Annotated in this window: 57 protein-coding genes and 2 pseudogenes (2 of these 59 only partly in view); 29 read left to right on the top strand and 30 right to left on the bottom strand. The window is 71.7% G+C overall.

The features are described 5' to 3' along the window. Together ACFYXU_RS22490 and ACFYXU_RS22485 are read left to right on the top strand one after the other, a co-directional pair. Nucleotides 1–535, top strand: the 3' end of a protein-coding gene (locus ACFYXU_RS22490) for an FAD-dependent monooxygenase (protein ID WP_389459490.1). The gene continues 623 nt to the left of window position 1, outside the view; the window shows 535 of its 1,158 coding nt (coding positions 624–1,158); its start codon lies off the left edge, out of view; its stop codon occupies nt 533–535. An 88-nt stretch (nt 536–623) separates the two neighbouring features. Beyond that, complete coding sequence (locus ACFYXU_RS22485; RefSeq protein ID WP_389459487.1) at nt 624–1,247, top strand: LysE family translocator; 624 nt, start codon at nt 624–626, stop codon at nt 1,245–1,247. Between the two features lie 144 nt (nt 1,248–1,391). Here ACFYXU_RS22485 and ACFYXU_RS22480 read toward each other — a convergent pair whose 3' ends face one another. Then, nucleotides 1,392–1,769, bottom strand: a complete 378-nt coding sequence (locus tag ACFYXU_RS22480) for an ATP-binding protein (RefSeq protein ID WP_389459484.1) — start codon at nt 1,767–1,769, stop codon at nt 1,392–1,394. A gap of 220 nt (nt 1,770–1,989) precedes the next feature. On the opposite strand from ACFYXU_RS22480, the gene ACFYXU_RS22475 reads away from it, so the two are divergent. After that, nucleotides 1,990–2,373, top strand: a complete 384-nt coding sequence (locus ACFYXU_RS22475; RefSeq protein ID WP_389406940.1) for an STAS domain-containing protein — start codon at nt 1,990–1,992, stop codon at nt 2,371–2,373. Between the two features lie 397 nt (nt 2,374–2,770). Continuing rightward, entirely contained in the window at nt 2,771–3,193 is a 423-nt protein-coding gene (locus ACFYXU_RS22470) for a DUF6003 family protein (RefSeq protein ID WP_329858066.1), read from the top strand. Nucleotides 3,194–3,879: 686 nt separating this feature from the next. Here the strand turns inward: ACFYXU_RS22470 and ACFYXU_RS22465 are convergent. Further along, nucleotides 3,880–4,152 carry a hypothetical protein gene (locus tag ACFYXU_RS22465; protein ID WP_329858068.1) on the bottom strand — a complete coding sequence of 91 codons (273 nt, stop codon included), beginning with the start codon at nt 4,150–4,152 and terminating at the stop codon, nt 3,880–3,882. A 489-nt stretch (nt 4,153–4,641) separates the two neighbouring features. On the opposite strand from ACFYXU_RS22465, the gene ACFYXU_RS22460 reads away from it, so the two are divergent. Beyond that, nucleotides 4,642–5,331: an alpha/beta fold hydrolase gene (locus ACFYXU_RS22460; protein ID WP_389459481.1), complete on the top strand. Its 690-nt coding sequence runs from the start codon at nt 4,642–4,644 to the stop codon at nt 5,329–5,331. A gap of 333 nt (nt 5,332–5,664) precedes the next feature. Beyond that, the gene (locus tag ACFYXU_RS22455) at nt 5,665–6,273 is read left to right on the top strand and encodes a hypothetical protein (RefSeq protein WP_389459479.1); all 609 of its coding nucleotides are present in this window, start codon (nt 5,665–5,667) and stop codon (nt 6,271–6,273) included. 80 nt (nt 6,274–6,353) lie between these two features. Here ACFYXU_RS22455 and ACFYXU_RS22450 read toward each other — a convergent pair whose 3' ends face one another. From ACFYXU_RS22450 to ACFYXU_RS22440, 3 genes and pseudogenes are all read right to left on the bottom strand, one after another. Next, nucleotides 6,354–6,761 carry a VOC family protein gene (locus ACFYXU_RS22450; RefSeq protein WP_389459476.1) on the bottom strand — a complete coding sequence of 136 codons (408 nt, stop codon included), beginning with the start codon at nt 6,759–6,761 and terminating at the stop codon, nt 6,354–6,356. Between the two features lie 126 nt (nt 6,762–6,887). After that, nucleotides 6,888–7,511, bottom strand: a complete 624-nt coding sequence (locus ACFYXU_RS22445; RefSeq protein ID WP_389459474.1) for a hypothetical protein — start codon at nt 7,509–7,511, stop codon at nt 6,888–6,890. Between the two features lie 81 nt (nt 7,512–7,592). Next, nucleotides 7,593–7,671, bottom strand: a pseudogene (locus ACFYXU_RS22440). Nucleotides 7,672–7,905: 234 nt separating this feature from the next. Here ACFYXU_RS22440 and ACFYXU_RS22435 point away from each other — a divergent pair. Continuing rightward, entirely contained in the window at nt 7,906–8,541 is a 636-nt protein-coding gene (locus ACFYXU_RS22435; protein ID WP_389459472.1) for a GPP34 family phosphoprotein, read from the top strand. 106 nt (nt 8,542–8,647) lie between these two features. Here ACFYXU_RS22435 and ACFYXU_RS22430 read toward each other — a convergent pair whose 3' ends face one another. Further along, nucleotides 8,648–11,497, bottom strand: a complete 2,850-nt coding sequence (locus ACFYXU_RS22430; RefSeq protein ID WP_389459469.1) for a LuxR C-terminal-related transcriptional regulator — start codon at nt 11,495–11,497, stop codon at nt 8,648–8,650. Between the two features lie 288 nt (nt 11,498–11,785). Here ACFYXU_RS22430 and ACFYXU_RS22425 point away from each other — a divergent pair, with 288 nt between their 5' ends. Both ACFYXU_RS22425 and ACFYXU_RS22420 read left to right on the top strand, forming a co-directional pair. Then, complete coding sequence (locus ACFYXU_RS22425) at nt 11,786–12,535, top strand: DUF6426 family protein (RefSeq protein ID WP_389406935.1); 750 nt, start codon at nt 11,786–11,788, stop codon at nt 12,533–12,535. Then, nucleotides 12,535–13,632 carry a Fic family protein gene (locus ACFYXU_RS22420; protein ID WP_389459467.1) on the top strand — a complete coding sequence of 366 codons (1,098 nt, stop codon included), beginning with the start codon at nt 12,535–12,537 and terminating at the stop codon, nt 13,630–13,632. Before ACFYXU_RS22425 ends, ACFYXU_RS22420 begins: the two co-directional genes overlap by 1 nt. Before the next feature lie 174 nt (nt 13,633–13,806). Here the strand turns inward: ACFYXU_RS22420 and ACFYXU_RS22415 are convergent, their stop codons facing one another. Continuing rightward, nucleotides 13,807–14,409, bottom strand: coding sequence for an exonuclease domain-containing protein (locus ACFYXU_RS22415; protein WP_389459465.1), 603 nt, complete (start codon nt 14,407–14,409; stop codon nt 13,807–13,809). A 409-nt stretch (nt 14,410–14,818) separates the two neighbouring features. Here ACFYXU_RS22415 and ACFYXU_RS22410 point away from each other — a divergent pair, with 409 nt between their 5' ends. Together ACFYXU_RS22410 and ACFYXU_RS22405 are read left to right on the top strand one after the other, a co-directional pair. After that, the gene (locus ACFYXU_RS22410) at nt 14,819–15,142 is read left to right on the top strand and encodes a GNAT family N-acetyltransferase (protein ID WP_389459676.1); all 324 of its coding nucleotides are present in this window, start codon (nt 14,819–14,821) and stop codon (nt 15,140–15,142) included. Nucleotides 15,143–15,416: 274 nt separating this feature from the next. Next, entirely contained in the window at nt 15,417–17,027 is a 1,611-nt protein-coding gene (locus ACFYXU_RS22405; protein ID WP_389459462.1) for a beta-propeller fold lactonase family protein, read from the top strand. Nucleotides 17,028–17,140: 113 nt separating this feature from the next. On the opposite strand, the gene ACFYXU_RS22400 is transcribed toward ACFYXU_RS22405, so the two are convergent. From ACFYXU_RS22400 to ACFYXU_RS22390, 3 genes and pseudogenes are all read right to left on the bottom strand, one after another. After that, entirely contained in the window at nt 17,141–17,770 is a 630-nt protein-coding gene (locus tag ACFYXU_RS22400; protein WP_389459460.1) for a hypothetical protein, read from the bottom strand. A gap of 135 nt (nt 17,771–17,905) precedes the next feature. Next, entirely contained in the window at nt 17,906–19,492 is a 1,587-nt protein-coding gene (locus tag ACFYXU_RS22395) for a phospholipase (RefSeq protein WP_389459457.1), read from the bottom strand. A gap of 762 nt (nt 19,493–20,254) precedes the next feature. Continuing rightward, nucleotides 20,255–20,418, bottom strand: a pseudogene (locus ACFYXU_RS22390) (IS5/IS1182 family transposase); the annotation flags it as partial. 602 nt (nt 20,419–21,020) lie between these two features. Between ACFYXU_RS22390 and ACFYXU_RS22385 the strand changes: the two are divergent. From ACFYXU_RS22385 to ACFYXU_RS22375, 3 genes are all read left to right on the top strand, one after another. Further along, on the top strand, nt 21,021–22,115 hold the full coding sequence (locus ACFYXU_RS22385; protein WP_389459455.1) for a metallophosphoesterase: 1,095 nt from the start codon (nt 21,021–21,023) through the stop codon (nt 22,113–22,115). A 142-nt stretch (nt 22,116–22,257) separates the two neighbouring features. Next, nucleotides 22,258–22,578, top strand: a complete 321-nt coding sequence (locus ACFYXU_RS22380; protein ID WP_389459452.1) for a hypothetical protein — start codon at nt 22,258–22,260, stop codon at nt 22,576–22,578. A 182-nt stretch (nt 22,579–22,760) separates the two neighbouring features. Further along, on the top strand, nt 22,761–23,522 hold the full coding sequence (locus ACFYXU_RS22375; protein ID WP_389459450.1) for an isocitrate lyase/phosphoenolpyruvate mutase family protein: 762 nt from the start codon (nt 22,761–22,763) through the stop codon (nt 23,520–23,522). Nucleotides 23,523–23,714: 192 nt separating this feature from the next. Here ACFYXU_RS22375 and ACFYXU_RS22370 read toward each other — a convergent pair whose 3' ends face one another. After that, complete coding sequence (locus tag ACFYXU_RS22370) at nt 23,715–24,302, bottom strand: suppressor of fused domain protein (protein WP_389459448.1); 588 nt, start codon at nt 24,300–24,302, stop codon at nt 23,715–23,717. Between the two features lie 155 nt (nt 24,303–24,457). Then, nucleotides 24,458–25,480 carry a LacI family DNA-binding transcriptional regulator gene (locus ACFYXU_RS22365; protein ID WP_389459445.1) on the bottom strand — a complete coding sequence of 341 codons (1,023 nt, stop codon included), beginning with the start codon at nt 25,478–25,480 and terminating at the stop codon, nt 24,458–24,460. Between the two features lie 505 nt (nt 25,481–25,985). Between ACFYXU_RS22365 and ACFYXU_RS22360 the strand changes: the two genes are divergently transcribed. Continuing rightward, nucleotides 25,986–28,217 (top strand): RICIN domain-containing protein, encoded by a 2,232-nt coding sequence (locus ACFYXU_RS22360; RefSeq protein ID WP_389459441.1) that lies wholly within the window; start codon nt 25,986–25,988, stop codon nt 28,215–28,217. A gap of 49 nt (nt 28,218–28,266) precedes the next feature. On the opposite strand, the gene ACFYXU_RS22355 is transcribed toward ACFYXU_RS22360, so the two are convergent. Beyond that, on the bottom strand, nt 28,267–28,977 hold the full coding sequence (locus ACFYXU_RS22355) for a hypothetical protein (protein ID WP_389459438.1): 711 nt from the start codon (nt 28,975–28,977) through the stop codon (nt 28,267–28,269). A 372-nt stretch (nt 28,978–29,349) separates the two neighbouring features. Further along, the gene (locus ACFYXU_RS22350; protein ID WP_389459435.1) at nt 29,350–30,162 is read right to left on the bottom strand and encodes an SAM-dependent methyltransferase; all 813 of its coding nucleotides are present in this window, start codon (nt 30,160–30,162) and stop codon (nt 29,350–29,352) included. A 215-nt stretch (nt 30,163–30,377) separates the two neighbouring features. On the opposite strand from ACFYXU_RS22350, the gene ACFYXU_RS22345 reads away from it, so the two are divergent. Next, a complete protein-coding gene (locus ACFYXU_RS22345; RefSeq protein ID WP_376511933.1) occupies nt 30,378–30,761 on the top strand; it encodes a hypothetical protein in 384 nt (127 codons plus the stop codon). A gap of 118 nt (nt 30,762–30,879) precedes the next feature. On the opposite strand, the gene ACFYXU_RS22340 is transcribed toward ACFYXU_RS22345, so the two are convergent. Continuing rightward, nucleotides 30,880–31,071, bottom strand: a complete 192-nt coding sequence (locus tag ACFYXU_RS22340; RefSeq protein WP_376511935.1) for a hypothetical protein — start codon at nt 31,069–31,071, stop codon at nt 30,880–30,882. Between the two features lie 216 nt (nt 31,072–31,287). Continuing rightward, nucleotides 31,288–32,208 (bottom strand): hypothetical protein, encoded by a 921-nt coding sequence (locus ACFYXU_RS22335; protein ID WP_389459432.1) that lies wholly within the window; start codon nt 32,206–32,208, stop codon nt 31,288–31,290. A 298-nt stretch (nt 32,209–32,506) separates the two neighbouring features. Here ACFYXU_RS22335 and ACFYXU_RS22330 point away from each other — a divergent pair, with 298 nt between their 5' ends. Further along, on the top strand, nt 32,507–32,911 hold the full coding sequence (locus ACFYXU_RS22330) for a VOC family protein (RefSeq protein ID WP_389459430.1): 405 nt from the start codon (nt 32,507–32,509) through the stop codon (nt 32,909–32,911). A 46-nt stretch (nt 32,912–32,957) separates the two neighbouring features. Continuing rightward, complete coding sequence (locus ACFYXU_RS22325; RefSeq protein WP_389459428.1) at nt 32,958–33,368, top strand: hypothetical protein; 411 nt, start codon at nt 32,958–32,960, stop codon at nt 33,366–33,368. A gap of 82 nt (nt 33,369–33,450) precedes the next feature. Here the strand turns inward: ACFYXU_RS22325 and ACFYXU_RS22320 are convergent, their stop codons facing one another. Then, on the bottom strand, nt 33,451–33,840 hold the full coding sequence (locus ACFYXU_RS22320) for a VOC family protein (protein WP_389459425.1): 390 nt from the start codon (nt 33,838–33,840) through the stop codon (nt 33,451–33,453). A 172-nt stretch (nt 33,841–34,012) separates the two neighbouring features. Further along, nucleotides 34,013–34,576 (bottom strand): SUKH-4 family immunity protein, encoded by a 564-nt coding sequence (locus tag ACFYXU_RS22315; RefSeq protein ID WP_389459423.1) that lies wholly within the window; start codon nt 34,574–34,576, stop codon nt 34,013–34,015. 272 nt (nt 34,577–34,848) lie between these two features. Between ACFYXU_RS22315 and ACFYXU_RS22310 the strand changes: the two genes are divergently transcribed. Then, nucleotides 34,849–35,313: a hypothetical protein gene (locus ACFYXU_RS22310; RefSeq protein ID WP_389459420.1), complete on the top strand. Its 465-nt coding sequence runs from the start codon at nt 34,849–34,851 to the stop codon at nt 35,311–35,313. 448 nt (nt 35,314–35,761) lie between these two features. Here ACFYXU_RS22310 and ACFYXU_RS22305 read toward each other — a convergent pair whose 3' ends face one another. Then, entirely contained in the window at nt 35,762–36,565 is an 804-nt protein-coding gene (locus ACFYXU_RS22305) for an ABC transporter permease (RefSeq protein WP_376511942.1), read from the bottom strand. Then, complete coding sequence (locus ACFYXU_RS22300; protein WP_389459417.1) at nt 36,552–37,565, bottom strand: ATP-binding cassette domain-containing protein; 1,014 nt, start codon at nt 37,563–37,565, stop codon at nt 36,552–36,554. Before ACFYXU_RS22300 ends, ACFYXU_RS22305 begins: the two co-directional genes overlap by 14 nt. A gap of 687 nt (nt 37,566–38,252) precedes the next feature. Here ACFYXU_RS22300 and ACFYXU_RS22295 point away from each other — a divergent pair. Further along, on the top strand, nt 38,253–38,540 hold the full coding sequence (locus tag ACFYXU_RS22295) for a WhiB family transcriptional regulator (RefSeq protein ID WP_376511962.1): 288 nt from the start codon (nt 38,253–38,255) through the stop codon (nt 38,538–38,540). A gap of 6 nt (nt 38,541–38,546) precedes the next feature. On the opposite strand, the gene ACFYXU_RS22290 is transcribed toward ACFYXU_RS22295, so the two are convergent. Continuing rightward, the gene (locus tag ACFYXU_RS22290; protein ID WP_376511946.1) at nt 38,547–38,930 is read right to left on the bottom strand and encodes a hypothetical protein; all 384 of its coding nucleotides are present in this window, start codon (nt 38,928–38,930) and stop codon (nt 38,547–38,549) included. Nucleotides 38,931–39,105: 175 nt separating this feature from the next. Here ACFYXU_RS22290 and ACFYXU_RS22285 point away from each other — a divergent pair, with 175 nt between their 5' ends. The 5 genes from ACFYXU_RS22285 (at nt 39,106) to ACFYXU_RS22265 (ending at nt 42,133) form a co-directional block, all read left to right on the top strand. After that, the gene (locus ACFYXU_RS22285) at nt 39,106–39,327 is read left to right on the top strand and encodes a hypothetical protein (protein WP_376511948.1); all 222 of its coding nucleotides are present in this window, start codon (nt 39,106–39,108) and stop codon (nt 39,325–39,327) included. 115 nt (nt 39,328–39,442) lie between these two features. Continuing rightward, nucleotides 39,443–39,799: a PRC-barrel domain-containing protein gene (locus tag ACFYXU_RS22280; protein ID WP_376511950.1), complete on the top strand. Its 357-nt coding sequence runs from the start codon at nt 39,443–39,445 to the stop codon at nt 39,797–39,799. A 19-nt stretch (nt 39,800–39,818) separates the two neighbouring features. Continuing rightward, on the top strand, nt 39,819–39,986 hold the full coding sequence (locus ACFYXU_RS22275; RefSeq protein ID WP_384571687.1) for a hypothetical protein: 168 nt from the start codon (nt 39,819–39,821) through the stop codon (nt 39,984–39,986). A gap of 16 nt (nt 39,987–40,002) precedes the next feature. Next, the gene (locus ACFYXU_RS22270) at nt 40,003–40,371 is read left to right on the top strand and encodes a hypothetical protein (RefSeq protein WP_389459415.1); all 369 of its coding nucleotides are present in this window, start codon (nt 40,003–40,005) and stop codon (nt 40,369–40,371) included. A 556-nt stretch (nt 40,372–40,927) separates the two neighbouring features. Beyond that, nucleotides 40,928–42,133: a multicopper oxidase family protein gene (locus ACFYXU_RS22265; protein ID WP_389459413.1), complete on the top strand. Its 1,206-nt coding sequence runs from the start codon at nt 40,928–40,930 to the stop codon at nt 42,131–42,133. Between the two features lie 106 nt (nt 42,134–42,239). Here ACFYXU_RS22265 and ACFYXU_RS22260 read toward each other — a convergent pair whose 3' ends face one another. From ACFYXU_RS22260 to ACFYXU_RS22250, 3 genes are read right to left on the bottom strand one after another with little or no spacing between them, the layout of a single operon-like run. Beyond that, on the bottom strand, nt 42,240–42,506 hold the full coding sequence (locus tag ACFYXU_RS22260; RefSeq protein ID WP_376638606.1) for a DUF4235 domain-containing protein: 267 nt from the start codon (nt 42,504–42,506) through the stop codon (nt 42,240–42,242). Next, nucleotides 42,503–42,958, bottom strand: coding sequence for a DUF3618 domain-containing protein (locus ACFYXU_RS22255; RefSeq protein ID WP_389459410.1), 456 nt, complete (start codon nt 42,956–42,958; stop codon nt 42,503–42,505). Before ACFYXU_RS22255 ends, ACFYXU_RS22260 begins: the two co-directional genes overlap by 4 nt. After that, on the bottom strand, nt 42,955–43,368 hold the full coding sequence (locus ACFYXU_RS22250) for a phage holin family protein (protein ID WP_389406911.1): 414 nt from the start codon (nt 43,366–43,368) through the stop codon (nt 42,955–42,957). The genes ACFYXU_RS22255 and ACFYXU_RS22250 overlap by 4 nt, the downstream gene beginning before the upstream one ends. A 354-nt stretch (nt 43,369–43,722) precedes the next feature. On the opposite strand from ACFYXU_RS22250, the gene ACFYXU_RS22245 reads away from it, so the two are divergent. After that, nucleotides 43,723–44,619, top strand: coding sequence for a DMT family transporter (locus ACFYXU_RS22245; RefSeq protein WP_361404075.1), 897 nt, complete (start codon nt 43,723–43,725; stop codon nt 44,617–44,619). 14 nt (nt 44,620–44,633) lie between these two features. Here ACFYXU_RS22245 and ACFYXU_RS22240 read toward each other — a convergent pair whose 3' ends face one another. Continuing rightward, a complete protein-coding gene (locus ACFYXU_RS22240) occupies nt 44,634–46,028 on the bottom strand; it encodes an STM4012 family radical SAM protein (protein WP_361404072.1) in 1,395 nt (464 codons plus the stop codon). Nucleotides 46,029–46,273: 245 nt separating this feature from the next. Between ACFYXU_RS22240 and ACFYXU_RS22235 the strand changes: the two genes are divergently transcribed. Further along, nucleotides 46,274–47,374 (top strand): DUF1152 domain-containing protein, encoded by a 1,101-nt coding sequence (locus tag ACFYXU_RS22235; RefSeq protein WP_389459407.1) that lies wholly within the window; start codon nt 46,274–46,276, stop codon nt 47,372–47,374. Nucleotides 47,375–47,465: 91 nt separating this feature from the next. Here ACFYXU_RS22235 and ACFYXU_RS22230 read toward each other — a convergent pair whose 3' ends face one another. The 4 genes from ACFYXU_RS22230 to ACFYXU_RS22215 form a co-directional block, all read right to left on the bottom strand. Continuing rightward, nucleotides 47,466–48,236, bottom strand: coding sequence for a restriction endonuclease (locus ACFYXU_RS22230; protein WP_389459674.1), 771 nt, complete (start codon nt 48,234–48,236; stop codon nt 47,466–47,468). Nucleotides 48,237–48,538: 302 nt separating this feature from the next. Then, nucleotides 48,539–49,885, bottom strand: coding sequence for an MFS transporter (locus ACFYXU_RS22225; protein WP_389459404.1), 1,347 nt, complete (start codon nt 49,883–49,885; stop codon nt 48,539–48,541). Nucleotides 49,886–50,189: 304 nt separating this feature from the next. Further along, nucleotides 50,190–51,851, bottom strand: a complete 1,662-nt coding sequence (locus tag ACFYXU_RS22220) for an amidohydrolase (protein ID WP_389459401.1) — start codon at nt 51,849–51,851, stop codon at nt 50,190–50,192. 151 nt (nt 51,852–52,002) lie between these two features. Continuing rightward, nucleotides 52,003–52,902 (bottom strand): Lrp/AsnC family transcriptional regulator, encoded by a 900-nt coding sequence (locus ACFYXU_RS22215; protein ID WP_376513382.1) that lies wholly within the window; start codon nt 52,900–52,902, stop codon nt 52,003–52,005. Nucleotides 52,903–53,103: 201 nt separating this feature from the next. Between ACFYXU_RS22215 and ACFYXU_RS22210 the strand changes: the two genes are divergently transcribed. Together ACFYXU_RS22210 and ACFYXU_RS22205 are read left to right on the top strand one after the other, a co-directional pair. Next, nucleotides 53,104–54,105, top strand: coding sequence for a C-terminal binding protein (locus tag ACFYXU_RS22210; protein ID WP_389459398.1), 1,002 nt, complete (start codon nt 53,104–53,106; stop codon nt 54,103–54,105). Continuing rightward, entirely contained in the window at nt 54,102–54,896 is a 795-nt protein-coding gene (locus tag ACFYXU_RS22205; protein ID WP_389459396.1) for a class II aldolase/adducin family protein, read from the top strand. Before ACFYXU_RS22210 ends, ACFYXU_RS22205 begins: the two co-directional genes overlap by 4 nt. A 24-nt stretch (nt 54,897–54,920) precedes the next feature. On the opposite strand, the gene ACFYXU_RS22200 is transcribed toward ACFYXU_RS22205, so the two are convergent. Further along, on the bottom strand, nt 54,921–55,206 hold the 3' end of the coding sequence (locus ACFYXU_RS22200; protein ID WP_389459393.1) for a hypothetical protein. The gene runs 692 nt beyond the window's last position; 286 of the gene's 978 nt are visible here — the last part of the coding sequence; its start codon lies off the right edge, out of view; its stop codon occupies nt 54,921–54,923.

Here is a 55,206-nt window from a genome sequence, read left to right as displayed (position 1 = left end):
CTTCCTGGACGGGAGGGCCGAGTGGCACGCCGTCCTCAGCCTCCCCGCGGGAACGCGGTTCGCCGACCCGCCGGCCGAACTGCGCCGACGCTTCCGCACCTGGCACGACCCCGTCCCCGCACTGCTCGACGCGACCCGGCCCGAGGACGTGCTGCACCACGACGTGAACGAGCTCCGCGCGCCTCTCCCCTCCTACACGGTCGGGCGGATCGCGCTGCTCGGTGACGCGGCCCACGCGATGACCCCCCACCTGGGACAGGGAGCCTGCCAGGCCCTGGAGGACGCCGTCACCCTGGCCGCCGCCCTCCGCGCCGAGTCCACCGTCGAGACCGCTCTCGCCCGGTACGACGCCGAGCGCCGGCCGCGGAGCCAGGCCGTGGCGCGAGCCGCCCGGCAGGCCGGACGCATGGGCCAGCAGCTGTCCCACCCCCTGGCCGTCACCCTGCGGAACACGGCGATGCGCCTGACACCGTCCCGGGCCGCCGCACGGATGATCCTGCGTCACCACGCCTGGGTTCCGCCGTCGCTGACCTGATCCCTCGCGCCCGGCACCTCAGGAACCGGCACGGTCCGCGGCCTGAACCCGCCCCCGGACCCGTCCCACCGGATGTGAGACTGGAGGCATGATCATGCCGTTTCTCACCGCAGCCGGTGTGCTCGCCGTGCTGACCGTGGTGCCCGGGCCGGACATGGCCGTCGTGACGAAACGGGCCGTCTCCGCAGGCTGGCAGGACGGGCTGCGAACGGCCGGTGGCATCACCGCGGGACTGTTGGTGTGGGGCGTCCTCACGGTCGTGGGCCTGGCCGCGGTACTGGCCGCGTCGGCCGTCGCGTACACCGTGATCAAGCTGGCCGGCGCCGCCTACCTGGTCCTTCTCGGTGTCCAGGCGCTGGTCCACAGTCGCCGCGACCGGACACCGAGCGCCGACGCACCGCACGCCGCCGTGCCTGCCGGTGGCGCCTGGCGGACCGGCCTGGTCAGCAACCTCTTCAACCCCAAGATCGCCGTCTTCTACACCGGCCTCCTGCCGACGCTGGCCCCGCCCGGCCTGTCCCCGCACACCGGCATGGCGCTGCTGGTCCTCATCCACGCGGTGCTGACCGCCGCATGGCTCAGTGGCTACGTGCTGCTCCTGGCCAAGGCCCGTGCCTTCTTCCAGAAGCCCTCCGTCCGTCGCGCCATGGACCGCGTCACGGGCGTCGTCCTGATCGGGTTCGGCCTCAAGGTCGCGGCGACCCAGCCGTGACCGGCCCCCTGCTCCCGATCCCCCGGGACGACGCTGCTGGCACGCTGTGTGGTCGCCCCGTGAGGCGGGTGGCTGTACGAGGGGGGACCCTGTGAGGACCACCAGGCGGCGGGACGCGTCCCGCCGCCGAGGACGCCCGACCGCCTACTCGAGCGGCAGGCGCGCTGTGACGCTCTTGCCGCCCGGTTCGCGCCGGGCCACGACGCTCTGAGCGACGGCCATCACGATCTCCAGCCCGTGCTGTCCGACCCTTCCCGCGTCGGCGGTGCGCGCCACCGGCAGATCCGTACCCCGGTCCCGTACGACCACCTCGATGTGCGTGTCCACGACGGACAGCTCCATCAGGACCGGTCCCCCCACGTACTTGTGGGCGTTGGTGACCAGCTCGCTGACCACCAGGCGGGTCAGATCCTCCGCCTTCTCCGTCACGGCGAGACCATGGTCGACCCGCGCCCGGGTGAGGAAATCGGTGGCGACGCGCCGGGCCTGACCCATACACGTGTCATCAGCCGGCAGTGTCACGACCTGATGAGGGACCTCCCCCGGCACGGCGGTGACGATATGCCGTCCCGCTTCTGATGTGTCCACAGCCGTTTCCCCCGCCCCCCGCGTCCCAAGGGCCCGGATACCCGCGTGTCGGCACGTCATGTCTCGTTCCCGAGGCGGAACGAGATTCCTCCACCGCCGACGGACCACGTCCGGAGCCCTGCACTTCGGAAACGGAGTATGCCAGGATCGCCTCATGTCTGCGCCGGATCACGTCCACCCCCCGCACACGGTCGGGCCCGGGAAGCTCACGGTCGCCGTCACCACCGGGTCCGACGGCATCCTCGTCGTGTCCCCGGCAGGCGAGGTCGACCACGCCACCGGCCCTCTCCTCGCGGAGGCGCTGGCCTCGGCCTGCGAGGGCGTGTGCCCCCGCGTCGTCGTCGACCTGAGCCGGGTCACGTTCATGGACTCCAGCGGCATCAACATCCTCATCACCAGTCATCACATCCTCACCGCGGCCCAAGGGTGGATCCGCCTGGCCGCTCCCACGGAGGCGGTGATGCGCGCGATCCTCATCGTCGGCATCGACGCCTTCATCGACTGTCACCCGACACTCCCCCGCGCCCTCGCCGCCTGAGCACCGTCGGACGCCGCCCCGCCCCGCGGGTCGACGGTCCCGTCGGCGTGTGCCGGAGCGCGCCGGTCGGTGTGTCGGACTGAGCCGATCCGTGCTTCGCACCGGGCCGATCCGTCCATGGCACCGGACCGGGCGCGCCGCGTCGCCGGACGCGGCGCGCGGACCGGCGGAGAAGGACGCGTGCTCCTGGGTGTTTCGCGTACCCGGTGGGGTACTTGGACCCCAGCGCATCGATCGCCCGCCGGTGGCCTCGCCGCACCACGCCCGCCTTCGGCTGCTCCCCTCACCGAACATCTGACTTCCCCCTGCTCACCGCCGAAGGCCCTGGTCTCCGGCGCTCACGGGCGGCGTTAGCATCAGGGGCCAGTCCTCCACGAGCGAAGGCGAATTCCACGCGATGGCCGATGACGCGTTTCTGTTCCTCCTGCCCGAACGACACCCGCGACTCGGTGCGGCGCTCGCCGCAGTCGGCGATCTGGAGTGCTCCGAGACCCCGGCCGTGCACGGCTGGCTCCAGGCGCACGGCGTCTCCGCTTCCTCGGAGGAGGTCAGGATCCTGCCGTTCGACGCCGCGGAGTTCATCCCCGAGGGTGCCGAACAGCTGCCGATCCCGCTGAGCCCCGACGAGACGGTACGCGTCGAGCAGGCGTGCGCGCCGCGCTCGGTCACCGACATGGAGGCCGAGCTCCTGCAGTTCCGGGAGACCACCCAGGACTGGGAGGGTCTCGTCCACCGGGCGCTCACCGCGGGCATCCCCGCGCCCCGCATCGCCCGCCTGACCGGCCTCGACCCGCAGGAGATCGGCCGCCTGGTGCTGTGAGGCACCGACGGGCGCCCCGCCGGTCCCGCTCGTTGCCCGCACGGCAGAGCGGGGTCGGCGAGGCGTCGGTGCGGTGAGCCCCACGGGCGTGGAGCTATGGGGCTTGACGGTCACCGTCGGAGGGCCACCCGTCACGCTGGATGCCAGACGTGGCAGCAGGGCCGTACGGGTTCAGTGCCAGACGGTGTCCCAGTCCTGGGTCGTGGAACCGCCGTTGTTCATGTCGAGGTGCGGCAGGACGACGACCAGGATGAGCACGACGATGATGATGACGAGCACAGCCACCCACACATGGTCCGCGGCCGAAGGTACGTGTCCACCCTGTAGATCATCCGGCCGGGCACGGCCCGCCTCGGCACTCCGGTCCTCGTCTTCGTCCTCGTTGTGCGCGTCGGCCATGGACGCCCCCTCCCCCACCCCATGGCAGCGCTCCGAGCAAGCCGCGTCAAGCGTTACGCGTCAGACTTCCGGCCGGGTGGTCGCCAAATGGCCGGCGGAATGTCACCCTCGTGCGGGCTCGTGCCGGAGCGCTGAACCTCGTGCCCAAGCGCTGAACAAGGACGGCTCGTCCGCCCAGCCAGGGTTGCCGTACTCGCTCAGCGCCCACGGGCAACGATCGCTGCCCCCTACGACGCAGTCCAGCCCCCGACCGGAGAACCGCAGGCCGGGGGCTTCTGCCACATGCGCTACGCCCGGGCGAAGGCCCTGCTGGCGATGATGTTCGCGATCACCACGTACACGACTGCGGCGAGGCCGTAGTCGAGGATCACCTGGAAGTTGTGCGATGCGACGTCGAAGAGCCCGATCGACCAGCCCGCGAGCCAGTCGGCGGCGGAGTGGAACCAACCGACCAGGGTGTTGCCCCGGTTGGCGTCGAGCAGATCCATGAGGATCCAGACGACCAGGATGCCCGCGATCACGTGGGCCACGGTTCTTATGACGGAGTCGATGCCTCTCATGGGCTCCGTCTTGCCCGCGAACGCCCTCGCAAACGGCTCGAACACCGCCGACGTACGACGCGGCTGTCGTCGCTCCCGACACCCTGCGGGGGCCGGCCGATGCGCCGGGTCGGCAGGGGCAGCGGCAGTCCGGCCCCGACAGTGTTCACGCGCGCGTGAACAGCGCGGAAGGCGGTGCGGGGCGACAATGAGGGAGCCGACCGCAGCAGGGACTGGCCACCGCGACGGCCTCGGGTGGCAGGCGGGACGGGCAGCCCAGGGCGCTGCACGAGTGCTCCACACGGCAGGGGCACTCGCGCCACTGCTCTCCCCGGACATGCAGGCCTTGCCGCTCACCGCCGGTAGCCGCTGCTTCTGTGGAAGGAGATGACGTACGACCGTCCCGGACACCCGGTTCGTCCCCGTCGAAACGCTCGTACCGGTGGCTTCCCCCTCGGCCGCCGCGCCCGCCGACGCCTCGCGGGCCGGGCGGCAGCGAAAGCGCAGCCCATGCCACGATCAGCTCTCGCCCTTCTCCCCACCGGAACGCCGCCGTCCCGCGCCAGGGCCTCGGTCCTCGTCCTGCACGGAGGCCGGGCCGACGATCTGCGGCCGCTCTCCCGGATGAACCTGCCCGCGTGGCGGATGCGGCCCTTCGCCTCCACGATCGCGAGCACCACGGCACACGAGGGGGTCCTCGTCGGCCACGTCCGCTACCGGCACCGCGGCTGGAACGGCGACGCCGCCCATCCCGTCACCGACACGGGACGAGCCCTGGAGGAGCTGCGCGCGCTCACCGGCCCCGTGCCCGTCGTCCTGGTCGGCCACTCTCTCGGCGGTCGTGCCGCACTGCGCGCCGCGGCCGGCCCCGACGTCGTGGGCGTCGTCGCGCTCGCCCCGTGGTGTCCGTCGGGCGAGCCCACCGCGCACCTGCTCGGCCGTACGGTCGTCGCGCTCCATGACGAGACCGACCGCGTCACCTCTGCCGCGGAGACCTGGGCCTTCCTCGCTCGCGCCCGCGCCGCGGGGGCGCACGTCGTGGGCATCCCGATGCCCCGAGGCGGCCACACCATGCTGCGAGACGCCCGCCGCTGGCACCGCCTCACCGCGCAGGCGGTGCTGGCCCTCCTCGGACTCGCCCCCTTCCCCGAAGCCCCGACGGACCGTGCTGATGTGGTGCGCCGGTGCGCCGGACCCTGACCGCCGCGCGGAGCCGCCGACGCGCTCTCGTACGCCGCAGCTCCGAGGTGATGAGGTGTGACCCGTGGCTGCGCGGGCAGGCGGAGAGCCGCGCCGCCGTCCTCCGACCCCACGCGCGGGCGGCTGCGCTCAAGGGTGGCCGGAGCGCCGCCTGCGGTCCCCCATTCCGCAGGCGGCGCGAGCCCCGATCGTCACCTCTGCCTCCGGGTTCTCGTATCCGGCCTCCCGGGCGGCGACGAGCCGCCCTGCGGACGCGTCCGCTGTCCGCCCCATTTCGCTTCAGGGCCCCGCACGATTCAATGAGCACTCCCGATGCCCCGTGTCAGGAGAAGCATGTCGCTCATCGAGTCGATAGGTGCGCCCCTTCTCACGGTGGTGGCCACCCTCGGTGGAGGCTGGCTGGTCACGACCCGTGTCACCGACCGCTGGGACCAGGTCAAGAAGCAGCGCGAGATGGGGCTCTCCGCCGCCCAGGACTTTCAGCGGCTGTACGGCGAGTTCGTCGCCATCTGGAAGACGTGGAACGCGCTGACGAGCCATCACACGCCCGTCACCACACCCGAGCACAGTGGCTGGAGCTGTCTCGAACGCGCGACCGCCGCCGAGGGAGCGATCGAGGCGCTCATGGCCAAGCTGGCTGCCGAGCGTCTCCTGAACGACGACGAGATCGACGTGCTCGGCGGTGTGCGGCAGGCGTTCAAGGTCGTCAGGCGGACCATCGAGCGGGGCGAACCGCTCGGCTGGGGGGCCTCCGGTGTCGCGCCCTACATGGCTCTCAAGTCGCTCTCGGCCGCCATGTCGGTTCTGCTGTCCTCCCCCTCGCAAGGGAAGGGCCGTCCGACCGCGGCCCGGGCGGCCTGTGCCTTCGCGGAGATCACCGACAATCGCCATGAGATGTCGTGGATCGCCACGGCACGGGCCATCACCTCGGCCGATCGCTGACAGGCCGCGTCGCATCGGCCTCCGGTCGGCCACCCACCCGGCCACGATCACGGAGCCGGGCGGGCGGGCGACGCCAGGGGTCACGTGGGAAGGCGGCCCACGGGGGCCAGTACGAAGGTGTGCCCGGCCGGATCCATGAAGCGGCGCATATCGGTGCGCCGGTCCGTCCTGGACCCGTTCGTCTCGGCCTCCAGGGGCCGGGCCCCCAGCGAGATGGCGTCCCGTTCGGCCTCGTCGAGGGCGTCCGGAGCCACCACGATCCACACGTGGGACTGCTGGGAGTCATCGGGCCGGGGCCAGCTGGGCGGGGCGTGACCGGAGTCGTGGTGGACACCCAGGACGACTCCGTCGGCCCCGGAGACCAGCAGCAGTTCGGGGTGTCCGGGGCTCGGCTCGACGGTGGCGCCGAGCAGCTCCGCGTAGAAGCGGGCCAGGGGTTCCGGATCGGTGCTGTCGAGGACGAGGACGGCGGTCTTGAGAGCGGTCATGGTGTGCGTGTGCCCACTCAAGTCCCGTTCAGACAGGGCTTGTTCCGCGTCTCTCCGTCGCTGGGCGCCCTGACCTCCTGCTCCCGGACGGTCCGCCGACGGTACGTCGTTCACCGGCAGCGGCCCTCACGCGCGGTACTTCCGCCCGCGGGGCGTGTGGCGCGACAGGCCTCCGCCGGCCCGCTCCGACGCGGCGGCCCGGAACTCCTCCATGAGCGCGCACCCCGGGTACGTCTCGAACGCCTCGTACGTCCGGCGGTAGTAGCACGACCAGTAGCTCACCACGCGCCGCTCGGTCCGCGCGAAGAAGGCCCCGTTGCGCGAGATGAACTCCCCGTAGAGCCGACGCTGAACCGAGCCCGGGACGGCGAGCCCGGGAAGCCCCCGCCCGATCGCCTCCAGGATTTCCAGGACGTACTCTCCGGCCAGTTGCACCACGTACGGCACGACCCACGGCTCGCTCGACGACACCATCTGTTCGAGGCGGCGCTGACGGATCCGTCCATCACTGTGGCGGGAGTACAGACACTGCACGATCAGGCGCTGGGTTCCGGTCAGCAATCGCTCCGACCCGGGTTCCGGCTCGTCGTTGTAGATCCGTGAGGGAATGGCCAAGGGCTCGCCTTCGACCTCGACCTCGAAGGGCTGCACCGGCGCGAGACAGCTGTCCGGCACGTACGCGAGGACGGTGCGCACGTCGTCGGCAAGGCGCGCCGGAAACGCCGCCACCCCTACGTCGGGGGCGTTCAACGCCGCATGAGGCAGCTGCACGCTGTAAGGCCCTCCCGATCCGGCGCCGCCTGGGCCCGCGTAGAGCACGCGCCAGAGAGATTGCCTCGCCGGGATTTGAACCCGGGTTTCCGACTCCGGTTGCCCGGCTGTCGGTGTCCTTGGCCGCTGGACGACGAGGGATGTGGAGCATCCTACGCGCCGGCCCTGGAACCCCGCATGGGGGTTTCGAAGTCCCCGACCACGCCCCCTGCCGACGGCCACTCCTCGCAGGCCCGCACCCTCGCGCCGCAGGACCGTCCCGCAGACCTCGCCGCTGGACCATACTGGCAGGAGGCGGCGTGTCACCGCTGCGGCGGCTCCGGAGCCGGGCGGGGCGGGGCGCGCCCACGTCGACGTCTGCGAGGGGAGCCGCATGAGCACGGCGAGGGACCTGTTCATCATCGCCATGGGATCCGGGCACGAGCCCTCCGTCGGGCAGGGAGACCTGTCCCTCGCCCTCGCGGGAGCCGAGCTGATCGACCTCCTCGGTGACGGACACGTCACCGTGGACGGCGACCGTGTCGTGCCGGGAGTGGGGTCCGTCCTCGACGACCGGCTCCTCGGCGAGGCGTCCGACGGGATCGTCCGGACCACGCCCTACGAGGGAGTCGACGACTGGCTCTGGCGGCGGGGCAAGGGCCTCTCGGCCACGTACCAGAGCGCGCTGGAGGCGGAAGGCGAGCTCACGCGGAAGCGTGGGGGGCGCTTGACGCTCGGCGCGCGACGCGTGGAGCCCGTCGACACGGCGGCCCGCCACAGCGCCGTCGACCGCTGGGAGCGGAGGGAACCCGTCCTGGTGGCCCTCGCCTCCGCCGTCGGCATCGGCGACGGCACCCGCATCGGCGACAGCGACACCGACGAACCGTCCGACATCGAGCCCGGTCTCGACGACGAGGCCGCCACGGCCGTCGTCGCCGCCGTCCATGACGCGATCATGGAGCTGGAGGCCGTCCGCCAGCGGCGGACCATCGAGAACTCCGCCTTCGCCAACCTCTGGCGCGGACCGTGAGCCGACCCGCAGCCCCCTCACCGGCGCCGCCCCGGGAGAGGGCGGCCGCCGGGCTGCCGACCGCGTACGGGCGCGCCCAGACCCGGGGGCACGGCGCCGCACGGCGTCAGAACGCCTCGCCCGCCTGGTGCAGGTAGGCCGCGAGGGCGGCGCGGGACGACACCCCGAGCTTCCGGTAGATCCGTGAGAGGTGGGTCTCGACGGTGCGCGGGCTGAGGAAGAGCCGCTCGGCCATCTGACGGCTGCGGAGGCCGGTCATCGCCAGGCGGCAGACTTCGCGTTCGCGGTCGCTGAGGCCGGCGAGGCCCCCGTCGGGCCGGGGGTCGTCGGTGAGCCCGGCCCGTGCCCGGGCGGCTTGCTCGAGGACGAGGTGCGCGCCGGCCACGCGCGCCGTCGCCTCGGCGGTGTCCAGGTCGCCCAGAGCGGCGGCGCGGCCGTGGCTCTCCTCTCGTACTCCCGCGCCGCTGACGAGAGTCCAGGCGTACTGCACGGGCATCCCGGCACCGCGGAACGTCTCGGCGGCGCTCGCGAACAGCGCCGCCGAGGCCCCGTGGGACCGTTCCGCCGCCTTGAGGCGGGCCTCGGCGCACTGCGCGTACGCCCGCTGCACGGGCAGACCGAGTCGTCGTGCGGCGTCGCGGGCCGTCCCGACCAGGCGTCCGGCCTCGTCGTGGTCCCCGCACTCCAGTGTCGCCTGGGCGAGGAGGCTGAGCTGGAGGGGCCGGGTGAAGGGCCGTACCGCCGAGAGGTCCTCGCCCCCGCCCCCCTCCAGCAGGGTGCGACGACAGCCGGCCGGGTCCCCCACGAGCAGTTGCGCCTGGGCCAGGAGACCGGTCGTCGAGGTGGCCCACCAGCTGTGTCCTGGTGTCGGCAGACGGATCGCGTCGTGCAGCTCCGCGAGGGCCGAGGTCGCGTGCCCGCTGCCGCCCGACCAGATCAGCGAGGTCACCCGGATCGCCTGCGCGAGGGTGGCGGCGGGGTGCGCGCCGAGGGTACGGGCGAGCTGTTCGGCCTCACGCGCGTGGCGCTGGGCCGGTTCGAGGCGTCCGGTCCACTGCTCGGCTATCGCCAGCGCCAGCCTTCTGTGCAGCAGAACGGGGCGCTGGGCGCCCAGCTCGTCGTCCGCGGGGTGGCGGCGCAGATGCCGTACGGCGGCCGGGAACCGTTCGAGGTAGAGCTCCGCGCTGCCCAGCAGGGCGAGCAGTTCGGGGGTGCGGTTGGCCTCGGTGTCGGGCAGGGCGTCGACGAAGCGGGCGCAGTGGGTGATCTCACGGGCTGCTTCGTCGAGGTGACCGGTGTGGGTGTCGCAGAGCGCGGCGAGGACCCGGAGGACGGCGCGCTGGGTGGGGTCGGCCTGCCCGGGGACGTGGGCCGCTTCGCGGAGGAGGTCGCGCGCCTGGTCGTGGGTGCCCCGCAGGACGTGGGCCAGGCCGTGCGCGGTGATCAGTTCGACGGCTTCGATCGGCAGCGGGGCCGGAAGCGGGCGCGGCAGGCGGTCGAGCGCGGCTCCGACGACGGCCGTCGCCTCCTCGTGGCGGCCCAGTCGCCGCTCGGCTTCGGCGCAGACCGCGTGGGCCTGGAGCGACTGTTCGAGGGTCAGGGTGTCCTGGCGCAGGCCGAGGACCTCGTGGGCGAGCGCGCGTGCCTCGACGGGTCGGTTGGCCGCGGTCAGGGCTCTGCTGCGGGCGATCCGCAGCGCGACGCGCGGGGAGGAGGGGGCGTCGGCCGGGTCGGGGGGACACTCGAGCGCGAGTCGGAGCCAGTGGGCGGCGATCGCGGGCCGGCGTGGCGCGATGTCATGGGCGCCCGCGGCCAGGATGCCTGTGACCCGTGTCGGGTCGGTGCCGATGAGATGTTCGGCGTGGCCCGCGCGCGCCGCGGGGGACCCGCCGCGTTCGGTGACCAGGGTGAGGGCGCGCTGGTGGGCCCGGATGCGGAGGGCCAGTCCGGTGTGGGCGTGGGCCACGTGGCCCACGAGCGGGTGACGGAACGTCAGGGCGCCGTTCCAGTCGACGCGTCGTACGAGGTCGGCCCGCTCCAGTTCGGCGAGCGCCTCGTATCCCTCGTCCAGGCTCAGCTCGCCCACCCGCGTCACGTCCTCGGCACGGAAGGACGGGCCGCCTTCCGTGCCGAGCACCGCCGCGGACGACAGTGCGGTCCTGGCCCGCTGGGAGAGTTCCGCGATCTCCCGCAGGAGCGGTTTCGCTTCCCGGAGCAGGGCTTGGGTGTCCTGCCCGGGGCGTTCGGGCCAGAGGCCCGGGTCCCAGTCCGCGGCGAGCAGCATGCGGGTGTACAGCGGATTGCCGTCCGACGCGGCGTGCAGCTGAGTGCCGAGGTCGGCCTCGTCGTGCTCGCTTCCCCCGCCGGTCGGCGTACGGGCGGCGACCATGGCGGTCACCGCTGCCACGTCGTGCGCGAGGGGTTCGATCCGTGTCACGCGGCGGCTGCCGTGGCCTTCTTCCAGTAGCTCGAGCAGCGTGGGGTGAAGCTGCCGGGGGCGGTGGGCGAGAACCAGGAGGCGGGGGGTGTCCGTATCCGAGCCGATCAGGCGGGCCAGTTCGTCGGCCAGGGTCGGGGCGCCGTGGTGGAAGTCGTCCAGGAAGACCACGTGGGGTTCGCGGTCGCCCGTGCCGCGGGGTTGTCCCGCCGGGACGGTGTCCGCGCTCGGCCGGGAATCGAACCAGGTCGCGAGCAGCGCCCGCACCGGTTCGCCGTGCCCCTCCCCCGACCGGCGAGCACCGATCCGGTGGCGGGTGACGCCGACGCCCCGCTCCGACGCCCGTTCCGCCAGGGAGTCGGCCAGTCTGGTCTTGCCGCTGCCGGGGTCGCCCGCTATCTCCACGACCCCGCCCCGGCCGGCGTCCAGTGCGACGAGGAGCCGGTCGAACGCGGCGATCGCCGCCGTGGGGGAGCGGTGGGCTCGGGCACCGCAGCACTCATGAACGTCCCCCCGCACCCTGCGACGGCGCGCCCCCCGGCCCGCCCGGCAGCAACTTTACCGAACGATGGGTCGGCGGATCGAAGTCCTTTTCCGCCATCCCACCCCGGTCGTTCACGGATCGTCCGAGATCAGGCAGGTGGCCCCCGCAGCGCGGTCGCGGCGAGCACGGCCCCCGCCCGGCAACGCGGTCGTGGTCCTTTCGGGCGGCTGGACTACGTACGTCTTTACGGGTTTTCACGGCAGCCCGCCGCGCGCTCGGCGGGGCAGACTGCGGCCGCCGAAACCATACGGACCGGAGGAACCGTGAAGCTCCGCAAGACCTTGGTCGCCGCCGCACTCGGCGCGACCGTGCTGACCGTCGTACCGGCGGTGGCCGCCCCGTACACCGCCTACGCCTGCGAGGACAACCAGTCCAACTGCGACGAGCACAACCAGGACCCGTACCCCGAGCCGGAGGACCCGTGGGGGGACCCGGGCGGCATCGGCGGTGGCGGCGGCGGTGCGGGAGACGGGGGTGGTGGCGGCTGGTCCGGAGAGCTCGACGTGAGCTCGGGCGCCGTGGGCTCGCCCGCCACCGCCACGCTGCCGCAGGTCGTCGTCGACGGTACGGCCACCCGGCCGCCGACCCCCATGGACCCGGCGATACCCCCGGTGTCCTGGGGCGGGGGCGGCGGGGGCGGCGGCAGCAATGCCGTGACCGTCCAGGCGGGCCAGAAGAAGGAGGTGCCGCAGAACTGCTACCGCAACGCGAACTCCATGCCGGTGCGGATCAACACCGCCGTCAAGTACCAGGTGTCCTACCAGGTCAGCGCCAACATCACGGCGAACGGCGCGGAGGTGCTGTCCGCTTCGCTGGGCGCCCAGCTGAACACCCAGATCGAGCGGTCGTTCAGCGTGGACGTGACCCTCAACCCGGGGCAGTCCTGGGCGCTCTTCGTGGAGTACCAGACGTACACGTACGCGGTGACCTCGACGAGCTGGTGGGGGAACAAGAGCACCGAGTACGTGGAGGTGACGCAGCCGACCGGCAAGATCACCAGCCGGTGGTGCTGATGTCCCGACGCCCCTCGGGGCAGGCGGTACGGCGGGTCCTGCCCGTCGTACCGCCGCTGGACGTGGAAGAGGTGCCGGCGGCCGAGCGGGCGGCGGCGACCTCGGCCCTGGCCGCCCTCGCCGAGACGACCCTGCTGCACCTGGACGCACCCGACCTGTTCCACCGGCCCAGGTTCCGCACGGCGGTACACAGCCGTCACGTCGCCCGCCACCCCGAGCACGAGGTGACGGAACGGATCGCGGATGCCGCCGAGCGCCGTGCCGCGGCCGGGCTGCTGGCCGTCGCCTCCACCCGTGCGGAGCTCCTGGAGCACCCCGGCCGACGCCCGTGCTTCACCCCGTCCGCGCTGTGCGAGCTCCACGAGATGATCGTCGCGGGAGACCCGAACATCCCGTCCCCGGGCGGCTTCCGCCGTTCCGCGTCGAGGGTCGTCTGGGACGACGGACGCGCCTTCGCCATCGCGGTGACACCCGGGCGGGAGCTGCGCGGCCACATGGACCGCTGGTACCGATGGGCGACGAGGACCACCGCCCCGGCCCTCGACGCCGCCGCGTTCAGCATGGCGCGCCTGATGACGATCCATCCGTTCGCCGACGCCAACGGCCGGACGGCGCGGCTCATCGCGCAGTGCGACCTGGTGGCGGCGGGTCTGATGCCGGGTCTTCTGCTCGATCTCGAAGGCTGGATCCACGCCCACCGCCTCCTCTTCGACGAGACCCTCGTCGCCGCCGCTGAAGGCGAGTGGACGCCTTGGGCGGCCCTCTTCGCCCGGATGGTGGCCGAGACCGCCCGTCATCGCACGGACACCGTCGTCCGCTTCAGCGGGGCCCTCGCCTCGGAGGCCGAGCGGTGGGGCGACGATCCGGCGGCGTCCGCGGTGCTCGCCCGTCTGCGGTCGACGCCCGCGGTGTCCGAGGAGTGGCTGCGCGGCCGCGTCCCGTACGATCCGGGGCCGGCGCTCGCCCGGCTGGCGGCACGCGAGGCTCTCGTACCGCATCCGCGCCTGCCAGGAGCGTTCGTCCACCCTCCGTCGCTGGCGATCCTGGACGAACCCTGGACACCGGTCGTACGGGCTCCGGAGACGTCCACGGCCTGACGGAGGTACGGGGCGGCGGGCAGGCTCCGGAGACGTCCACCGCCTGACGGGGGTACGGGGCGGCGGGCGGGCGCCGGAGACGTCCACCGCCTGACGCGGGGTACAGGGGCGGCGAGCGGACAGGGTCGGCCGCCTGACGCGGGGTACGGCGGCGGGCAGGCAGGGTCAGCCGGTTCAGGGCGCGGTCGACGCCGGGCCGGCCCCTCTGCCCGTCCATGCCCCGCGCTCCACCAGGTCGAGGACGAGGGCCGCGATGTTCCACGCGTCGTCCTCGCCCCGGTGGTGGCGCCCCTCCAGCGGGAGTCCCGCGAGCTGGAGTGCACCTGCCATGCCGGGCCGCTTGCGCAGTCCGTACGCCTCGGTGAACACGGCCTTGGCGTTGGTGTGCGCCTCCTCGGCCGGCCGCCCGAAGGGGTAGGGCGCGCCGGGGGCACGGCACTGCCGCTCGAACTGCTTGCGGTCGTAGTCGCCCCAGCTCGCCCAGGGGCGGGTGCGTGCGTCATGGACGTCGGCGAGGATCCGGCACGCCTCGGCGAAGGCGACGCCTCGGGCGACCTCGGTCGGCGTGAGCCCGGTCAGCTCGGTGCAGAATCCACTCACCTCGGAGCGCTCGGGCCGCACGAGGATCCGATGCCGTGCCACGCGCTGCCGCGCCGCGAGGTCCACGACGGTGAGGCCGATCTCGATGATCTCGCTCACCGCACCGGGCGGCGGCTGCCCGTCCCAGCAAGTGGCCTCGACGTCGATGACGTTCAGAAGATCGGATCCGTGTTCCATGCGGGCAGCGTAGGGAGGAGGAACGGGGCAGGTCATCCGGATTTCGGCGGGCGGGAGGCGGGGCCACGGCGCGGATGCCGCATGATCGAGTGATGGGGGTCGTACTGAGCCCCTGGGCGTCACGGTGGAGGGGCCGCAGTGACGGACTTCGGCGGTACGTAGATCCTGCTGGACCTTGCGGCTCCGCTGCCCGGAGGCGTGACGGGCACGTGGGTCGAGCTCTTCGTCGAGAGCGATGGGATCTGGCTCTCTCCGTACGAGCTCTGACCAGACGTCAGCGGTCCTCCGGTCACCCGGTCCCCAACGATCACTCGCTTCCCCTCGAAAAGCTCTCGGCCACCCGGCGCACGGACGCGGCACCGACGCGTCGTTGGCGAGCTGTTGGTGATCCGTTGATGCCCCCGACGTACTGGTCGGGACCGTCACCGTGTCAGCGCCGCACACCACTCCGGCCGGATATCCGGCGCCGGCGGGTGGGGGCTCGTTCTGGCAACTGGCTGTCGAGCCGTCGCAACGAGGCACCGGCCTCGGGCAACGACTGCTGGCCCTGGCGGAGTCACGCATTACTGCCCTCGGATCGACACAGGCCATCATCGACACCTCCTCGCAGGCAACTGACCTCGTCGCCTGGTATCTCCGGCGAGGCTACGCGCCGATCGGCACGTGGCGGTGGGACGTCACCAACTACGACAGCATCGTCCTCATGAAGAACCTGCCGCCGACAACGTCGTGATCGCCCGGACAAGTCCGAGAGGCTGCCTCCCTGATCAGGCGCCCAGTTGATCGGACGGATGCGTTCGGTCAGTGATCACTGTTCCTGCCCGAGGTGCCCGCCTCCTCTGCGACTGCCCAGCATGCCGATCCAGTCTGATCAAAAAAGGTCAACTACCCATGCCGATCTGACAACAATGAAACATGTGAGAGTTCATCAAAAAACCTGTGAATAAAATGAGTTGACAGCTGCACCACGGCATCCGGCAGCCCCTTCTCTCCGAGAGGCGTAGCTCATGGCACTCACCCTCGACCGGCCTCATGTACACGACGGAGCACGGCGCCGTTTATGGCGCGGGACAGCCGCGACGCTGGCCGCCTCGCTGCTCGGCGCTGTCGGCGCGGTGCTTCCCACCGGGGCCGCCCAGGCGGCCGGGCCACCGGCGCGACTGGTCTTCGTCTCCAACGCCGGCGCGGGGTCGGTGAGCGCCATCGATCCGGTGACGGGGTCGACCGTGGCCACCATCGACGTCGGCAGCGCGCCGACGGGGATGGCCATCACGCCGGACGGGTCCCAGGCCTGGGTGGCGAACAGCGCCGCCGACTCGGTCTCGGTGATCGACACCGCCACCCGCTCCGTCGCCGCGACCGTCGGGGTGGGGCGCACGCCCCGGTCCGTGGTCATCTCTCCGGACGGCGAGCGGGCGTACGTGGTCCACATGGACAGCCCCGCCGGAGTCGACGTGATCGACACGTCCTCTCTGACGGTCACCGCCACCATCGCGGCCGACGGCACACCCGACGCCCTCGGCCTGTCCCCGGACGGCGGTCGGCTGTACGTCGGGCACTTCGCCGACAAGACGGTGTCCGTGATCGACACCGCGAACAACGCCGTCACCGCCACCGTCCCCGTGGGGAACGCGTCCGGTCTCGCGGTCAGCCCCGACGGCACGCGCGTCTACGTCGCCGACTACAACGACGACCGCCTGTCGGTGATCGACACCACCACCGACACCGTCACAGCGACCGTGCCCGTCGGCAGCCTGCCGCAGAGCGTGACCGTCGCACCGGACGGGAAGTTCGTCTACGTCGCCAACCGGGGAGGCGACTCCGTATCCGTCGTGGACACGGCGACCGACACCGTCGTCGCCACCGTCCCGACCGGCGCGGGGACCAGCGGCGTACTGGCGGACCCGGACGGCACCCGCGTCTACGCCACCAACACCTTCGTCAACACCATGTCCGTGATCGACACCGCGACGCGTACGGTCACGGCCACCGTCCCCACCGGTTCCCGCCCCTGGGGCCTGGCCCTGGCCCGGACCAGGGCCGTACCGCCCGCCGTCACCGCGATCGCGCCGAACCGCGGCCCGGCCACCGGTGGCACCGCCGTGACGCTCACCGGCACCGGCTTCACCGGCGCGACCGCCGTCGCCTTCGGTTCCGTACCGGCCGCCTCGTTCACCGTCCGCAGTGACACCGAGATCACCGCGACCTCCCCGGCCGCCACCGGCGTCGGATCCACCGACGTGACCGTCACGACCGCTGCCGGAACGAGCGCCACCAGCCCGGTCAGCCGGTACACCTACACCCGGGCCACGACGAAACTCTCCGCCGCACCCCTGCTGTTCTCCCTGACCCCCGGGCAGCTGAGCGTCAATCTGAACCTGTCGGCCACCCTCACCGACGCCGTCACCGGAAAGCCCATCAGCGGCACCACCGTGAAGTTCGCCGTGGGCACGACCAGCGTGTGCAGCGCCACCACCAACGCGGCGGGGATCGCGACCTGCACCGGCCCCTGCCCCGTGGTCGCCGTCCTGCTCCACCTCGGCTACACCGCCGTCTTCAACGGCACCCCCACCCTGGAACGCACCACCGCCACCGCCGGACTCATCCACCTCGGCTGACCGACCCACATCGGCTGACCCACCCGGGAAGCCGCCGCCGGGTTCACCCCGGCGGCGGCCCACCCCGCCCCAAGTCCTGCGCGGCATCCCCACTCCGCTCCGACGCACCGTGCCTACGGGGCTGCGCCCGAGGCCGCCGGACCGTCACTGACCCTGCTCACCGCAGGCATGTCGCCGGGCACGCCCACGCGACCGGTCTCCCCCACCGTCAACGTCGTTCTGAGGTCACCGGGCACCCCGAGATCGCTCCGCATGGCATCTCCCATGGCGTGGATCAGCGGCCAGAGCGCCTGCTGTGCTTCAGCGGCGGTGCGCAGGCTCTCGCCTTGCCGGGGGTCCCCGTGCTCCTGACGCTTCACCTGTCCGTAGACACGGGTCAGTTCCGCATTCACCTGCGAGGCCGCGTCCAGAACCGTACCGGGGGCGATCATGATGGCCTCCGACCAGCCGTTGCGCTGCGCTTCCTTCGCCTCCTCCAGGGCGCACACATCTTCGTCGGCGACCGCGCGATCCCGCAGGACGTAGAGGTGCCGGCTGAGCGCCGTCGCGAACTGGCGGGCGTCGCGGTGCAGCTGGGTATAGCTCGTACGCCGCAACTCGCGCTCTTCGCGGGCCTCTTGAATGGCTCGGCTCAGTTCCAGCTCACGCCGCTTGGTCCGATCGGCTCCCCGCTGAGTCAGCAGCACACCCCCGAGGGTTCCTGCCACCCCGACTATCGCAATCAACGCCGCTCCCATGTCCATGAACGGCACGATAGAAGAAGGAGGGGCAGGCGGGAGGCCGTCGCGTCACATGGTGACGCCGTCCCGGCCGACCAGGGGCCGACTGGGTCCGGCGTACCCCGCCCCCTCCTGCCGGATCACCGGTCCGGGGACTTCTCAGCCCTGGCAGATGCCGCGCGCGTAGTCGTACGTGGCGGTCGCCTGCGAGTACTTCCACTGCGGGGCGAGGAGCCCGTCCGCCAGCTGGTGGGCGGCGGCGGGGCTCTCGATCACGTAGCCGAAGTCCTGGAGCCAGGAGGGGTAGAGGTTCTTCGAGCCGATGTAGAAGGCGGCGTCGTCCACCGAGACCAGCTTGTGGTGCTGCGCGTACGGCTTGCCGTCCGCCCAGGTCGGCTTGTCCGAGGCGCGGAACGTCGCCAGCTGGAGGTTCTGGCACATCGCCGCCCGCGCCTTCGGCTCGTCGCCGGTCAGGACCTTCAGGCGGCCGCGCAGGGCGTCGCTCACTTCGGACAGGGACTTGATCTGCGAGTAGCCGCCGCTGCCGATGGCGCCTCGGTTGGCCGGGTCGCTGACGACGATGCGCACCTTCACTCCGGCGGCCAGCTTCGCGGCGAGGGTGTCGTAGAGCCGGACGTCGTAGCGCGGCAGCGGCGGGCAGGTCGCGTGCAGGTCCTGCTGCGAGATCTCGATGTGGTCGGTGGCGCTCGCGACGAGGGCGCGCAGTGCGGTCTCCTCCGGGTTCACCGTGTCGTAGTCGCGGTCGGAGTTGGTGTAGTCGTGGACGCCGATGCCGCAGGTGGTGTCGGAGGCCTTCGGCAGGACGGGGCGGAACGACGAGGAGGGGTCGCTCTGGCGGATCCCGACGCCGAGGCCTCCGACGGCCAGGGCGGGGACGTCACCGGCGGCCGGCGCGGTGGCGGTCCGGGGCAGTGTGGGCAGGCAGCCGGCGCCCTGGGAAAAGGCGAACCAGACGCTGGTCCAGCTGTTCTTGTTGCCGCAGGTCCAGTCCCACAGGGTGTCGAGGTAGCGCGCGGCGGAACCGGCGGCCGGTCCCGTCAGCGCGAGGTCGACGTCGTTCACCGGGTGGGTGGTGTCGAGGTAGTCGTCCTTCCAGCTGTTGATGCCGCCGGTGATGACCGAAGTGCCGTCCACGACGACCAGCTTGGAGTGGTTCCAGGAGAACCCGGTCCTCGACGTCGTCATCGAGGCGACGTTGAGCGTCACGTTCGCGGCCGCCGGCCCGAGCTTCGTCACCAGCTCGTCGCGGTACGAGGACGGGATGACGTTGGCGTGGTAGACGGGTGCGGCGCCGACCAGGATGCGGACCTGGAGCCGGTTGCCCTTCTGCACGGCCTCCTTCAGACCGGCCACGATCGCGTCCTGGAATCCGCCGTTCGGGAACGGGGCCAGCGTGGATATGTCCACGCTCTGCCGCGCCTCGGCGATGTCCGCGCGCACCTTCTCCAGCAGGCGGCGGGAGCCGGAACGGTCGGCGCAGGTGGCGTCGCCCCAGCAACCGGGGGTCTGGAGCAGCCATTCGGCGCCTCCGGGTGCGGAAGCGCCGAGGCGGTTGCCCTCCGTACGCTCCCAGACGGAGCCTTCCAGACCGGGAGAGACCTGGCGCAGGGACTGCTCGACGCCGTCGAGGCGCGGGGTGGGCGCCGCGGCGAGCGCGGGCGCGACGGACAGGAGGAGGCTGGAGAGCGCGAGAGGCAGGACCATCGTGCGCAGAGTGCGTGCCAAGGTGGTTCGGATCCTTGCTTTTTCTGGGGGGGTGGCTCAGGTCTACGGAGCTCGGAGGAGACCGCGACCTTGATCAACTCGCGTAAGTTACCAGCACGTAGGACCCAGTTCACCCCGTCCCACACCGTTTTCGGCCACTATCGCGACGCAGCCTGGCCCCGTGTCGGGGTCCAAGCTTTCGCCCCGTCCGGGACACGGAGCCCACTCGACGAGGTTCCAGGACGAGTGCCGTCCCCGCCCCTTTTCTCCTACTCGCGCCTCACAACCCGCAGGCCGATCCTCCACGATCCGAGAGAAGCGGCCTCGCGCCTGTCCAATGGGTCGGATGAGCTGCACCGGGACGTGGCCTACTGTTCGCTGGAACGAGGGGGGCCACATGGCGCGCGATACAGCCGAAGCAGAGGCGGGAATGAAGGGGATCACGTTTCCCGCCTGGCACGGAAAGCACTACGTGACGCTGGCTGAGCTACTGGTTCGCCTCGGCAGTTTCGGCCTGGATCTGACGTGGCGCGTCGAGTTCGACGAGATCGTCGATCCTCGCTGTGTCGAGATGGAGAGACGGTCCGCCGACGGGGGCATGGACACGTTGACGTTGCTGTCGCTGACGACCCCCTTCCTCCAGTTGATCGACGCCGAAGCACGTGGGTTCGCCGGGGACAAGCTGGTGCTCGTCCTGACCGAGTTCGACAGTTCGTTGTGGGACGTCAGGGCTGTCGACGAGCGCGTACTACCCGGGTGCCCAGGATCTCTGAATCGGGCGCTTCAGTCCGGACGGAGACATGCACGGATCGCCGCCACGGTGACCGTGTCGTGGACGTACGCCCGTGTGCCGAAGCGCGTAGCGATGGCACGGAAGTGCCTAGCCCGGTTATGGTCCGCTCGACTTCGTTGCGGCGGCGGTAGATCGCCTTGTCGAAAAAGGCGGGCCAGCTCCTTTGCGGATCCTACCGATGAGCCTTCCTGCGTCCGCACCGGACACCGACCCCTCGCATCGGAGGGACGACGACCACCTCAACCGGACCGCGCGCCAGCTGACACCGCCCCGCAGCGCGGCCGACCCCTCAGCCGCCATCCGCGCCAGCTCGCACTTCACGGCAACCACTCCACGACACACATCGTCGTCAGAATCCCGCTCTCACCAACGATTCCAAGACGCCGCAGCGCAGAGGCGCTTTCGATTGCCAGGATGCCCACCTTCAGCGAGGGGCAGTTCGCCGGGTCGCACGCACCGACCCCTTGGCCGTCAGGAGCGGGGGTCGTGATCCCTCCGGGCACGCGCGTACCCGACGCAATTCGCCCGGGGTCCGTGGCGACCGCTCCCCTGCACCGCGCCCCAGGCCCTTCGCTCCCACGAGCCGTTCGGTAACAGCTGAACAACGTTCATCTTTTCGTGCCGATCCTGCCGCTCCCTTGTGGGACAACAGATGCCATGTGCGGAGACGACGCGATACCCGAGCAAGCGGATCTGACGGAGACTCAGTGGGCCGGGAGTCTGGGACTTCCGAGCCGACGCACCACCCAGCCCGCCGTGCACCGGCGGACCCTGCTGGCCTCGATGGTGGCGGGCGCCACCCTCGCCGCCCTGCCGGGACGGGCCGCTGCTGCCGCCCCGGCCCTCGCGGACGGCCCGGGCAAGTTCCCGCTCCCGACCGGCGTCGGCCGGGACGGCGCGTTGTCGGTGCTGCTCACCGGCGACGCGGGGACCGGGGAAGCCGCCCAGTACGCGGTGGCCTCGGCCGCGCGCCAGATCTGCGCGGCCGAGGACGTGCGCCTGGCCGTCGGCCTCGGCGACAACATCTACGAGAACGGTCCCGAGTCCGACCACGACTCCGAGTTCGCCACCAAGTTCGAGCAGCCCAACACCGGCATCGACGTCCCCTGGCTCATGGTGCTCGGCAACCACGACTGCTCCGGCATCATCCCCGGCAGCGGCGGCGACCCCTCCCGCGGCGACCGCGAGGTGGCCTACGCGGCGACCTCTCCCCGGTGGTACATGCCGGCCCGGTACTACTCCGTGGCCGTGCCCGCCGCCCCCGGGGACGGCACGCCGCTCGTGGAGTTCTTCGCCCTCGACACGAACCCCGTGGCCTCCACCGTCACGCAGACCGACCCGTACTACCAGTGGGACGGCCCGTACATGCGCGAGCAGCGCCGCTGGCTCGACGACGCGTTGTCCCGGTCCCGGGCCAGGTGGAAGGTCGTGCTCGGCCACCACCCGTATCTGAACAACGGACAGCACGGCAACGCCGGGCGCTACGACGGGTTCCTCGTCGGGCACTACACGCGCGGCATCCACCTCAAGGAACTGTACGAGGAGGTCGTCTGCGGACGCGCCGACCTGATCCTCTCCGGCCACGACCACACGCTCCAGGTACTCGAACCCACCACGGCCGGCCGGGGCACCCGGCAGATCGTGTGCGGTGCCGCGGGCAAGACGGGCGACGGTCGGGCACACGGATCGACCCCGGCCCGCTGGCAGAACTTCTCCCAGCACGGATTCATGATCGCCAAGGTGACCGGGGCGCAACTGACCCTGAACGCCTACACCGTCGACGTCGCCACCGCCCGCGCCACCCTGGCCCACTCCTCGTCCGTCCGCCCCCTACGGGTCACGGCCGGCTGATCCCGGACGAAGCCAAGACTTCTTCCGCGTCGCAGCACGTCCGAGCCGTCACGGGGGGCTCACCGGATACTTGCTTGCGCAACCCATCTCACTGCGTGAGCGTCTCACTCGGTGAAAGACGGCAGGCGACCAGGGAGAGCACATGGCGAACAGCGACACGAGGACCGACGCGGCGGACGAGAAGGACCGCGAGAAGTGGATAGCGCGTTTCCAGGTGCGACTGGCCATGCAGCCGGGCGTCGACCGGGCGGTGGTGCTCCAGGCGGTCAAGAACGTCACGTTTCACTGCGCGGAGACGGGAGAGCAGCCGCGGGCCGCGTTCGGCGACCCGGACGAGTACGCCGTACGGGTCGCCGAACAGCTCGTACCGGCGGACCGCGCCGCGCGCGCGAGGCAGCGCAACGCCGTGGTGGACACGCTCGACTCCGTCCTCAAGAAGGCCCGCGACGTCACCGGCCTCTGACTCCGCACGACGCGTCCGCCACGGCGCCCGAGACGGGGCGCCGGTCCGGAGTCCCGAGGACGGCGTCGGGGGCTCGCCCTCGTGCCTCAGTACGGCAGCGGGGTGGTGCGGTGCAGTGATCCCCGGGGCGTTGCGCGGCGTCGCCGCACGGGTTTCGCGCAGGTCAGAGGTAGCGTCCCGGCATGGACTCTCAGACGACCGTGGAACGCGCACAGCGCCTCCGGCAGCTTCACTCCGACGTCAGGCCGCTCGTGCTTCCGACCGTGTGGGACGTCTGGTCCGCGCGGACGGCGGTCGGCGCCGGATTCCCCGCGCTGACGGTCGGCAGCCACCCCCTCGCCGAGTCGCGTGGCGCGGAGGACCATGAGGGCCAGACCTTCGAAGAGGTTCTCGCCGCCGTCACTCCGATCATCGCCGCGGTGGACGTCCCCGTGTCGGTGGACCTGGAAGCGGGCTACGGACAGTCCCCCGCCGACCTCATCGCCGGGCTCGTCGAGGTGGGCGGCGTCGGACTCAACCTCGAGGACACCGTCCACTCCGAGGGCGGGCGCATGCGCACGACACAGGAGCACGCGGAGTTCATCGGCGGACTCCGCGCGGCGGCCGACGATGCGGGCGTGCCGGTCTGGGTCAACGCCCGCACCGACCTCTTCCAGAACGCCGAGGACCCCTCCGGTGTCCTGGGCCAGGCGATCGAGCGCCTGCTCGCGATGGAGCGGGCTGGGGCCGACAGCGTGTATCCGGTGAGCATCCAGGACAGCGACGAGCTGCTCGCGGCCGTGATCGCCGCCGTCTCGGTCCCGGTGAACACCACGGCCCACCCCGTACGGCACGATCTGGAACGCTTCCGCCGCCTCGGCGTCGGCAGGATCACCTACGGCCCCCTGCTGCAGTTCGCGATGACGGATGCGATGCGGCACATGCTCCAGCCGTGGTCTTCCTGAGCCTCCGCACCACGGGAGCGCCGCGGCAGGCGGATCACCCGAGACGCGGTACGCCGCCCGCCCCGGGCGGGAGTCCGGCCGCCGCGGTCGTCAGCGCGCCCCGCAAGCGAGTCGCGGTGCGCACCAGCACGTCGCCGGGCCGGACGGCAGGGCCCGGCCGGGGAGACGGTCAGGCCTTACGGAAGGACGGCGCTAGACCACGGACGGGCGCTGCGGGTCGACGGGATCGATGGCCCGCTCGTCGAAGAGGCTCTCCAGGGCCTCAAGGCCGTGTTCGCGCCTGTGGTCCTTCTCCGCCTCGGTGATCGGCAGCAGCCACAGCAGTCGGGCGTGGGCCGTCTCGTCCCAGGCGCAGACCTCGAAATCAGGGCCGTACGGGTACGGCAGGCTGATCAAGTAGTGGTCGCACCGGGAGTCGTCGAGCCACGGCCTCCCGATGGGGACGGTGTGCCCGACGTCCAGGCGCTGATGGTCCCGGCCGCAGTGGTAGTACGCGTTCACCGTGAGGCTCTCCCGGTTCAGCCGGTCGTCCCGTGGGGCCGCGAGGAAGAACTCCGTACCGTGCCCGTCCTCCTGGGTCGCCGCCCAGCAGCCGGACGTCACGTACACCCACCACTCGCCCGGTCCGGCAGGCTGGATCCGGAACACCCGGAAGCCGGGCACCCGCTCCTCGATGGGCCCGTCGGCGCCCGGCAACTCGTCGATGACCCGCCCGGGGAAGTGCCGCTGCAGATGCGCGCGCAAGGCCGCCCGGGCGGCGAGAGGGGAAACGGAAGACATGCTCCGATCATGGCAGCCGCCTCGGCTGTCGATCACGACGGGGCTCCTCGCGGGGATGGGAGCCGGCCGCGTGGCGTGCGGATCACGGCGGGCCGGCGGTGCATGATCCGGGAGACGGAACGTTGCTCCGCCCCGCGCCCCCGACGGCCGGTCTTCTACCCGGCCCCGGACCCGGCCGCGCGCTTCGCGGCCGGACCGCTGCTGTCCCGGACCACCAGTTCCGGCGGGAGCATCCGGTGGGGCGTCGCAGGTTCCCGGCCCGCCGCCGCGTCGAGCAAGAGGGACACCGCGCTCCGCGCCATCTGACGCCGGGGCAGGACCACGCTGGTCATCGACGGCCGGAAGGACGGTCCGGCGGGGCAGTCGTCGTAGGCGACCACGGACAGGTCGAAGGGTACGGTGCGGTTCGCCGCCTGGGCCGCCTCGACCGCTCCCGTCGCCAGGACGTCATGCGTCGCGAACAGCCCCGTGACCTCGGGATACGCGGCCAGCGCGAACCGGGCCGCGTCGAACGCAGCCCGGAAGGACGGCTCGTGGACGAAGTGCACCCTGTCCTCCCGGACTTCCCTCCCCCGTTCCGTGAAAGCCCTCTTGAAGCCTTCGACGCGCCGGGCGTGCGCGGGACTCGCGAGGACGACGACGTGCTCGTGTCCCAGGTCGCGCAGGTGCCGGCCCGCGAGCAGGCCGCCCTTCTCGTAGTCGACGGTCACCATCGGGAACTGCGGAGGCGCGTCGGTCTCCCAGGCGCACAGGGCCACCGGGAACCGCGCGTCGGCGAGCAGGGGCAGGTGGTCGAGGAGGTCCTGGTCGCCCGCGACCAGGAGGGCGTCGACCGAGCGGCTCGTCAGCCCCGCGAGATGCCGGCGCGCCCGGTCGCCGCTCCTGCGCGTGGTGCACAGCAGAAGGTGGTGGCCGTGCTCGTCCAGCGCGTCCTCGACCTCCTCCACCAGGTCCGCGTAGAACGCGGTGCCGACGGTGGGGACGAACAGGCCGACCGTGCGCGTGGACCCGGTGGCCAGGGACCGGGCCACGAGGTTCGGTACGTAGCCGAGTTCGTCGATCGCCACGCGGACGCGCGCGGCGGTGTCCGGGCGGACCCCCACCCGGCCGGTGACGACGTTCGAAACGGTCTGCTTCGTCACGCCGGCTCGCCGGGCCACGTCCTGCATCGTCACCATGAGGAACCTCATCCGACCGTTCGGAGCCGAGGTCGGCAAGGTAGCCGGGCTCCGCACTCCGGTCAACGCGGCCCGGGGCGCCCTTGGTTGTCCGCAGCGGACCCCGTGTGCGAATCCGTTTGTTTGTGCGGGGAATTTTGACAAGAGCCTTGTTTTACCGGTCAAAGGAGCCCTACCTTCCCTCGTATCGGCAGGTCCCGCGACCCGGTCCACCCGCCGACGACCCCGCGCTGCCCGGGAGACACCACCTTGCCGCCCGGACGGGCGGCAAGCTCCTCCTGTCCCGACGGTGAACGCACCCTTCACACGGCATCGTTCCGCCGCTCCCCCCGCAGCACATCCGCAACGACACCAGGTCCGGGCCAAGGGCCCTCGGCCGCCGACAGCCCGTTCGACGCGGCGCTCCGGGGCTGACGGCACCCGGCCCGGCCCGCGGCTGCCCCTCTCCCGAGGACGCCGACATCCCCCGCGTACACACCCTCCCCCACAACGACGAGGAGTCCTCGTGTCAGCTCCCAGACGAAGGCTGTTCGGTGCGGCGGTCGCGCTGACCGTCGCCGCAGGCGCAGGTGCCCTGCTCCCGGGCCCGGCCGCGGCGGCGCCGGACGCGGCCGCCACGTACACCGTCTCCGTCGGGTCCAAGGGGTCGTGGACCCACCCGACGGACACGCCCGCCGCGCCGTACATCGACAAGGACGGCACCTTCTACTACCAGCAGTCCCACGCCCTCTACGGCGCGAGCGACCCGCGCAAGTGGGAGTTCTACACCGGCGCGAACCTCGACACCGCGACCCGCTCCGGCGCGATCAGCGACGCGGTCAACCCGGCCAACGCCAACGACAAGAACAACGACACCACGTGGCGCTGTAACAACAGCCCCACGGGCGTCGAGGCGTCCTCCGCGCCGACCGGGTCCGGCTACGCGCAGAAGAACTACTGCGACCTGGCCGGCGTCTGGGTCGACCCGGACACCGGCGACTGGTACGGCCTCGTCCACAACGAGTTCACGCCACAGCCCTTCGGCGACGGCCTGCACTTCGACGCCATCGACTACGCGGTCTCCAAGGACCAGGGTCGTACGTGGTCGATCAAGGACCACGTCATCACCTCCCCCTACAGCACCACCCGCGGCGACACCTCGGCCTTCCCGCAGCAGACGTACGACTACGGCGACGGCGACCAGCGGCTCTTCGTCGACACGGCCTCCGGCTACTTCTACGCCTTCTACGGCTCGCGCATCGTGAACAAGGGTGGCAGCTGGGGGGCCTTCTACAGCCACGTGGCCCGCGCGCCGATCGCCGGCAAGATGGCGCCCTCCTCCTGGCAGAAGTGGTACGACGGGGCCTGGTCGCAGCCCGGCAAGGGCGGCAAGGAAAGTAACATGGTGCCCGTCGGCGCCTCCAGCACCACCGGCTACACGCCGACGAACAAGGAGTACAGCCCGCTCAACGCGGGCACCATCAGCCAGCAGGTGGCCGCGGGCACCATGCCGGCCACGTCCCCGCTGTTCGTCATGGACATCACCTACAACGCCTACCTCGGGCTCTACATCGGCGAACCGCAGAACGTCGACCAGAGCGGCAACGCGTCCCAGGAGATCTACGCCACCGACGACCTGACCGAGCAGAAGTGGTTCCGTCTCGGTGACACCGGCACCTACAAGAACGCCTCCTGGTACCGCTGGTTCCTCGACTCCGCGAACCGGACGAGCACCGGCATCGTCGGCAAGGACTTCCGCTCCTACTGCTCCTTCGGATGCTCGAACGGATCGTCCGGCGAGTACGTCAACCTGACCATCGGCAGCTCCGCCCCCGCCGCGCCGATCGACACGGCCTCCGCCTACCGGATCTCCAGTGCCGGAGGCCGGACCCTCGCCCAGGTGGCGGGCGGTTCCACCACCACCTCGATCGCCTCTCCCACGGGCTCCGCCCTGGAGTCGTGGGTCTTCAAGGCCAACGGAGACGGCTCGTACCGGATCACCAACGCGTCCACCGGCCAACTCCTGGGCGTGGACTCCGCCCAGAACGCCGGTCGCGCCTGGGGTGCCAAGCCGACCGTCACCACGGCGCCCGCCGGCGGCCCCACGGTCGGCCAGCAGTGGTGGGTCATCCCCGGCGCCTCCGCCGCCGACGACTCTCCCACCGGTACGTACCGCCTGGTCAACCGCTACAGCGGGCTCGTGATCGGACTGTCCGGCACCACGAGCCGGCTCGCCGAGACCACCCCGACCCGCACCTGGGCCAACACCACCGGGAACACCGTCGGGGGCACGCGCACCGCCGACGAGCAGGTGCTGACCCTCACGCCGACGGGAGCCGCGCCCAGCACGCTCAACGGCATCCACACGCTCGTCGCCAACGGCAAGGCCCTCGACGACCCCGACCACAGCACCACGTCCGGGACCCAGCTCATCACCTGGACGCCGACCGGGGGCGCCAACCAGAACTGGAGGTTCACGCAGCGGGCCGACGGTTCCTACGAGATCGCGAACGTCGAGTCCGGACTCTGCGCCGACGTCGAGGGCTCGTCGACGACGGCGGGGGCCAGGGTCGTCCAGTGGACCTGCACCGGCGCCGCCAACCAGCGCTGGAACGTCCTCCGCCAGGCCAACGGCTTCTACAAGGTGACGTCGGCGCTGAGCGGACGGCTCCTGACCACGGCCTCCACGGCGAACGGCGCCCTGGTGACGCAGCAGTCGGACACCGGATCGACGCTCCAGCTGTGGACGATCGGCTGATTCCTTCCGAAGGGGTTCGCGTGCGCGCCGAGCGGGCCGGAGGCACTCCTCAGGGGGCATCCGGCCCGCTCGTGCTTCCCGCTTCGCGCGCGGCACTCGGCTCGGTCGTGATCCTCGATTCGCTCGCGGTACTCGGCCCGTCCGTGGTGTAAGGCAAGCTCGCGGCACCCAGCCCGCTCGTGGTACCAGGTGCGCTCGCGTTCCGTGACGGGCGGTCGCGCGGCAGGCAGGATCGTGCCTCGGAGAAGTTCGCGAGCAGCCGGTCGAACGGCGTCCCCCGGACGCCGCGTACGTGCTCGTCGAAGAAGGCGCGCAGGCAGGCGCGGGTGATCGCCGTGGTGCGCAGCCCCGAGGTCCGCGCGCCGAGCGGCAGTCCGAACTGCTCGGCCAGGAGCCCGAGATCGGTGAAGGACGGGTGCCGGGCGCCCGCCACCACCAGCCAACGCTTCCAGCCCGTCAGGAGCGGCCAGTCGCGGGCCCAGGTGTCGGCGGCGGAGCCGTCGCTGGGAGCGTACTGGCCGTCCCGGCCGAGGAACAGGAACGGGCGGTCCAGACCCGCGTCCGGTATCAACGGGTCGGTGCTGCCGTCCACGTTGCTGCCCGCGCGGATGCGCTCGTCCGAGATCATCGCCGCGATCGTGGCCGCGCCGCCGAAGGAATGCCCGGCCATGCCGATCCGGTCCGGTGCCAGCGCCTCGGCGCCTTCCCACGGCGGACTGCTGCCGAAGAGCTGGTCGAGCACGAAGGACGTCGCGGGCACGGCATGGGTGCGTACCGTGCTGAGCGCGTGCGGTGCGAGGGAGTGCTGCGACCCGGCCAGGACGTACGACGATTCCGTCGGCGTCAGGTAGGGGCCCCCGGACCGTGGGTGTCCACGGCCGGGCACCAGATCGAGATCATCAGCTCGCGCGTCGGCACCTCCGGGACCGAGGGATCCGGTCGGGAGACGTCCACGAGGTACGACGACGCGACGCCGACGGGGTGCGACCCGGTCGGCGTCGGCAAGGTGGGTATGACCATGCATCGCATGGTCTTGGCCCGCGCCTGTCCGCGCCATCGGGGACATCCCTGATGTATCGCTGTCGGCTTGAGGCCGGCGCCACGACGCTCGATTCGCGGCTCGACGCCCACCTCACGGCTTGCGGGCGACTCCACCCGCGATGCACTGCTGGGCCGCGTTCCGCCCGGTCTGCGGGTCGTCCCGTCGCCAGTCGGCGCAGCGCACCAGTCCCGGGTCGACCATCTCCAGACCGTCGAACAGCTCCATCAGCTGCTCCCTCGTCGCGAAGGTGCCGCTGCCCATCATGCTGTGCAGGAACATGCTCTCCATCATGCGCGCGGTCTCGCTGTACTCGTCCTCCGGGTCGAGGAAGTGGCTGAGCGCCACATAGGAGCCGGGCGGGAGTGCGGCGACGTACGCGCTCATGATGTCCTTGCGCGGGCGGGTCGTCTCGCCGTTGTAGTGGTGCAGGGTGCCCATGTGGAGCAGGGCGATCGGCTTCTCCCAGTCCAGGTGCGTGCGTACGACGTCGTTCGCGAGCAGCCGCTCCGGCTCGAAGATGTCCTCGGAGACGACGACAGCGGTACGGCTCTCCTCCAGCAGCGCGCGACTGTGGGCGAGCACGAGGGGATCGTTGTCGACGTAGACGACGCGTGCGCCCGGGTCGACGCGCTGCACCACCTGGTGGGTGTTCTCGGCGGTCGGGAGGCCGGAGCCGCAGTCCAGGAACTGGGTGATGCCGGCCTCACCCGCCAGGAATCGGCACGCGCGGATCAGGAAGGCACGGTTCTCCACCGCGAGGTCCGCGGCTTCGGGGGCGGCCTTCATCACGCCGCGGACCACCTCGCGGTCCACCTCGTAGTTGTCGGTGCCGTTGAGGAAGGCGTCGTAGACGCGGGCGATGCTGGGCTTGGTGGGGTCGATGTAGGACGGCGTTCCGGACATGAGGCCTCACAGGCAGTCGCGACGATCCCGGTCGATCAGCAGCCTCTCATCCCGTGGCACCCGCGGACTGTCCCCCGGGCGTGTGATGGCGGTGGCGTCTCGACGACGCCGAGCGGATGTGCGAGAGCGCCCGCCCGCCATTCACACCAGTCCTTACCATCGGGTAACTTGCAGGCACTCGTGCACGGCACATCCATCGGTGAGGGAGACACGGCATGGTTGACACCAGGACGTCCGCTCGGCTGCTCAGCGGCCTGCTGATCGGGGCCGGAGTGACCCACTTCGTCGCGCCCCGCCCGTTCGACGCGACCGTGCCCCGGTCCCTGCCCGGTTCGCCGCGGACGTGGACCCGTCTGAGCGGCATCGCGGAGATCGCCGTCGGCGCGGCGGTCGCACACCCCCGGACACGCGGCACGGGCGCACTGGCGGCGGCAGGGCTGTTCGTCGCCGTGTTCCCGGCGAACGTGAAGATGGCGTACGACTGGCGGCACCGGCCCGCGCCGCTCCGGGCCGCCGCGCTGGCCCGGCTCCCGCTTCAGGTGCCGCTCGTGGTCTGGGCGGCACGGCTCCACAAGGCCGCGTCCTCCAAGGACCGTTGATCACGAGGGGGCGGCGGGGCACCGCCAGGGGCGTTCCGCCCGCGCCTTCCGGCCTGTCGTTGTGGTCCCGATGCCGCCGGCGACCCGTCCAGGCGGGGCGCCGGCGGCCGGGTGCCGCTCAGGAACGCGACCAGCGGCGTCTGGAGGTGTTGTGCGACCCGCGGGCTCCCACACCCGCGAGGTGCAGGGCCAGGACCGTGAGCCCGAGCAGCATCACATTCGTCGAGGTGAACACGTCGTTGGTGCCGATGTCAGCGGCGTTGATCAGGAAAGCGATGAAGAACAGTACGGCTGCGGCCGCGCCAAGCATGAGGAGCTCCTCTCCCTAGGTTCCGTCCGCATGCCCCCGCACCCCGCCCGCACACCTGTGCGGCGCGCCTTCGGGCGCTGATCGACGGACCGCTTCCGCCGCGGCTGGCTCTCCCCACCCTCAGGGCGTACGGAGGATGACGATCGGCCGCACAGACCTCACATAATCCTGCCGCGAGGACGCGTGGCTCCCGTGCCACGGTGGAACGGCAGCCCCTCAGCCGGCCAGAGGCTGCCAGACTCCGTCCTGGGCGGGATCCAGACCGCTGCGCCACACCAGCGCCCCGTCGAGCAGGCCCGGCGCGTCCCGTACCGCCAGGGCGGGACTGTGCAGCATGTCGGCCATGTCCTCCAGGTAGGTGAGCAACGTGTCCCGCTCTTCCAGGTATTCGTCGTCGCGGTAGCGCGACCAGCGCCCCAGGAAGCCGGACTCGACGTCCAGATACAGGCCCGAGGTGCGATCGCGGACGTCTCGGGAGATCACCGGAATCCACGAGGCCCGCCACCGGGCGTCCTCCCCCTCGCGGACGGGCACGAGGTCCCTCATCCGCTCCCGGTAGTGACTCCCGGCCTGCTCCAACGACATGAGGGCCGTGTTGCCGGGCAGGCAGCCCGCCCACCGCACGCCGTCGTCCCCGGCGACCAGCCGCCACAGGGCCCGCAACTCGGCTGGGATACGTACCCCCAGCCCCCACCCGAACGCCTCGACGGCCTCCCCGCCCAGGCCGGGCCGCAGGGCCGCGTGGGACGCCGGGGCGTGCGCGGCCAGCCAGGCGGCGATCCGTCCCCAGGCGTCCTCCACCTGGCGCACGACCACGGCCTCGCCAACGCCCTCGTCTCGCGGCCCCTGACTGCGGTCGTGGTGCCGATCGCCGCCGGGCGGAGCCTCGGGCGGGGACGGCCGCACGGCCACGATGTGGACCCGTTCCGGCTCACGGATGTAGTGCACGGCCAGGGCGGGACAGTCCTCGAACGTCTCGCCGTCGATCAGCACCACACGCCCCCGAGGGAACGAGGCCGGCCGACCTCTGTCCGGGTCCTCGGCCAACTGCCCGATCAGCACCTTCAACGCGTAGGGCACACCGTCCCCGAGCAGAGCCGCGCGCTCGCGTATGAGGTCCTCGATCTGCACGTCCATGTCTCGCACGCTCCTCACTCGTCACGACGCACCCGCGCCTGCCACCGGCCCGGACGAGCGGCCTCGGTGGTCAGCTGTTGAATACCACGGCGCACCGACATCGCCCGGAGAACGACTCGTCCGACCGTGCGGGATCCGTGGCCGACGTCGAGACTCATCCGGGTTCCCCGCGTGCTGGTGCATCCGGGGTGCGCAGGAGCAGGGAAGAGCAGGAGACGGCTGCATCCGCAGACCATCGGCGTGTGCGATGCATCGGACCGGGAGTGCGCGCCCTCCCCTGAGACGCGGGAGTCGGGACATGGACGTGGAAGAGGAAGTCACCGCCCTTCACGCGTACCTCAGCTACTCCGACGCCGCGGCGGGCATCAGCTGGCTGGAGGCCCTGGGGTTCGTCACCCTGGTACGCCAGGAGGGCGGAAACGGGCGCGTCTCGCATGCCGAGCTCCGGCTGGGCCAGGCCGTGGTGATGGTCTCGAGCGCGGACGCGGACTACGACGTCCCCCCGCTCAAGAAGTGGTCGACGGGGTCCGGAATCTATCTCGTCACTTCTGATGTCGGCTCACTGCACGAGCGCGCGGTACGAGCCGGCGGCCGGTCCGTGTTCCCTCCCGAGGAGACGGAGTGGGGCAGCACGCGCGCCCGTGTGCTCGATCCGGAAGGCCACGAGTGGAGCTTCGGTACGTACGCTCCGGGCCGGTCCTGAAGGGCCGCCGGGCCGGAGGTCCTGGTGGGTGGCTAGAGTCAGGGACATGGCGACACCAGTGCTGCAAGCGGTCGAGGCGGGCGGGACGACCTGGGACGACCCCTCCGAGGAGCAGCTCCACGACCTGCTGGCCGACATGAGTCTCGGGTCACGGTTCGTCGTCGTGCGGCGACTCGATCTGGAGCCCGCGGACCAGCACTACATGCAGGTCTATCTCCAAGACGACCTGAGCTATCAAGTGGAATACCGCGCCGGAGGGCCGGACCAGCACTTCCAGACGTGGATTCCGCGCACGCACGGGATCTTCGCGGTGGAACCCGTGGCTGAGCTGCTTCAGGGCTGGGCTCGCGAGCGACCTGGCTGGCGCGACGGTGTTTCCTGGGTTCCGTGGTCCCCGACGGAATCATGCGCCCGTCATCAACGAGATGCGGACGCCCCGGCCGATCGGCAGGTCTAGCACGGCCTCGTCCGGGCTCGCATGAGGTACGGCGGTGGTGGGGGGTCGCACTCCATGCTGGAGTGCGACCCCCGACGTCTCGTTACGAGGTCCAGCCGCCGTACGGCACGGTGATGAGCTCCATGAGGTGCCCCGCCGGGTCGATGAAGTACACTCCGCGGCCGCCGTCGTTGTGATTGATCGCGCCGGGCCGCTTCCGGTGGGGGTCGGCGTAATGCTCGATGCCGCGCCGTGCGATCTGCGCGTAGGCCGCGTCGAACTCTTCTTCGGAGATCAGGAAGGCGTAGTGCTGAGGGGTGATGCTGCCCTCGGGGATGGTGGCGAAGTCCAACGTGACGCCATTGCTCAGGGCGACCGCGATGAACGGACCCCACTCGGCGGCGATCTCGAGATCAAGCAGGTTCGCGAAGAATTCCGCGGACTCCCGGTTGTCCCGGGCGTGGACGATCGTGTGGTTCAACTGGACTGACAAGGAATGCCTCCGACGGCATGTCCCGACACCTCCATGCCTCACCCGGCCGATGACCGACACGCGATGTCGTCGTAGATCTGAGTCGCTGTCGTCCAGGCAGGAGTTCCAGGAAGACCGCCTGACCGAGCCAACCCCAACCACCAGGATGACGCCCTCGATCCAACAGCCGAGGTCAGTAGAGCCAGCGGTCCAGGAGACCCGGCCACACAAACCCCTCGTAGCCGTTGAAGGCTGCCGGGTCGATCTCCTTCAGCTCCTCAGCCAGTCGGTTCAACTCAGCGATAGCCCGCCCTTCCTCCTCTTCAGAGAGGTACTCCTCGGGCGGCCCGTCCGGCTCGCCCAGAAGTTCTGATGCCGTGACGCGGCTGCCGTAGTGGTGCAGGACGTCGAGCCACACGCCGACACCCGAGCTGCCGAACCACGCCTCCCCATCCGGCATGACGAAGTAGACCGTCCCGGTCTCCGGCTCGACGCCGAACGATGACCGTTCGGCCTGGTCATCGGGGTCCGTCTGCTCGGTGAGGCGGTAGAGCGGGCCCCGCGACGTGAGCAGGGCCGGCTCAACCTCGCTCTGCATCACGACTCGTTCGATGAGACGCGGAGCCAGCGGAATGCCCACCTCGACGAGCTGTTCCTTCATGGAGCCCGGGATACGCCAGCCGGCCACAACACCCCGTTGTGCTCGCGTCACATTCCCCAATCCGGCCCACTCGGTCAGCTGGTCGTACGTCGCCATCGGACGATCCTCTTCCGTCGGGTGGGGTCCTGGCCCCATCGATCCGGTTTCAGGCCGAGACACGGCCGCGCTTGTGGGGCAGCCCTTGACGTGGTTTCTGTCGGTGAATGGGTGCCGGGCATCATGGTCGTCGACGGGGGCCAACGGTGAGAGGACGGGAGCGACATGTGTCTGTCGGCGGACAAACGGCTTTGACCGAGCTGTGGCAGCAGCGCTGGCCCCACTGCCCTCCGGTCGGGTACAGACTCCGTGACCCGTACCGGGATCTTTGGGTGCGCTTCCACAGCATGCCGGAGTCGAAGCGCTACGCAGAGGACGAGAGCGAATACGCAGTCGTTCTGGAGCGGTACAACACCGTCCTCCATGAGTTGTTCGCCGGCGGGGATATCTACGTGATCGCCCCGGTTTGGACGAACGAAGCCGAGGTTTCGCCACCCCAGTCAGACGTCGGCTATTGGCAGACCCTGCTGATGACGGACGATCCAGACCCGGAGTTCCGCACCTACTGCCATCTTTTCGCCGCCCGCCGGCCCTGGCGATATGGCTGCCTCGATGAGCTGCTCCGTGACGTCGCTGAAGACAAGGTGGCGGGAGTCCTCATCACCGACACCCAGATGCGGCGCGTCTACCACCCCTACGACGGCGGCGCCGATGTCTTCCTTGCTACGCCAGGGGAACGCGATCAGGCGCGCGATCGGCATACCGACTGGCTTTCCAGCCACCCATTGGGGCTGTGAAATGGGGGCAAAGCGGTGGTAGACCGAGGGCCAGCACGGTCCGACACCGGCGGGAACTGCCTGCAACCCGACGTGGCCACGAAGACGATCGTGGCCAGAGCCTCCCGGTCACAGGCCCGGCGTCGGCCCACGCTCTGCTGACGCTTCACCTCAACGCTCCGTGACGTGCGCGACGAACGTGTGGACCTCGGCGGTGAGATTGCGCATGTCCTACCCGGCCGCGTGCCACGTGGTGGCCTCGAACTTCCATTCCTCAGATCAGAGGGGGCCCGGTCACAGATCCCCCGGGCCAGGCGGACATGACCGCCTGGGTGATGTTCGAAGGGGCGATGCGGTCCAGTACGTCCAGGTCCGTGATTGAGCCCTCGCTCGGTCGTGAACCGACGGGTGGCGCCGCCCATCGCCTCAGGGCCATGGGCGGCGTCACCCCGCCCCTCCCCCTCCCCGCTCAGCCCCGGGAGACGCGCCCGCGCAGGGCCGTGAAGGCGAGGAAGAAGCTGAAGGCGCCCACGCCCAGGATCGCCAGGAGCCCTGGCCAGAGGTCGTGCCAGACCCATCCGGGACTCAGGAGGGAGCGCAGGGCGGCCAGGAGGTAGGTGACGGGGTTGTACTCGGCGATGGTGGCGAGCCATCCGCTGAGTGCCTGCTCGGGCAGGAACGACGTGGTGAGGAAGGCGAACGGGAAGAACAGCAGGAAGGACGAATTGACCGCACCGGGGCTGCCGGTACGCAGGGCGATGGCGTACGGGAAGCCGGTGAAGGCCAGCCCCCACAGTCCGGCGATCACCACGAAGACGATCGCGCCCGGCAGACCGGAGCTGAAGCGGACGCCGACGGCGAGTCCCAGGATCAGGACCGGGACGCACAGGGCCATGACGAGGGCGAGGTCGGCGACCATGAGGCCGAGCAGCAGGGCGGGGCGTCGCATGGGAGTGAGCAGCAGCCGGTCGAAGTAGCCGCTGCTGATGTCCGTGACGAGTCCGCTGGCCCGTGAGATCCCGGTGACGGCGAAGACGATGGCCACGGGGAGCTGGAAGGCGCGGAAATCGGTGATGCCGGTCTTCTCGGCGACCGGTTCGAGGGCTCCGACGTTCACGACGAAGAAGAAGACGGGGACGATCAGGGCGGGAATGACGGTTTCCAGGTCGCGGGGAATGGAGCGCAGCGCCCGGATGGCCACGGACGTGAGGTCCCGGAAGAACCCGGCTCGGTGCGGTGCGACGCGTGCCCGGGCGTGGCTAGCCGTGGTCATCGGTGCTCCCGCGCGGTCGGGTGGGTTCGGGTGAGGTGGCGGCGGTCCCGGGGGTGGTGATGCGTTCGCCGGTGACGGAGAGGAAGACGTCGTCCAGGGTCGGCCGGCGCAGGGAGATCTCCTGTACGACGATGCCGGGTGCGCCCGCCAGGGCGACGGCGACCGGGCTGATCGCGGACGGGCCGTCGGTGACGCTCACGGTGAGGGTCTGGCCCTGGGGGTCGACGCGTCGGACCACGTCGAGCCGGTCCAGCACGCTCCTGGCCTCGGCGACGGAGCCGGTGAACGTCACGATCACCACGTCGGTGCCGATGTCGCGCTTGAGTTCCGGTGGGGTTCCCTCGGCGACCAGTCGGCCCCGGTTGATGATGCCGACCCGGTGGGCGAGCGCGTCGGCCTCTTCGAGGTACTGGGTGGTGAGGAAGACCGTCATGCCGAGCTCGGTGTTGAGCCGCCGTACCTCCTGCCAGACGCGCGACCGGCTCACCGGGTCGAGTCCGGTGGTGGGCTCGTCCAGGAACAGGACCTCGGGGTCGTGGACGAGGGCGAGGGCCAGGTCGAGCCGGCGTTTCATGCCGCCCGAGTAGGTGCCGACCCTGCGCCGCAGGGCGTCCCCGATGTCGACCAGGTCCATCAGTTCGGCGACCCGGGCCCTGGTGGCCGCGCGCGACAGGCCGTAGAAGCGGCCCTGGAGGTGGAGCATTTCGAGACCGGTCTGCCGGTCGTCCAGCGCCGCCTCCTGGAGCGCGACCCCGACGCGCAGCCGCACCTGTTCGGCCTGGGTGGTGACGTCGAAGCCGGCGACGGTGGCGTGGCCGGCCGAGGGGTTGATCAGGGTGCAGAGCACGCGGGTGAGCGTCGACTTGCCGGCGCCGTTCGGGCCGAGGAATCCGTAGATCTCGCCGGCGCGCACGGCGACGTCGACGTCGTCGACCGCCACGAGGTCGCCGTACCGGCGCACGACGCCTTGTGCGGAGATCGCGAGGTCGGACGGGTTCACGGGCGGGGCTCCCTTGCGTTGGCGCACCTGGTGCTTCGCCGGGAGACCGTGGGGCGGATGCACGTCGGAAGGCTGGATCGCCTTCCGGTGGGCACGGGCCGCTCGCACGAGGGGGTGGGGCGGCGCCACCCGCGGGAAGGGGAGAACCGCGGGTGGCGCACGCACCGACCGTCGTCGCCGTCCACGGCTCGGGGGGAGTGTCCGAGGACGGCGGCGTCAACCACCCGCATGCCCGGGGCACCGCACCTCACACCTGACTTTTTCGGGTGGCGCCTGATTTCTTTTCGGAACGGATCGGGGTGCATGGGCTCCGGCATCGAGGGCATGCGGACGCTGAGCGGATGGGACCCGCTCACTCGCCGGGCCGCGGACATCCCCTTCCGCCGGGCCCCGGCAGGGTGGAACACCGGTTCGCACCAGTGGTGGGTGCGGGCCTGCGAGGAGCCCCGGCCGGTCGCGGCCGGGGCTCCTCGGCGTTCGCTCACCTGGTGGGGGCTCCCCGTTGTCGCCGCCTCGACGGCTGGATCCGGCGGGTGATCGGCCGTGGGCTGCCCTCCCGGATCACCCGATAGGGCGAACGGTGGGGCGAGCTGTAGACCTGCGGCACGTGCCTCCGTAGCGTGCCTCCCCAGTCGAACATCGCCGAGCGGGCGGACGAATGCCGGGGGACGCGTGGACACCATCTGGATGTCGTCGGGGCTGTGCCGGACGGCGCGAGCGGACGATCTTTTCGTCGAGGGCGCGGCTCAGAACCGCGCGAAGGCCCTGTGTACGGGCTGTCCCGTGCAGGCCGCGTGTCTGGCGTACGCGCTGGACCATCGTGTGGAGCACGGGGTGTGGGGAGGCATGACGGAGCGGGAGCGCCGGGGGTTGCTGAGGCGTCGCCCGACCGTGCGGTCCTGGGCCCGGCTCCTGGACACGGCGAGGCGCCAGAGCGACGGGGGTGGCACGGTGGCCGCACCGCGCCCGGCCTGACCCGGTTCACGCGCGGAGGAGCGCGGCGAGGGACGCCGCGATCTCCACCGGGTCCGGGGGGAGGGTGACGACGGCGTCCGCCAGGCTCCAGGTGGCCAGCCAGGTGTCCTGCGGCCGTCCCATGAGGAGCAGGACGGGCGGGCATCGGAAGACCTCGTTCTTGATCTGCCGGCAGACTCCCATGCCGCCTGCCGGCGTGGCTTCTCCGTCCAGGACGCAGGCGTCGATCCGGCTGGCCTCCAGCGTCAGCAGGACGGCGGGGAGGGTCGCGCACTCGATGAACGAGACCGGTGGGATGTCGGTCGCGGGGCGGCGGCCGACGGCCGTGCGGACCTGGGCCCGAGTGCCGGCGTCGCTGCTGTACAGGAGGACGGTGACGGACGACGGCATCTTTTCCTCCCGGTGCGCGTCGGGTCGTGAGGGACCGGATCGGATCGGCCCGACAGTGGATGAGCTTCAGACGTTCAAAATTGCATAAATGGGGTATTCACGCATGTTCGGCATCTGTCGGGCTGCTGACCCGTCCGTGTGGCGGGCCCGCGCGACCTCACGGTGGTGAGAAGCGATGACCTCATGCAAACCCCCCGACTACCGCACCGGCCATCGCGGCCGGCACTGGACCCACGCGCTGCGCTGTGCGCAGAAGAGCGGAGCCGTCATCGTCACCGACGAGACCGGGGAGCCGGTGACCTACGCCCACGAGGACTCCGGGCCGGGTCGGTTCCGGCCCTGGGTCACGGAGAGGGGGTCCCGCTGCGACAGCCACGACGTGCACCCCGAGTGGTGACGGGCGGCCCGGGCACTTCCCTGTTCGGTGTCGGCTCCTCCCCCGGCACCGTCTGCGGGCGGAATGTCAGCTCCGGCCACATGATGGAGTCACGTCGCAGAACGGAGGCCGATGGATGATCCAGATCGCCGACATTCGGGAATGGCGCGAGCACGACGTCGTGGACGCCGACGGGAAGAAGATCGGCACGCTCGAGTCCGTGTACGTGGACACGGCGACCGACGAGCCCTCTTTCGTGACGGTCACCGTCGGTCTCCCCACCAGACACCGGCTGGTCTTCGTGCCCATCGGCGAGGCGACCGTCGGTCCCGGGTACCTGAGGGTCCCGTACGACAAGTCCACGGTGAAGGACGCTCCGGCGATCGAGACCGACGGCGTGCTGGCGGCCGAGTTGGAACCGGAGGTCTTCGCGCACTACAAGCTGGAGCACCAGCCCGGCGTCGGCGGCGAGCGACGTCTGGCCCGGCGCTGACCGGCGGGGAGAGGCTCTGATGGTCTGGGTTCTGCTGCTCGTGATCGCGGCGATCGTCCTCGGCATCGTCGGCGCGGTCGCCCACGGGCTCTTCTACCTGCTGGTCATCGGCGTGGTGGTGTTCGTCGCCGCGATGGCGCTGGCGGCCGCGCGGTTCCGTCGCACCGGTCGACGTCCCGTGCGATGACGTCCGGACGGCGCGCGTGACGACGGATCATCCCGCGAAGCGGGGCGGCGACGGACGCGACCGGTTCGCGGCCTTCTCGGACCGGGCGTCGAACATCACCAGCTCACCGTTGTTCTACGTCCTGTGCGTGCTGCTGGTCGTCGGCACGATCGTTCTGCACTTCCTGCATCCGCCGCTGTCCTGGCTGATCTTCGCCGGCGATCTGATGACGTCGGTCAACCTGCTGCTGCTCGCCCTGCTGAAGAACGCCGAGCTGCGCGACTCGCACGCCGTCCAGCGCAAGCTGGACGCGATCGCGGCGGCGCTGCTGGAGCAGTACGAGGGCACGGGCCAAGAGGCGGCCGACGAGCTGAGGCGCGCCATCCGGATGGACGAGCGCCAGTGAACGCCGGTCCCTCCGCGGCGGACCGATGGTCACCGGCGCCCGGGGCGGACCGGCGCCGCCACGCGTTCCCGCAGGTCCGGTCGTGTGGCGTACGGCCCGCGCGCGGTGTGGCCGTCACGGCGACGCGTGGGCGGCCTCCTACCGTGCACGTCCATGGAGTCAGGTGAGGGAATCCGCCGCCGAGCCGTGCTGAAGGCCTTCCCCGGCGCGGGTCTCGCGTTCGCGTCCGCCGGACCGGCACCCCGCCGGCCCGCCACGGAGGTGCCGGTGACCTTCCCGCAGCCGGCCGTGTCGGCCGCGCGACCGGGGCCCGGTTCCGTGGCGGCGCTCGTCGAGACGCTGGACGTCCGGTACACGGACGTGCTCGTCCCGGGGTACGGCCGCGTCGTCACCCGCACCTACAACGGGACGATCCCGGGGCCGACCCTCCGTGTGCGCGCGGGTCAGATCCTGCGTCTCACGCACGTCAACGGTCTGCCGCCCCATCCGCCCCACAGCGGCGGCCACCACACACCGCACCGTCCCCACAGCTTCAATCTGCACACGCACGGGATGCATGCACGTCTGCCCGTCCGGGCACGCCGACAACGTGCTGCGCGAGTTCGCACCGCGCACCGCGGAGGAGACCGCCGCCGGTGCCGCGGAGCCCCGGTACACCTCGACCGTCCACGTCCCGGCCGATCATCCCGCCGGGACGTACTGGTACCACCCGCACCTGCACGGATCCATCGCCGAGCAGATCGTGGGAGGCATGGCCGGGGTGATCGTCGTCGAGGGCGACGTCGACCTGGTCCCCGAGATCAGGGCGGCCGCCGATCTCGTCGTGTGCGTCAACGAGCTCAAGGTCAAGGACGGCAGGATCCCCGCGTTCACCTCGGGCGCCTGGGTGACCGGCGTCCCGTCCGTCTTCACCGTCAACGGCGCGGTCAATCCCCTTCTCCGGCTGAGGCCCGGCGAGGTGCAGCGGTGGCGGCTGGTCGCCGCGACCGCGTTCACGGCGCTGCGGCTCCGGGTCGGCGGCGACGACGGCCATCTGCCGCTCCACCAGATCGCGCAGGACGGCGTGACGCTTCCGGCGCCGGTCACCGTGGAGCGGTTGGAGCTGGCCATGGGCAACCGCGCCGATGTCCTGGTCCGGGGTGGCGCACCCGGGCGGTACGAGCTGCGGTCCGAGGGCATGGCGGGCCCGCTGATGACGGTCGAGGTCGCGGGAGACCCGGTGCGGCCTGCGATGGACCTCCCGGTCTCCCTGCCGCCGGGCAGGCCGTTCCTCGACGAGCGGGACACCGCCGGGCCCGGTGCGGACCGCGAGGTGGTCTTCCACACCGACCCGGGCGTGTTCTCCGGGGCGTTTCCGAACGCCTTCCGGATCCTGGGCACCCAGGCGACCCCGGCGGCGGACCCTCACGGCGATCTGACCCGGGACCCCGCCTACGGCCTGTTCGATCCCGACCACGTGAACCACACCCTGCGGCTCGGCACCGTCGAGCGGTGGACCGTCCGCACCGACGAGACGCTGCCGGCGCACAGCCATCCGTTCCACCTGCACACGAACCAGGTCCTGTTGACCCACCGCAACGGGCGGCGCCTCGACCCTCCGGTCTGGCACGACACCATCGGCCTGTCGGGCGGCAGCCCCGGAGACTCCGTCACGTTCCTGGTCAGGTACGAGGACTTCACCGGCGACACCATCGCGCACTGCCACCAACTCCAGCACGAGGACCTCGGCATGATGCAGAGCGTCCGCTACGTCCGCGACTGAGGCCTCCGTCTCGGTCCCGCACGCCCGCGCGGGCCGGTTCCCGCTGCCGTCCGCGGACGTGCGGCGGCGCCGGACCTCGGGGAAGGCCCGGCGCCGCCGCGGGCTGTCAGCCGGGCCACGTCCCGGTCAGGCGACGGACTCCGCCGGCGCCCGCGCGGTCGACGGCCGCCTTGACGACCGCGAAGATCGCCCCCTGCAATGCGGCCGAGATCAGGATCTCGCGCCACGTTCCGTCCTCGTCGGTGGGCGAGGGCGCCGCGCCCTCGTGGCCCATCACCTTCCAGGCCTGCTTGAAGGCGAGGCCGGCCGCCATGCCGCTCGCGGCGCCGAGGACCAGGCCGAACGGCCTGTAGGCGAGCTTGGTCGCGTTCATCGTCGCCTCCGGCTGCGGCGTACGAGCAGGACGGCCACGAGCGCGGCGCCGGCCGCGATCAGCGGCGTCCGCTTGCCCTGGGCCAGGTTCGCGGCGGCCCAGGCCTTCTCGCGCACCGGGTCCGGCGTCTTCTCCGAGGCGAGGCGTCCGACGCGCGTCGCGGTGTCGTGGACCTGTGCCGCGGCGTGGGACGCCTTGTCCAGCACCGGATCCGGCGTCCTGTCCTTGACCGACCGGGCGGCCTGGGACGTCTTCTCCCGGATCCGGTCCGTGACGACGACGGCATGTTCCTTGATCTCCGCCGCCTTCACCTTGGCCTGGGCCTTGACGTCCGCCTTGGCCGCCAGCGCCTCCACCGTGGTGCCGAGCTCGTCACGGGTGCGCTCGACCTGCTCGCGCAGGGCCTCGGGCGTGGGCGCGGCATTCTTTCCGTCGTGGGAGGGGGTGTTCATCGGTGTGCTGCCTCCTTGATCTCGGCCACGTCGGCCTTGACGCCGTCGATGGCCTGCTCGGGTATCGGAGCGCCGGCCTTGGCGATCTGCCGCTTCCCCACGGCGGCCGTCAGTGCCGCGACCGCCGCCAGCAGTACGGCGGAGACCAGGCCGGCGGCCCACAGGGGGAGAACGAGCGCGAAGGCGCCGATCAGAGCGACGACCAGAGCCTGCGCGGCCAGGAGGCCGAGCAGACCCGCTCCGCCGAACAGACCGCCGCCGACGCCGTACCGTCTGCCCTTCTGGCTCATCTCCGCCCGGGCCAGCCGCATCTCCTCACGGACCAGTTCCGCGATCTGCGCCGACGCCCGTGAGACCAGGTCGCCCACGGATGCCTCGGTGTGGTCCGGATCCCGTCCGACCGCGCTCATCGGCTCCTCACCCTTCCTCGTACGTCCACGTCACGGACCGCGACGACGTCCGCTCACGCCGTCCGTGCGGCACCGCTTCGTTCGCGGTCCCGTTCCGTCACGGGTGGCGGCCGATCGCCGGGTGCGTGTCTCGCTGTCACGGCCCGCGTACCCCGTGATCGGCGGCTCACCCACCCGTGTTCGGGAACCTCGGGGGCGGGATCCGCGACGGCCGTCCGGGGGGAGAACCCCCCGGTACGGTGCGAAGTCGCCGTATCCGCCGGTGGCGTGGCGCCGATCTCATGGGTTTCGCCAAGGGCCGGGGGATCACCGGGGCCGGTACGTTCGCGCCGTCCGAGGCTTGGGAGGGTCGGCGTGAGCGGTGTGGTGGCGGTGCTGGTGGCGGCGGTGCTGTGGGGCACCGTGGGGCCGGCTCAGATCTGGGCGGACAGTGGCGCGCACCCGGTGTCGTTGGGCGCGGCCCGGATGCTCCTGGGCGGCCTGGTCCTGACGGTGGCCATGGTGCGGCCGGACGGGCTGCGCACGCTGCTGCGGCAGGGGGTGCGGCGGTGGGTCGTGCTGTGCGTGCTGGTGACGGCCGCGTTCCAGGTGTGCTTCCTGCAGGCGGTCGAGCGGTCGGGGGCGGCCCTGTCGACGGCGACGACGTTCGGGACGGTGCCCGTCGTGAGCGGGCTGTGCGGGCTTGCCCTGTCCGGGGAGCGGTTGTCGAGGCGGTGGGTGGGGGCGACCCTGTGCGCGGTGGTCGGGATCGGGCTGTTGCTGCTGCCCGGGAGCGAGGGGCGCGCGGACGTCCTGGGTTCCGTGTTCGGGGTGGCCGCGGGTGCCGCGTTCGGCGTCTACATCGCGGCGACCAGGGAGCTGGGCGCGCGCGGCGGCGATCTGGACGCGGCCGCTCCGGTGAGCGTGCTGGGCGCCGGTCTGCTGGTCTCCCCGTCGCTCCTGCTCGCTCCGGAGGGGCTGTTCACCGGGCGAGGCACGGCCCTCGTGCTGTGGCTGGCGCTGGGGACGACGGCCCTGGGCTATCTGCTGTTCACGCGGGGCGTGGGCCGGCTCAGCGCCGCCACGGTGGGGACGCTGAGCCTGACCGAGCCCCTGGTGGCCACCGTGTTGGGAGTGGCCTTCCTCGGCGAGCGGCCGGGACCGCTCGCCGTCCTGGGGGGTGTTCTCCTGCTGGTCGGTCTGGTGGCCGTCTCGCTGCCGGCGCGGTCACGGCCGGCCCGGGAGGAGCGGCCCGAGCCGGCCGTGCCGTGAGCGGGCCGGGCGCGTTACCGGTCCTGGTAGCTGCTCATGTTGGCCCGCACGTGGTCGGAGAAGAACCTCGGGCCGATGGCGTCGGCGCGGGCCATGCCCTCCGGGGTCAGCAGCAGCACCGTGCCCGCGGTCCGGACCCAGTTCCGCGCCAGGAGGGTGTCGAGCTGGACGGCGAAGTCGGTCTCGAAGCGGGTGCCGAAGTGGCTCTCGTAGTGGGCGAGGTCGAGTCCGGAGGATTCGAGGAGGTGCTGGAGGACGTACATCCGGCGTCGTTCGTCGTCGCTCATGGCGAAGGCCCACTGGGCGCGCCGGAAGCGTTCGCTCGGGGTCGCGATGTAGTCGTCGATGATGCGGCGCACCTCGGGGACCGCGACGGCGTAGTCGGTGGTGTAGTGGAGGCCGGTGGTGAAGGAGCGGGCGCCGACGCCGAGGCCGACCATGCCGGCCTGCTGGTTGTACTCGCTGATGCTGCTGCCCTCCTCGTCCTCGGTGGCGGCGGTGCCGATGCGCCGGAAGACCCGCATGGACGTCTGCTCGTATCCGGCGGACAGGAGGTGGTCCCGGCCGAAGCGGTAGAGGCGCAGTCGCTGGTCGTCCCACTCGTCGGGGCCGGTCACGTGCCGGGAGCTGAGCCCGGTGAGGGGGCGGACGTAGAGGGGGTAGAGGTAGATCTCCTCGGGCTCCCAGGCCAGGGCGGCGTCGAGCGAGAGCTGGAAGGTGCGTTCGGTCTGGCCGTCGATGCCGTAGATGAGGTCGATGTTCAGGATGGGGAAGCGGGCGTCGCGCAGGCGGCCGAGGGCGGCCTCGACGTCATGGCGTTTCTGCGGCCGGACGGCGGCCCGGACCTCGTCGTCGAGGAAGCTCTGCACGCCGATGCTCAGGCGGGTCGCGCCGCGTTCCGCGAGGACGGCGAGCCGGTCGGCGGTGGCCGTGTCGGGCGAGGTCTCGACCGACCAGGACGCCGCCTGGAGGTCGGCGCCCATGATGTGCTCGCAGATGTCGCAGAGCCGGGTGAGCTCTTCGGCCGTGAGGTACGTCGGGGTGCCGCCGCCGAAGGCGGCAAGGGGGAAGCGTAAGGACTCGCCCTGGGCGTCGAGGGCCTCCCGGGTGACCCGGGCCTGGCGTTCGAGGGTGCCCAGGAAGGCGGAGGTGACCTCCTCGGGGGCGCCGGTGCGGGTGAAGAGGTTGCAGAACCCGCACCTCATCTCGCAGAAGGGGACGTGGACGTAGAGCGAGAGGGCGTCGAGCCGTTCGCCGGCCCACAGGTCGCTCAGGAGCGGCCCGTCGTCGAGGAGGCGGTAGGCCTTCTGGTGCGGGTAGGCGTAGACGTACTGCTGATAGGGGGTCTCGGACTCCGTGGGGATCGTGACGGGAAGGGAGGGGGACGGAAGCATGACGGGCTTGCTCATGGGCGATGCGCCTCGCTTTCTGAGGAATCGTCACAGGCGTGGTCAGTTCGGCACCTTAGGATGACCGGGAGGGGGATATCTGTAGTGTGATCCACAAAAGATCGGATTCACGGACTAGAGGTTCATCCGCACTTTTCGCGGCGAATGCGCTTCCTCCCTAAATGCCCGCCCCGACGCGGGTCTCTGACGATCCGGCGGTGCGAAACGCCTGACGGACCGCGACCTCCTGGGGTTGGGTGTCCGCCATGAAGCGACTTCTCATCGCCGCCGGAGGTGGCGGCGACGCCATCACGGCGGCCATGGTGCACGCCGCTCTGCACGGCGCGCACACTCCGGCCCTGGTCCTGACGTACGCGTGGGAACGGCTCGTCGTCGACCCCGTGCCCGGACCGCGCGGCACGGCCGACTTCACCGGCCTCGACCGGCCCGCACCCCATGTGGCGCTCGTGACGCCCCGGACCACGCCGAGAGCACCGGCCGGGTCACTGCTCCCCCGGCTGGCCGGCGGGCTGAGGCCCGCGCTGGGCATGCTCGATCCGTACGAGGGAGTCGTCGGCCTGACCCGTCAGATCCAGGCGGCGGCACGCTGGTGCGACGCCGACCGGATCGACCTCGTGGACGTGGGCGGCGACATCGTCGCGCGCGGGGACGAGCCGACGCTGCGCAGCCCCCTGGGCGACGCGCTGGCCCTCGCCGCCTGCGCCGCGTCGGGCCTCCCGACCGACGTGTACGTCGCCGGGCCGGGCTTGGACAACGAGGTGCCGCGGGCCGTCCTGAAGCCCCGGCTGGGTGATCCGGCGTTCGCCCTCGCGTCCGAGGACACCGAGGGCGTCCTGCCCGTCTTCGACTGGCATCCCTCCGAGGCCGGGGCGATGCTCGTCGCCGCCGCCCGGGGCGTACGGGGCGTGTGCGGCACCCGTGACGCGCCCGCCCCCGTCCTCCTGGACGACGCCTCGCACCAGGTGCACCGGCTCACCGGCGACGAGGCGCTCCGGCTCAGCCCGCTCGCGCGGGCCCTCGCCGGCTGTCCCGCTCTGGAGGCCGCCGAGGAGGTGTCGCACACCGTGTGCGGCTTCTCCGAGATCGATCGGGAACGTCGGCGCGCGGCCGCCCTGCCGGCGCCTCCCGGCCCCCGCCCGGCCGCGGATGCCGGGGACGTCCTGGAGCGGTACCTCGCCTTCGAGCGGGCCCTGCGCGCGGAGGGCCTCGGCTACGTGACGACCCGCAGGATCACCGAGGAGCTCGACCTCACCGCGTCCGAGGCGGAGACCCTGCACCGCTCCCTGGCGGCCGGCTCTCCGCCGCGACGGGCGGCGCCGCTGTGGCGGCTGGCGGGGAACCTCTGACCTCGACGGCCGGAGGGGCGCCGGGGCGCCGCGCTCCGGCCGGATCCGCCGCCGGTGCTGGTCCGTCGGATGCCGTACGGGTGCCCCCGCCTCAGCCCTCCTCGGCCAGCTCGGCGAGGGGCTGTAGCTGCTCCCAGGGGGCGGGCGCCGTCGACGCGGTCCAGGCCGCGAGCTCCGTACCGTCGACGCAGACGATCCCGCACTGGGCCGCGTACTCCAGCGCCGGATCGGTGAAGGTGCTGGTGGTGACGAGGACGGCCACGTCGGCCTCGTGCACGGTGTAACAGGTGCCGCCGAACCGCTGGAGGTCGGGCGAGCCGACCCGGTGGTCCTCCCCGTACTGCTTGCACTGCACGACCACCCGCGTCCCGTCGGGCGTCGTCGCGATCACGTCCGCGCCGAGGTCACCGGCGCCGCCGACCACCTCCACGGGGGAGCAGCCGTCCCTGGCGCACAGCGCGGCGATCGTGTGCTCGAAGCCGTCCGGGTCGACGCCGAGGTGGTCGAGCGCACCGGAGTCCACGGCGGGCGGGACGGCGGACCCGGCCGCCACCGGGACCGGATCGAGGGGCACGGTGACGTCGTCGAGAACGGTCCTCTCCACGTACGCGCCGTCCTGCGGCAGCTGTTCCGTGGCCGCGTTCCAGGCGTACGGCTCCGCCACCGCCCGTCGGGCCCAGACCGCGCGGCCCGAGGCCGTCCTGCCCCATCGGGTCAGCAGCACCCCTAGGCCCAGCAGCAGCACGAGGACGACCAGGACCGTCGGCAGGTCCGATCCGGTCGCGTGCGCCGCCTTGAACATCAGGGCCACGCCGCCGACCACCGCGCCCGCCAGTCCCACCAGAAGCACCACGTCGCGCAGGGACCTCCCCGGTCCCTCTCGGCGCACCGCGCTGCCACCCCTGTGATCGACCGATGCCATCCGGTCCCCCTCCCTCGTCCCCAAGCCTCTCCCCCGGTGCATGCGCTACGACGCCGACGGGTGCTTCCCGTGCACCGAGGTCGCTGCCCGTCTCACCCCGAATCGATCACACAAACGCCCTCCGGCCAGGGGTTCTCCTCCGGAAGGCACCACCGGGGACCCGGGGCGCGGCCGTCCCGGGTGACGCGCGGCGCCGCCGCCCCCGGGAGGGGACGGCGGCGCCGGTGGCCGGGTGCGGTGGGTCAGGCGGTGGTCCTGGCCGGGGCGGGGACGGCGGCGGAGTCCGCGAGCGGGGCGGACGGGTGCGGGACGGCCAGGCGGCGCAGGCGCAGGGTGCACCAGATGCCGATCGCGGAGATCACCACGAGCATCGCCGCGGGGGGCCAGTAGTGTCCGCCCGCCAGGGCCGACAGCGAGACCGCGGCGAGCGGGGCGAAGCCGCCGAAGATCATGTTGCAGACCTGGTAGGAGAGCGAGATCCCGGTGTAGCGGACGCGGGGGGCGAAGCCCTCGGCGAGGATCGCCGCGATCGGTCCGTACAGGGCGGACATCACGAGGCGCATGCCGAGCATCGCCGCGTAGATGAGGACGACGCTGCCGGTCTGCATCGCGAGGAACTGCGGGACGGACAGCACGATGACGCCCACGAGGCCGGCGACGACCACCTTGTGCGCGCCGACGCGGTCGCCCAGCCAGGAGAGACCGGGGGTGACGAGCAGCTCCAGGAACGCCGCCAGGGTCAGGCCGTTGAGCAGCATCGACTCGGACAGCTTCAGTTCTCCGGTGCCGTACGAGAGGAGGAAGCTGGTGACCACGTAGTAGCCGCCGGTCGCGGTGGCGAGGGCGAAGACGCCCGTCAGGACGGTGCGCCAGGCGGACTGGAGGACCTCGACGACCGGCAGCTTGTCCTGGTCGGTGTGCTCGGCCTTGATGTCGTCCATCAGCGGGGCCTCCTCCAGCCGGAGCCGGATGACGAGACCGATGATCACGAGGATCGCGGACGCGAGGAACGGCACGCGCCAGCCCCAGCTGAGGAAGGCGTCGCTCCCCCACAGGTTCATCAGGGAGAAGGCGCCGGTGGAGAGCAGCGCGCCGACGGACGAGCCGAGTTGGGCGAACGAGCCGAAGAAGGTGGCCTTGCCCTTCGGGGCGTTCTCGACGGCGACGAGGACGGCGCCGCCCCACTCGCCGCCGATCGCGACGCCCTGGACGAGCCGGAGCACGATCAGCAGGATCGGCGCGAGGATGCCGACCTGCGCATACGTGGGGAGGAGGCCGATGGCGACGGAGGCGACGCCCATCATCATCAGGGTGATGACGAGGGTCTTCTTGCGGCCGACGCGGTCGCCTATGTGCCCGAAGACGATGCCGCCGAGGGGCCGCAGCAGGAAGCCGACGGCGAAGGTGCCGAAGGCGGAGAGCGTCCGCAGGAAGGGCGGCATGTCGGCCGGGAAAAAGACGTCGTCGAAGACGATCGCCGCGGCGGTGGCGAAGGCGTAGAAGTCGTACCACTCGATGGAGGTGCCGACGAGCGCGGCGAGCGCGGCTCTCATCGGGCTCTGTGGGGTGGCGGTGCGAGGCTGGGACAAGGGTGCCTCCGGCAGGAGCGGGGAGCGGGGACGGGGGTGCGGCGGCGGGCCACGATCGGGGGCCGTGGCCGAGGGGGGTACGGGGCCGGGTGGCAGCGGCCGGGGTTACGGCGCCGGGGTCAGCGACCGACGTACGGCGCCGGGTGTATGTGACCGGGATGCGGCGCCGTCTTCAGTGGCCGGGATACGAGGCCGGGCCTCAGCGGCCGGGATGCGGCACCGTCTTCAGCGGCCGGGATACGGCGCCGTCTTCAGCGGCAGGGATACGGCGCCGTCTTCAGCGGCAGGGCTACAGCGCCGGGTCTCAGCGGCCGGGAGCGGACCAGGCGCGCGTGCCGCCGATCCAGGTCTCGCGGACGCCGATGGAGGTGAGCGCCTCCGGCGCGGTGGTGAGCGGATCGGCGTCCAGGACGACGAAGTCGGCGAGCATGCCGGGCGCGAGCGCGCCGACCGCGTGCTCGCGGTGGAGGGCCGAGGCCGCGGCGGCGGTGTGTGCGTGCAGGCCGTCGGCGACGGGCAGGCGCAGCGACGGGTCGCCGAGGACCGTGCCGAGGACCGTGCGGCGGGTGGCGGCCGCGGAGACCGCCTCCAGCGGGGCGGGCGGGGCGACCGGGGCGTCGGAGCTGAAGACGACCGGGACGCCGGCGGGGAGGCAGGGGCCGGCCGGGTTGTACCGGTGGCCGAGGTCTCCGATCGCGGTCAGGGTGCCGTCGCCGGTCCGCAGGTGGTGCTGGGGCTGCATGACCGGGACGACGCCCAGGCCGCCCATGCGGGTGATCTGTTCGTCCGTCGGCAGGCCGCAGTGCTCGATGCGGTGGCGTATGTCGGCGCGCGGTACGTCGGCCTGCGCCTTCTCGATCGCGTCGAGGACCATGCCGATCGCGAACGGGGACTGCGCGTGGGTGGCGGTCTGGAGTCCGGCGCGGTGTGCCTTGGCGACGATCTCCGCGTACTCCTCCGCCGAGTGGTACAGCTGCCCGTGGTGGCAGCAGTCCGCGGCGTACCCCTCGGGGAAGTAGGCGGTCCAGCCGCCGAGCGTGCCGTCGGCGTAGAACTTGACGCCCTGGATCCTGAAGAGGTCGTCGCCGAAGCCGCGCACCGCGCCGAGTTCGAGGGCGGTGTCGAGGAGCGCGGAGGTCAGGTACGCGGAGACGCGCATGCGCAGGGAGCCGTCGGCCCGCGCCCGCAGGTAGGTCTCCATCTCCCGCCGGGAGGCCTGGGCGTCGCCGACCGTCGTCACACCGGCGGCGAGGAAGGTCTCCTGGGCGCGCAGGAGGTGGTCGGCCATGATCGCGTCGGGCTCGGAGAGGTGGAAGTTCGGGCCGTGGTTGCCGATCTTCACGCCACCGGGTCCGGTGAGCAGGTCGCAGGCGGCGTCCCAGAGTTGTCCGTCGGGCTCGCCGGAGGCGAAGCGGCCGATGGAGCCGCCCTCCGGGTCCCGGGTGCCGGCGGTGATGCCGCAGGTCCGCAGGGTGTGCGAGTTGACGACGCCGCCGTGGCCGGAGGCGTTCATGACGTACACCTCGCGGTCGTCGGCGATCCGGTCGAGGTCGTGACAGGTGGGGTGGCGGCGCTCGGCGAGGCGGCGGTGCTCGTAGCCGAAGCCGCGCACCGGCACTCCGGCGGGAAGGTCGCGGGCGGCCTCGGTCAGGACGGTGACGAGGGTGTCGATGTCGGGGACCCGCTCGGGGCGGCAGTCGACCCAGGCCAGTGCCTGGCCGTACATGACCGGATGGCAGTGGGCGTCGACGAAGCCGGGGTGGACGAGGCCGCCGTCCAGTGCGAGCGTCTCGTCGGCCCGGCCGCCGAGGGCGGCGCGGGCGTCCTCGGCGGTGCCGACGTGGACGATGCGGTCGCCGCGGACGGCGAGCGCCTCGGCCCGTACCGACGTCCCCGCGGCGGCGACGGCGGCTCCGGTCACCAGGAGGGTGCGGTCGGTACGGGGGGCGGGGAGCGGGTGGTGCATGAGGAGAGCCTACTTTCGGCCAAGGGTCGCGAGAACGGCTGATTCGTTCGTGAGGAACATAGGCAACGAACGCGCGAATGGCTAGAGGCTCAGTGAAATCATTTTTCGGAAGCCGACAGGTCGATTGACTTACGGATCAGCCGTACGCCCCTCAGTGGGCCGAGCTACCGAGGTCGTAGCGCTCCTTGATCAGTTCCAGATGGATCCAGCTCTCCACGCCCCGCACGCCGTCGAGGCCGCGCATGGCGTCGAGCGTGGCGCGGATCGACCCCATCGAGTCGGCGGTGACGGTGCCGACGAGCTCGGCCCTGCCCACGCAGGCGGACAGGAACGACACCTGCTCCCAGCCGGTCAGCACCTCGGCCACCGGTTCGCGCGCGCCGTCGAGGCGGACCGCGAAGCCGCACAGGAAGCCGAGCCCGAGGAGTTCGGGCCGGACCAGGGCCAGCACCTTGACGACCCCGCCGTCCAGGAGCCGGAGCGTGCGGGCGCGGGTGGCGCCGGCGGAGAGTCCGATGATGGCGGCCAGATCCGCGAAGGGCAGCCTGCCGTCCCGTTCCAGCGCGTCCAGGATCTGCAGGTCGGTGGCGTCGAGGTCGGCGACCGTCGGCTCGGCGGCCAGCAGATAGGGGTCCTTGAGGTGGCGCATGCTGATCAGCGGGTCCACGTCCGAGACGCCCGGCACCGCGCGGACGCGCTCGATCGCCCGGTCGAGTTCCTCGAGGCCGTCGGTGCGCAGCTCGGCCATGATCGCCCGCCGGCCGGCGGTGACGGTCACGAACGGCGCCTGCGGCATCGCCGCGATCTCGCGCGCCACGTCCTCGGCCGCACCGGTCACGCCGACGGAGAGGTGCGCCGAGGCGGTGAGCCCCCGTACGGCCGGGTGGACCACGGCGACGACCCGGACGGCGCCCGAGTCGAGCAGGCGCTGCGCCCGGGCCCGGGTGGCCGGACGGGACAGGCCGACCCGCTGCGCCAGCGTCTCGTACGTGAGCCGCCCGTCGCCCTGCAGCTCGCGGACGACGGCCAGATCGATGTGGTCAAGGTCCACCGGATGATCCCCTCGGTTCGGCGGCCCCGGGTCCACACCCGGGGCCGCTTCATTGTCGACCAAGGCGTCGATGCCCCCGATCGATCGTGACATGCATCACGCGCTTCCGCTACGACTCCTTCTAGACGCCTGTGCAGTTGAATCGTAAGTTCATGCCATTCATGGCGAACGAATCGCCTGTCCCGTACGAGAGGGGGCCGGGTGCTCCAGCCCGTCGCCGTTTTCACCGACACCGACGACCTCGATCCGCGCCCCGGCGCGCGGCTCCTCGCCGACGCCGGGTTCGAGGTCCGGGTCGCCGGAAGCCGGGACCCGGACGTCCTCGCGTCCGCCGCGGCGGACGCCGTCGCCCTGATCGTCGGATACGCCCGCGTCGACGCGGCGCTCCTGGACCGCCTGCCGCGGCTGCGCATCATCGCGACGATGTCCGCCGGTCACGACATGGTCGACACCGAGGCCGCCCGCCGGCGCGGGCTCTGGGTCACCCACCTGCCGGACGCCGCGACCGAGGACGTCGCCGTCCACGCGCTGGCCGCCGCCCTCTCGCTCGTCCGCCACCTGCCCCGCGCCGACGCCGTGGTCCGGGGCGGCGGATGGAGCGCCGAGTTCGTCACCCAGGAGGACGGCCTCCCGATGCCGCGCCGCGCGAGCGAGCTCACCCTCGGCCTGGTCGGCCTCGGCCGCATCGCCCGCACCTTCGCCGGTCTCGCCGCACCCGTCTTCGGCCGCGTCGCCGCGCACGACCCGCACGCGGACCCCGCCCACTGGCCCGCGGGCGTCGAGCGGTACGAGACGCTCGACGCGCTCGCCGCGGCGAGCGACGTCCTCTCCCTCCACCTCCCGCTGACCCCCGCGACGCACGGACTCGTCGACGCGCGGCTCCTCCACCGCATGCCGCCCGGAGGCTTCCTCGTCAACGTCGCGCGCGGCGAGCTCGTCGACCCCGAGGCACTCCTGGAGGCCGTCGACACCGGCCGGCTCGCCGGAGCCGCCCTCGACGTCCTCCCGGTCGAACCCCCACCCGTCGGTGACCCGCTGCGGCGTCACCCGCGCATCCGGCTCTCCCCGCACAGCGCCTACCTGTCGGACGCCTCGCGCCGCGCCTACGTCTGCGAGCCCGCGGCGAACGTCATCGCCTGGCACCGCACCGGTCGCCCCCTGACCCCCGTCGTCGACCCCACCAGCGAAGGAACGCCCGCATGAGCCCGACCGCGCCCTCGACCACGCGCACGACCGCCGAGCCGACCCCCGAGGAGCGGGAGCTGCGCCTCCGGCGCGAACTCGCCGCCGTCTACCGGCTCGTCGCGCACTTCCGCATGACCGACCTCATCTTCACGCACATCTCGCTGCGCCTGCCGGGCCCGGACCACCACTTCCTCATCAACCCCTACGGGCTGCTCTTCGAGGAGATCACCGCGTCGAACCTGGTCAAGATCGACCTGGAGGGCCGCCCCGTCGACCCCACCCCGTACCCGGTCAACCCGGCCGGGTTCGTCATCCACAGCGCCATCCACGCGGCCCGGCCCGACGCGCACTGCGTGCTGCACACGCACACCAAGGCGGGCTGCGCCGTCGCCGCGCAGAAGGACGGCCTGCTGCCGCTCAACCAGATGTCGATGGAGTTCCACGACCGGGTCGGCTACCACGACTACGAGGGCGTCGCCCTCAACCTCGACGAGCAGCGCCGGCTCGTCGCCGACATCGGCGACCACCCCGCCCTCGTCCTGCGCAACCACGGTCTGCTGACGGTCGGCGAGAGCGCCTCCCGTGCGTTCCTGCGCATGTACTACCTGGAGAAGGCCTGTGAGATCCAGGTGACCGCCCAGGCCGCCGGAGCCCCGCTGGTCGTGCCGCCCGCGGAGGTCTGTGAGTACACCGCGCGGCAGCTGGCCGGAGAGGCCGACAGCGACTTCGAGGACGTCGACGCCTACGACCTCGCCTGGGCCGCCCTGCTGCGCATGCTCGACCGGAACTGCCCCGACTACAAGGACTGACCGGCGGATGCCCCCGGCCGCCCGTCAGCCTTCCGCGTACGGCGGCCCGGAGGACGCGGGAGCGGACGAGTGGCGGACGGGGGCGCCGTCCCGACCGCCGGTGAGCCAGGAGCCGTCGCCCAGGGGCACGAGTGCGTACAGATCGGTGCCCTCGGCGGGGATCTCACCGCGGAGCTTGCCCGTGCTCACGTCGACGAGGTGGTGGCGGAACCACTCCTCCTCGTCCTCTCCCTCACCGGCCAGCGTGACGACGGCCAGGTCCGCGGTCAGATAGCCGCCGCTCCACTCGACGAAGGACGCCTCCGGGTCG

This window comes from Streptomyces sp. NPDC002232, from assembly GCF_042890295.1.
Taxonomy (GTDB): Bacteria; Actinomycetota; Actinomycetes; order Streptomycetales; family Streptomycetaceae; genus Streptomyces.
This window is presented reverse-complemented; position numbering and strand designations above follow the sequence as displayed.

Coding starts and splice junctions, on each gene's coding strand:
- ACFYXU_RS22485 (WP_389459487.1), top strand. CDS start 624: ATGATCATGCCGTTTCTCACCGCAGCCGGTGTGCTCGCCGTGCTGACC.
- ACFYXU_RS22475 (WP_389406940.1), top strand. CDS start 1,990: ATGTCTGCGCCGGATCACGTCCACCCCCCGCACACGGTCGGGCCCGGG.
- ACFYXU_RS22470 (WP_329858066.1), top strand. CDS start 2,771: ATGGCCGATGACGCGTTTCTGTTCCTCCTGCCCGAACGACACCCGCGA.
- ACFYXU_RS22465 (WP_329858068.1), bottom strand. CDS start 4,152: ATGAGAGGCATCGACTCCGTCATAAGAACCGTGGCCCACGTGATCGCG.
- ACFYXU_RS22460 (WP_389459481.1), top strand. CDS start 4,642: ATGCCACGATCAGCTCTCGCCCTTCTCCCCACCGGAACGCCGCCGTCC.
- ACFYXU_RS22455 (WP_389459479.1), top strand. CDS start 5,665: ATGTCGCTCATCGAGTCGATAGGTGCGCCCCTTCTCACGGTGGTGGCC.
- ACFYXU_RS22450 (WP_389459476.1), bottom strand. CDS start 6,761: ATGACCGCTCTCAAGACCGCCGTCCTCGTCCTCGACAGCACCGATCCG.
- ACFYXU_RS22435 (WP_389459472.1), top strand. CDS start 7,906: ATGAGCACGGCGAGGGACCTGTTCATCATCGCCATGGGATCCGGGCAC.
- ACFYXU_RS22420 (WP_389459467.1), top strand. CDS start 12,535: ATGTCCCGACGCCCCTCGGGGCAGGCGGTACGGCGGGTCCTGCCCGTC.
- ACFYXU_RS22415 (WP_389459465.1), bottom strand. CDS start 14,409: ATGGAACACGGATCCGATCTTCTGAACGTCATCGACGTCGAGGCCACT.
- ACFYXU_RS22405 (WP_389459462.1), top strand. CDS start 15,417: ATGGCACTCACCCTCGACCGGCCTCATGTACACGACGGAGCACGGCGC.
- ACFYXU_RS22400 (WP_389459460.1), bottom strand. CDS start 17,770: ATGGACATGGGAGCGGCGTTGATTGCGATAGTCGGGGTGGCAGGAACC.
- ACFYXU_RS22380 (WP_389459452.1), top strand. CDS start 22,258: ATGGCGAACAGCGACACGAGGACCGACGCGGCGGACGAGAAGGACCGC.
- ACFYXU_RS22375 (WP_389459450.1), top strand. CDS start 22,761: ATGGACTCTCAGACGACCGTGGAACGCGCACAGCGCCTCCGGCAGCTT.
- ACFYXU_RS22370 (WP_389459448.1), bottom strand. CDS start 24,302: ATGTCTTCCGTTTCCCCTCTCGCCGCCCGGGCGGCCTTGCGCGCGCAT.
- ACFYXU_RS22365 (WP_389459445.1), bottom strand. CDS start 25,480: ATGGTGACGATGCAGGACGTGGCCCGGCGAGCCGGCGTGACGAAGCAG.
- ACFYXU_RS22350 (WP_389459435.1), bottom strand. CDS start 30,162: ATGTCCGGAACGCCGTCCTACATCGACCCCACCAAGCCCAGCATCGCC.
- ACFYXU_RS22345 (WP_376511933.1), top strand. CDS start 30,378: ATGGTTGACACCAGGACGTCCGCTCGGCTGCTCAGCGGCCTGCTGATC.
- ACFYXU_RS22340 (WP_376511935.1), bottom strand. CDS start 31,071: ATGCTTGGCGCGGCCGCAGCCGTACTGTTCTTCATCGCTTTCCTGATC.
- ACFYXU_RS22335 (WP_389459432.1), bottom strand. CDS start 32,208: ATGGACGTGCAGATCGAGGACCTCATACGCGAGCGCGCGGCTCTGCTC.
- ACFYXU_RS22330 (WP_389459430.1), top strand. CDS start 32,507: ATGGACGTGGAAGAGGAAGTCACCGCCCTTCACGCGTACCTCAGCTAC.
- ACFYXU_RS22325 (WP_389459428.1), top strand. CDS start 32,958: ATGGCGACACCAGTGCTGCAAGCGGTCGAGGCGGGCGGGACGACCTGG.
- ACFYXU_RS22315 (WP_389459423.1), bottom strand. CDS start 34,576: ATGGCGACGTACGACCAGCTGACCGAGTGGGCCGGATTGGGGAATGTG.
- ACFYXU_RS22305 (WP_376511942.1), bottom strand. CDS start 36,565: ATGACCACGGCTAGCCACGCCCGGGCACGCGTCGCACCGCACCGAGCC.
- ACFYXU_RS22295 (WP_376511962.1), top strand. CDS start 38,253: ATGTCGTCGGGGCTGTGCCGGACGGCGCGAGCGGACGATCTTTTCGTC.
- ACFYXU_RS22290 (WP_376511946.1), bottom strand. CDS start 38,930: ATGCCGTCGTCCGTCACCGTCCTCCTGTACAGCAGCGACGCCGGCACT.
- ACFYXU_RS22285 (WP_376511948.1), top strand. CDS start 39,106: ATGACCTCATGCAAACCCCCCGACTACCGCACCGGCCATCGCGGCCGG.
- ACFYXU_RS22280 (WP_376511950.1), top strand. CDS start 39,443: ATGATCCAGATCGCCGACATTCGGGAATGGCGCGAGCACGACGTCGTG.
- ACFYXU_RS22275 (WP_384571687.1), top strand. CDS start 39,819: ATGGTCTGGGTTCTGCTGCTCGTGATCGCGGCGATCGTCCTCGGCATC.
- ACFYXU_RS22265 (WP_389459413.1), top strand. CDS start 40,928: ATGCACGTCTGCCCGTCCGGGCACGCCGACAACGTGCTGCGCGAGTTC.
- ACFYXU_RS22260 (WP_376638606.1), bottom strand. CDS start 42,506: ATGAACGCGACCAAGCTCGCCTACAGGCCGTTCGGCCTGGTCCTCGGC.
- ACFYXU_RS22255 (WP_389459410.1), bottom strand. CDS start 42,958: ATGAACACCCCCTCCCACGACGGAAAGAATGCCGCGCCCACGCCCGAG.
- ACFYXU_RS22250 (WP_389406911.1), bottom strand. CDS start 43,368: ATGAGCGCGGTCGGACGGGATCCGGACCACACCGAGGCATCCGTGGGC.
- ACFYXU_RS22240 (WP_361404072.1), bottom strand. CDS start 46,028: ATGAGCAAGCCCGTCATGCTTCCGTCCCCCTCCCTTCCCGTCACGATC.
- ACFYXU_RS22235 (WP_389459407.1), top strand. CDS start 46,274: ATGAAGCGACTTCTCATCGCCGCCGGAGGTGGCGGCGACGCCATCACG.
- ACFYXU_RS22220 (WP_389459401.1), bottom strand. CDS start 51,851: ATGCACCACCCGCTCCCCGCCCCCCGTACCGACCGCACCCTCCTGGTG.
- ACFYXU_RS22205 (WP_389459396.1), top strand. CDS start 54,102: ATGAGCCCGACCGCGCCCTCGACCACGCGCACGACCGCCGAGCCGACC.